The following is a 57,671-nucleotide window of genomic DNA, read 5'->3' on the forward strand; positions in this document are numbered from 1 at the left end:
CATAAACATTGAATAAAAAGAAGAGCAATACCCTGGTTATATATGCAGATAAACCTGTATCTGGACAGCATTATTTTTATGTTTTCTTGAATTTTTTGTTTTTATCCTGTGTGCTCATATGGTTCGTTGGCTTGTATATCGAGAGCGATGGATATCGGTCTCCTGAAGACAGTGGATTTTTATTTTTTCTTTTTCTCCTGGTCGCTTTTGCCGGATGGCGCTTATGGAGCAGGATAAAAAGAATAATAGATATACAAAAGGAAAAGCCCTTAATAAAAATTAATCCTGATGGTATTGAGGTATTTGGAGATGAATTTAGATTTTGGAAGGATATTGAATACTTCAAACTGGTGAATAATTTTGATCAAAAATATATTGAATTAAAATGCTTGAAGGAAGAAGGGGATATGAATTATAGTTTGGATCATCCATCAGAGACTGCAGAATTTAAAAATTTAACATCATTCAAGGATATTTTAGAGCAATATACTGATAAAGGCCTTCTTGAAGAGTATTGATGAGGCTATTGAAAACAAAAAAAGCTTCGAAGATTTCGAAGCTTTTGTACTCGGGGCGGGAATCGAACCCGCACGACTTTTAGGGTCACAGGATTTTAAGTCCTGCGTGTCTACCAGTTCCACCACCCGAGCAGGTGATTAACCTTTTAAATTTAAAAGCCTCCGGTAAAGAAGGCTTTTAGAGCGAAAGACGAGATTCGAACTCGCGACCCCGACCTTGGCAAGGTCGTGCTCTACCAACTGAGCTACTTTCGCATTTACAAAACCGATACTGTGTTTCGTTTTGGTGATGCAAATATAGAGAGATTTCTATTTCTGTCAAGGGATTTTTTATTAAAAATTTAATATTTAATTTAAATTGCTGGCTTTCAGTACAACTAAAATTAAATCATTTTCAAAACCCCGCGACTGTAGATAGTACATCAACTTCATTTTCCGCTTGAATATGTCTTTTTCATGGAGTAGATTACTTTTTTTTACCGCTAAATCTGCTAGTGTTTTCTCGTAAGCATCATCATCTATACTGTACAATGCTTTTTGAAGGAGTTTTTCCGGAACACCCTTTAATTTTAGGCCCTGTTTAATTTTTATGCGACCCCATTTTTTGATGTTGAATTTTCCGGATACATAGTTCATGGCAAAGCGTTCTTCGTTCAAAAAGTTATTTAAAATTAAATCACTGATAATTTCTTCCAACTCATCACCACGCATTCCCCAGTCTAGAAGTTTGGACCTTACTTCTTTTTGCGAACGTTCCTGATAAGCACAAAAATGTTCGGCCTTTACCAGTGCTTGTTTTTTGTCTAAAATCGGGGCTTGGTTACTACTTTTCATAATTAATTGCTGAAATTCGTAAAAAATAAAACCATATTGTAATTTTTTGAAATTATAAAGGATGTCGACCTCAATATATACTGTTTCTAAAGTTGTTCAAGTTTTAAATGCCGATGCCGTTTTTGTAGATAGCGAAGCAATTATTCAATACCTGGTTATTGATAGCCGTTCTATCCTGGTTCCTGAAAACTCTTTGTTTTTTGCACTGAAATCACATCGCGATGGACATGAGTTTCTCAAGGATGCTTACCAAAAAGAAATCAGAAATTTTGTAATCAGCGATAGAAAGTATGTTGATCAATATCCCGGTTGTAACTTCATTATAGTTGCTGATGTATTACAAGCGCTGCAGACATTAGCCGCCTACCACCGCTCACAATTTGATTTAAGAACTATAGGTATTACAGGAAGTAACGGAAAAACAATTGTTAAAGAATGGTTATACCAGCTCCTGGCAGTCGACTTTAATATCGTTCGTAGTCCTAAAAGTTATAATTCTCAAATTGGTGCGGCTTTATCGGTTTGGCAGATAACACCTGAAAACAATTTAGGGATTTTTGAAGCGGGAATTTCCGCCGTTAACGAGATGGAAGCCCTGGAAGAAATTATTCATCCCGAAATCGGGATTTTGACCAATATAGGAGAGGCCCATGCAGAAGGATTTAGCTCTAAAAAGGAAAAATTATTGGAAAAGCTAAAGCTTTTTAAGCATGCCGATCTCCTCATTTATTCTCCAGAATACATAACAGAAATTAATGCAAAGCAACTTCCAGGAAAAAGACATTTTAGCTGGAGTAGTAAGCAAGCTGCTGATTTGCAAATTATTGCGGTAGAGCCAATTGAAGGGAATTGTTATCTCCGTGCGCTTTATCAGCATACCGAAATAGAATGTATACTCCCTTTTAAAGATCGTGCCTCGATAGAAAATGGAATGATTTGCTGGGCAACACTATTGGCAATGGGATACACACCGGAACAAGCTGATTTGAGGTTGGAAAAAATTAGTCCGGTGAGTATGCGGTTAGAATTGAAAAATGGAATTAATCAATGTTCGATAATTGATGATTCTTACAGTGCAGATATCTCCTCGCTGGCCATTGCACTGGATTTTTTAAACCAACAGAATCAGCATGATCAAAAAACGGTTATTCTCTCAGAATTATTCGAGACCGGGAAGACGGATCAGGACCTTTATAAGGAAATTGCAGAATTACTGATCCAAAAGAAGGTAAACAGAATGATCGGCATAGGAAAGCACATAGCGGCCTATAAAAGTTTCTTTAATATTGATAGTCAGTTTTTTGATGATACCAATGCTTTTATTGAAGCTTTTCCAAGTATCTCTTTTAGCCACGAAACGATATTGGTAAAGGGTTCCAGAAGATTTGAATTTGGCCGGATTAGTAAACTTCTAACTCAGAAGATTCACGATACTGTTTTAGAAATAGATTTGAACGCTATGGTTGGCAATTTGCAGTTTTATCGTTCTAAAATACAGCCAGGAGTGAAGATTATGGCTATGGTGAAGGCTTTTTCGTATGGGAGCGGGAGTTTCGAGATTGCTAACTTGCTGCAGTTTCATAAGGTAGATTATTTGGCCGTTGCTTATGCTGATGAGGGAATTGCTTTGCGGAAAGCTGGTATTACTTTGCCGATTATGGTGATGAGCCCGGAAGAATCTGCCTTCGAAGCGATTATTAAGCATCGCCTGGAACCCGAAATTTATAGTCTGGAAATTATGAACAGTTTTATCAGGTTTTTATCAGATTACGATTTCAATTATCCGGTACACTTGAAAATAGATAGTGGCATGCATCGATTAGGTTTTGACCGTGTTGAAATCAGTAGCTTAAAAGAAGCGTTAAAGAATAATGACAAAATAAAAGTACAAAGTATATTCTCGCATTTGGTAGCCAGTGATGCAGCCGAACATGATGGTTTTACGCAATACCAAATTGATCAGTTCAAACAAATTTCAGATCAATTGGTGAATACTTTAGGTTATAAACCACTTTTGCACATAGCCAATACTTCTGGCATTAGCAGGTGGCCAAATGCACAAATGGACATGGTACGATTAGGTATAGGACTTTATGGTTTTGATTCAGCATTGTTTCAAAACAGGGGCCTTCAAACGGTAATGATTCTTAAAACTACGGTTACTCAGGTTAAGGTACTGGAAGCTGGAGAAACTGTTGGTTACAGCCGGAGGGGCATAATGCCTAAGGGAGGGAAAATTGCAACGGTAAAAATTGGCTATGCGGATGGTTATAGTCGCGCATTTGGTAATGGTGTAGGCAAAATGATTATCAATGGACATTTGGTGCCCACTATCGGTTCTATTTGTATGGATATGACGATGCTCGATGTGACTGGCATAGATGTTAAGTCAGGTGATGAAGCCATCGTTTTCAACCATGACCATACCATCATACAGTTGGCAAAAGATATCAACACCATCCCGTATGAAATATTAACCAATATTTCTCAAAGAGTTAAAAGGGTATATTTTTATGAATAGAATTAGTTCATTGGGCATTGGTTAGGCGATATGTTCAACTCAACAATTAAACAATTCCACAGTTAAGCAATTAAACGATTAAGTTCATTGGGTAATAGTCATTGGTTAGTCGATACGATCAACTCGATAGCTAAACAACTCAACGATTAAACAATTCCACAGTTAAGCAATTAAACAATTAAGTTCATTGGGCAATAGTCATTGGTTAGTCGATATGTTCAACTCGACAGCTAAACAACTCAACGATTAAACAATTCCACAGTTAAACAATTAAGTTCATTGGGCAATAGTGATTGGTTAGGCGATATGTTCAACTCAGCAGCTAAACAACTCAACGACTAAACAGTTACACAGTTAAGCAATTAAACAGTTGAACAATTAAGCAGATAAACAAAAAACAATGCAACAAATACATTAATTTTGCGGCATGAACAGAATCGGGAAAGCCATTTTAAATTATCTCATTAAAGGTTTATTGATTGTTGTACCTATTGCAGTCAGTATTTTTATTGTGGTATGGGCGGTAACTACCGTAGATAGCTGGTTAAATGTTAATAATATTCTGGGTGTAGATCCACGAACGGGAGAAAGCAGGAATATACCCGGCTTAGGTTTATTAACAGTAATTACCATTATTTTAACCGCAGGGATTTTTGTTACAAATTTTGTAACTGAGCCCATGTATAACTGGTTCCAGCGTATTTTACACCGTTTGCCCTTACTGAACTTTATTTATTCATCTATTAAGGATCTTACCGAGGCCTTTGTAGGCGATGAAAAGAAGTTTAATCACCCGGTTTTGGTTGAAGTAGAGGGTGGTATGAAGAAAATTGGGTTTTTAACTCAAAACGACCTGACAAAACTGAATCTTCATGAGGATGTTGCAGTATATTTTCCTCTTTCCTATTCTTTTGCAGGACAGCTTTGTATTGTGAAACGGGATAAGGTTGTAGATTTAGATATGAGTGCTGCAGATGCCATGAAACTGGTGGTAAGTGGTGGTGTAAGCGGATTATAATTTTTGATATCATGATTAAATTCTATCACAATAACCGTTGTAGCAAGAGCCGTTCGGCACTCAGCATTTTACAGGAAAGCGGCCTTGATTTCGAAATTATTTATTATCTGGAAACACCTCCAACATTTGAAGCATTAGCAGAGATTATTCAAAAGTTAGGCATCAAGCCCGAAGAATTGGTCAGAAAAACAGAAACAATATACCAGGAACAATATAAAGGAAAGTCGTTTAGTGATGACGAATGGATAAAAGCGATGGTCGATAATCCCAGTCTCATTGAGCGTCCTATAGTTATTTCTGGAAACAGGGGTGTAATTGCGCGTCCAACAGAGCGTATCTTTGAAATATTGGATTAGTTTTTTAGTATCAAGTAGTTAGTGCTAGTATCAAGTATCAAGTATTGAGTATTGAGTATTGAGTATTGAGTGTGGATGCAGCATGCTGACCCTTCCATCTTCCGTGAAAATATATTACAGTAATATAAATTCAGCTATGATCAAAAAATGCCCCTGAAAAATAAAGGAAGAAAGACGATTAGCATTAGCAACACAATAATTCTTGCATAGTACTCTCTGATAAATAAGCCCAGGATAATCAAAAGGTCGTCGTCTACGTTGGTATGGACAAGGCCATTCCCGGTTGAGGCATTAAATAAAAGTTGCTTGTCGGTGTGGTTATTAATTGACCATCTGCTTAACCAGGTATTTTGAAAGGTCCATTCTAACTCCTCACCGGTGGTTAAATTAATTTTGGCCTTGAAAGCTAACCAATCATAACGGATGACGGCCAGTGTTTCATTTTTATTGTTAATTAACCTGGTTTCAGGGTGACTAAAACCTTCACTTCTTAAAAGATAAATTCCACTTTGCGTTGTTGCAATAGCCGCATTTTTCCAGGTACTGAAGTTCAATGAGAACCGCAGTAAGCCCTTGTTGAATACCTGATAATTGCTATCAAATACACCTTTTCTCCAATTTAATAACTGTTCCATCTCACCAAAGGATTTATTTTAATAATACACTCTTCTTATCAAGAGAATTTAAAAACATAGAATTAAACCAATTGTTTTTTCAAATGGTTTAATCCTTCATTTTACCTTTAGATAGTAGTTTTACTGAGTTGTTACAAGACCATCATGCAATAAAAAAGTGCTTACAAATGCAAGCACTTTAATTATTTTGTGTTTTAGAAAGCTAAATCGAATTAGAAGTTCGGTTTCAAAACATATTTATCATAGAAACGGAAAATGTGTTCGGCAGCTTCTTCTGCAGTATCTACCAATCGGAAGAGGTTTAAATCTTCTTCATGAATATTATGCTCTTTTTGGAGCATGGTATTTTTGATCCAATCGATTAAACCACCCCAATAATCAGTGCCGATTAAAACAATGGGAAAACGCGCTATTTTACCTGTTTGAATGAGTGTAAGCGCCTCAAAAAGTTCATCCATTGTGCCAAAACCTCCAGGGAGAACAATAAAGCCCTGGCTATACTTCATGAACATCACCTTTCTTACAAAGAAATAATCGAACTCTAAAAGTTTATTGTGGTCGATGTACTTGTTATGGAATTGTTCGAAGGGCAATTCTATATTTAAACCAACCGATTTACCTCCATTGGTATGCGCACCTTTATTACCGGCTTCCATAATTCCGGGGCCTCCACCCGTGATTACTCCGTAACCCCGGTCGGTTAAAAGTTTTCCGCATTGTTCTGCCAGTTGATAATACCTGTTGGTTTGGGCTGTACGGGCAGATCCGTAAATGGTAACACAAGGGCCAATTTTAGCCAGTTTTTCAAAGCCGTCTACAAACTCAGCCATTATTTTAAATATCTGCCAGGAGTCTGTTACTTTAATTTCCTGCCAGTCTTTATTTTCAAAAGCACTTCTAATTTTTTCTTCACTCGTCATATACTTTTATTCTAAAATTAAAATCTGGTTTGCTTATCGGTCTTTTTACTAATGAACAACAAACCTATAAAAGTGATTAAACCATTAATTAAAATCAATTCTACACTAAAAACATATCCTCCTAACAATTGAGTAGAATACGTTGCAAGCAAGTAACATAAAAAAGGCGATAAAATGCAAACTAATGGAACTAATTTATCATGCAGGCCACGTTTTTTTACAAATAAACCAAAACTATACAATCCCAAAAGTGGTCCGTAGGTGTAAGAAGCAATCTGGAAAATTAAGCTTACTACAGATGAACTATTGAACGCATTGATTACAATAATGACCAAAAACATCAGAATTGAAAAGGCTACGTGTACGGCATGGCGTTTCTTTACTGCTTTTTCTGCGTTCAGGTTTTCTGCTTTATCCATACCTAAAAAATCCACACAAAAAGAGGTGGTTAGTGCCGTTAAGGCCGAGTCGGTTGTAGCAAATGTTGCGGCTGTTAAGCCCAGCATAAAGATAATTGCCGGTACGGCGCCCAAATTATTAAGCGCAATTTCGGGAAATAATAAATCTGTTCTGGGCTTGCCGGTAAGGTGATCTAAAGGGATATCGATACCGTTTTTAGCGGCAAAAATGTACAGAAGTGCACCCACACTTAAGAAAAAAACATTTAGGATTACGAATACACCGGTAAAACTAAACATGTTCTTTTGAGCCTCTTTAATCGTGCTCATGCTCAGGTTTTTCTGCATTAAATCCTGGTCTAATCCAGTCATGGCAATGGTAACGAATATCCCACCAATAAACTGTTTGCTAAAATTGAACTTATTGGTCATGAAATCATCCCAGAAGAATATTTTAGAATAACTGCTGCTCTTGATGTTCTCAAAGGCTTGTGGTATATTGAAATCCAGGCTATTACAAATAAAATATATCGTGAGAAAAACAGAAAGTACCAAAAAGAATGTTTGTAAGGTATCGGTAATGATGATCGTTTTTAATCCACCTTTAAAAGTGTATGACCAGATTAGCGCCAGAGAAATTAATACCGTTAACCAAAAAGGAACTCCGTAGGTATCGAATATAAACCGTTGTAAAACAATAACAACCAGGTAAAGTCTTGTTGCAGAGCCTAATGTGCGGCTTAGTAAGAAAATGGAAGCAGCTGTTTTATAGCTGTAATGCCCCAGTCGCTGCTCAATATAGCCATATATAGAAGTTAGTTTCATTCGGTAATACAGCGGTAATAAAACTGTAGCAATGATGATAAAACCGACTGCATTCCCCAAAACAAACTGGAAGTATTGAAACTGATTTCCGGCAGGAGCACCCACTTCACCGGGAACAGAAATAAAAGTTACGCCAGAAAGGGCTGTTCCAATCATACCGAAGGCCACCAGGTACCATTTGGAGTTTCGGTTAGCAATGAAAAAGGTAGAATTGTCTGACGATTTTTGAGAAGTTACAAATGAAATAATAATCAGGACTAAAAAGTATCCGATCAAAAAACACAATAGGATGGTTGGCGACATAGTTTTTTTGTTAAGCTGTTAAATGTAAGAAATTAGCTTCTAATGTCAATATGAGATAGAAGATTTGAGGCAGGGATTTGAGTGCTGAGATTTGAGGCTCTTGAATTGAGAACTGAATATGGAGCCGTGCCTAACTCAACGGCTGTTTAAGCAGTCTGATGGTCTTAAACAAATCAACTATTTTAATTATTTTTGTAGTATGAATTTTTCATCCAAACTGCTGGAAGATGCGGTAAACGAATTCGCTAAATTACCTGGGGTAGGGCAAAAGACAGCACTAAGATTGGTGTTACATCTTTTAAGCAAAGAGAAGGAAGAGGTTAATCTGTTTGGAAATACGCTGATCAGGCTTAAAGCTGAAATAAAAAACTGTAGTATCTGCAGAAACATATCGGATCACGTGATTTGTGAAATTTGTAGTTCAAACAAGCGTGATAAAGAAACCATTTGCGTGGTGGAAGATACGAGAGATGTGATGGCTATTGAGAATACTGCGCAATATTTTGGCGTTTATCATGTTTTAGGGGGCTTAATTTCTCCAATGGATGGTGTTGGCCCTGCCGATTTATTTATTGATGGATTAGTAGATCGGGTTGCTGCAGGTGGGATTAAAGAAGTGATTCTGGCATTAAGTCCGAATATGGAAGGTGATACCACTTTATTTTATCTCTATAAAAGACTAAAAGAGTTTAACGTTCCCATTACCACCATTGCAAGGGGTATTGCCTTTGGCGGTGAGCTGGAATATACAGATGAGATTACTTTGGGCAGATCGATTATTACCCGGGTACCTTATGAAACCGCAATGATGAAATAATGTACAGGATATTCTTAATTCTCCTTTTTTGCGCTTCAACAATACGTTTAAATGCGCAGGTTAAAATTCATTCTCATAACGATTATACACATTCGAGTCCACTCACCGAAGCCTATGCTTATCAGGCCTCCCAGGTAGAGGCCGATATTTTCCTAATTGGAGATTCATTAATCGTTGCCCATAGCAAAAAAGATAAAAACCTTAGCCGTACACTCGATCGCCTTTATCTGGAACCTTTGGCAAGCCGGTTTAACAATGATAAGGCTAGAGCGGTAAAAACCAATTACGGTTTAACACTGATGATTGATGTTAAGGAAAGCTGGAGCTTGGTTTATCCCAGATTGAAAAGAGATATTGAAAAATATGGAGAGATATTCAACAAGGATAAAAACCCAGATGCTTTTCAAATTGTGATCAGTGGAGCCAGACCTGATAGTACGACCTTTCATCAATATCCTAAATGGCTATTTTTTGATGGATTGCCTCATGCAAAATATAATGCAGAAAATTTGGAACGTGTAACCATGATCAGTGATAATTTTGCTACTTATTCCAAATGGAAGGGAATTGGCGAAATTCCAAAGTCCGACAAAAAGAAACTTCGTAAAGTTGTTAAGTCTGCACACCGATTAAATAAACCCATGCGGTTCTGGGGAGCGCCTGATAATCAGGCTTGCTGGGATTTACTTAAGGGTTTAGGTGCCGATATCATCAATACAGATAAAGTTGCAGAAGCAACCCGCTATTTTAAAAATTGAATTAATGTAGTAGAATGTGCAACATTCTACTAAAGAATAAAAGCCGGCAGTGTAACACCCTGTCTTGATACTTGATACTAAATACTTGATCCTAAACACTCGATACTAAAAAATGAATTTAAAGAATAAAGTAATCATCATAACAGGAGCCTCCAGCGGAATAGGTAAAGCTTGTGCGGAAGAATTCGCTAAACGTGGAGCAAACCTGGTGCTGGCTGCCCGTCAGTATGTTACGCTTTGTGAAATAACGGCCGATTTAGAGAAAAAATATCAGATCAGGGCAGTTGCAGTTCAAGCAGATGTAAGCCAGGAGGCAGATTGTGAGTTGATTATCAAACAAGCAATGATTTCATTCCAAAAGATTGATATTCTTGTTAACAATGCAGGTTTATCTATGCGTGCGTTGTTTAATGATTTAGACCTGGCAGTACTCAAAAACTTAATGGATGTTAATTTTTGGGGAACTGTTTATTGTACCAAATATGCTTTGCCCGAAATTTTAAAAGCTAAAGGAAGCATAGTAGGAGTATCGTCTATCGCTGGTTACCGCGGTTTGCCGGGAAGAACGGGATATTCAGCTTCTAAATTTGCCATGAATGGTTTTATGGAGTCTTTACGCACTGAGCTGTTGAAAACCGGTGTGCATGTGATGGTGGCATGTCCGGGATTTACAACCTCAAATATTCGGGTAGCAGCGCTTTCAAAAGATGGTGCGGCACATGGTGAGACCAGTATGGAAGAAGGTAAAATGATGAGCGCAGAAGAAGTAGCGAGCAACATTGCAGATGGTATTGAACAGCGTAAAAGAACACTTATCATGACAGGACAAGGAAAACTTGCAGTTTGGATGAATAAACTGTTCCCTAAGTTTACCGATAAAAAAGTATTTGAACTGTTTGCTAAGGAGAAAAATCCGCTGATAAGCGATAAATGAGTGGAAAGTGCAAAGTTGAAAGTATAAAGTTGAAAGTATACAGTATAAAGTGGAAAGTTTGGGTTGGATCTGTGCCAATGACGAAAAATGAAAGGCGAAAAATAATCAATGCTTGATACCAGATACTTTTTTTCACAAAGATTTTGGAAATTTAAAAAACTATCTCAATATTTGCTGTATAACATGATAATTAAAAACTTAAATAACAATTGGTGGTGGCATAACGAAATTCGTTAGGCAACTTCTATTGTGTATATTTTAAAATATTTATTTAACACCAAAGGATTGCCCAAAAGCAATCCTTTTTTTTATGCAAAATTTTTAGTCCTTAAACCCTATAGATTTGCAGGACTTAGCTGATACAGAGATGAAAAAAATTTTAAATCATTTATTCGAGAATAAAACTTTTAGCCGGGCAGAAGCTAAAAATATTTTGATTTCCATTACCCAGGGTGAATTCAATTCTTCGCAAATTGCCGCTTTTATCACGGCATATGCCATGCGGAATATTACAGTTGATGAATTACAGGGCTTTCGTGATGCGATGCTGGATATCTGTGTAAAAACTGATTTAGCTGATTATGAATTAATTGATTTGTGTGGAACAGGAGGGGATGGAAAGGATACATTTAATATTTCCACACTTTCATCTTTCGTTGTTGCAGGTGCAGGCCATCAGGTGGCTAAGCATGGTAACTATGGCGTTTCATCTGGCTGCGGCTCATCGAATGTTATGGAGTACCTGGGCTATACTTTTACCAGCGATCAGGATATTTTAAAACGAAATTTAGACAGTGCGGGTATTTGCTTTCTACATGCACCTTTGTTTAACCCTGCCATGAAAATTGTAGCACCAATCCGTAAAGAACTCGGTGTAAAAACATTTTTTAACATGTTGGGGCCAATGGTTAATCCGGGGCATCCCAAATATCAAATGGTAGGCGTTTTCAGTTTAGAACTCGCTCGTTTATACGCTTATTTATATCAGGAAACGGATAAAAATTATACTATTGTACATGCATTAGAAGGCTATGATGAGGTTTCACTTACCTGCGATGTGAAGACTTTCACCAATAAAGGAGAACACATTTTAACGCTGAACGACATGGGATTTGAGCGTGTTTCTACGCAAGATATCAAAGGTGGAGACACTGTTGAATCATCGGCCAAAATATTTATGAATGTTTTAAATGGTGAGGCCACTGATGTACAGAATAACGTCGTATTATGCAATTCGGCACTGGCTATTAAAACCATAAAACCTGAATCTTCATTTGCAGATTGTTATTACGAAGCAGAAGAATCGTTGATGAGTAAAAAAGCGTTAAATAGCTTCAAACAATTGTTAGCATGCTAAAGTTAAAAGTTTGTGGAATGAAATATGCTGCTAATATTGCAGCTGTAGCAGCATTGCGACCAGATTACCTTGGATTTATATTTTATGAGCAATCGCCACGTTTTATTAATGAAGTATCTGCAGAACTCATTAAATATATTCCGGAAGAGATTAAAACGGTTGGTGTTTTTGTAAATGCGGCCATTGAAGTTGTAGCTAAACAGGTAAATACAAACAAGTTAAAAGCTGTTCAGCTACATGGTAGTGAATCTCCGGAATTTTGCGCCCATTTAAAAAGTCAATTACCCCATTTAGAGCTGATCAAAGCTTTTGGCGTAGACGAAGAATTCGGTTTTTCAACGCTGGAAGCATATAACGAACACGTAGATTACTTCTTATTTGATACTAAGACCAAAGCACACGGCGGATCTGGAAAGACCTTTGATTGGCGGATATTAGCAGCGTACCAAGGCTCAAAACCTTATTTTTTAAGTGGCGGGATAGATTTAGCGCATGCAGAGACCATTAAAGAAATTCAGGATCTACGCCTTTATGCATTAGATATTAATAGCAAATTTGAATTTGAACCCGGCCTGAAAGATGCTGAAAAAGTAAGTGCTTTTAAAGCGATAATAGAAGGAAGTAAATAAATATACATTCGCTTTTCTTTTTGAATGGCGAGAATTAGAAAGAAATATCATGAAATATAAGGTAAATGAAAAAGGATATTACGGTGATTTTGGAGGAGCTTACATTCCCGAAATGCTGTATCCGAATGTAGAAGAACTGCGTCAGAATTATTTGAAGATTATTGATGATGCTGATTTCCAAAAGGAGTTTCATCAATTATTAAAAGACTATGTAGGAAGGCCTTCGCCTTTATATCTAGCCAAACGGTACTCGCAAAAATATGGTGCTAATATTTTCCTTAAAAGAGAAGATTTAAACCATACAGGTGCCCATAAAATCAACAATACCATCGGACAGATTTTATTGGCAGAACGTTTAGGAAAGAAAAGGATTATTGCTGAAACAGGTGCCGGACAGCATGGCGTAGCTACTGCTACTGTTTGCGCGCTCCGTGGTTTAGAATGTGTGGTTTACATGGGCGAAGTAGATATTGAGCGCCAGGCACCTAATGTGGCCCGTATGAAAATGCTGGGCGCAAAAGTAGTAGCAGCAACATCCGGTAGCAAAACACTAAAAGATGCAACCAATGAAGCCATGCGCGATTGGATTAACAACCCTGTTGATACGCATTATATTATTGGTTCAGTGGTAGGCCCGCATCCTTATCCAGATATGGTAGCTATTTTTCAATCCATCATTTCTGAGGAGACTAAAAAGCAGCTTTTAGAGCAAACCGGAATTGATAAACCAGATTATGTTCTGGCTTGCGTAGGCGGTGGAAGCAATGCCATGGGGATGTTTTATCATTTTATGGATGATGAAGATGTGAAATTAATTGCAGTGGAAGCAGCAGGTAAAGGTGTAAGCAGCGGTTTATCAGCAGCCACCACTTATTTAGGTCAGGAAGGCGTTTTACATGGCAGTAGAAGCATTTTAATGCAAACGGAAGATGGACAAGTGGTAGAACCCCATTCTGTTTCTGCAGGTCTGGATTATCCTGGAATTGGTCCCCAACATGCCCATTTATTTAAAACCGGTCGTGGCCAATATGTATCCATTACTGATGATGAGAGTTTGGAAGCAGGTTTACTTTGTACCCAATTGGAAGGTATTATTCCTGCAATTGAAAGTGCACATGCCCTGGCTTATCTAGAAAAAATGCAATTTAAAGGCGGAGAAAATGTAGTGGTTTGTCTTTCTGGTAGGGGAGATAAAGATTTAGAAACTTATATTAAATATTTTAACCTGTAGGTGAGGATTGAGCACTATAATCAGGTCTCAAATCCCATCGATCTCAAATCTCGAACAATGAATAGAATAAAAGAACTCTTCGAAAAGAAGAAAAATATATTATCCATTTATTATACCGCCGGATATCCCAATATCGGAGATACTGTCCAAATTGCCGAAGCACTTGAACGATCAGGGGCAGATATTTTGGAAATCGGCTTTCCTTATTCTGATCCTGTTGCCGATGGTCCGGTAATTCAGGCGAGTAGCAAACAGTCTTTAGATCAGGGCATGACACTTAAAGTGCTGTTTGAGCAATTAAAAGATTTGCGTAAAAACGTTACCATTCCTGTTTTATTGATGGGATATGTAAACCCAGTGTTGCAATTTGGAGTAGAAAATTTTTGTAAAGCATGTGCTGAAGTAGGCGTAGACGGATGTATCGTTCCGGATTTACCGATGGTAGAATATGAAGAGTTTTATAAGGATTGTTTCGAAGAACACCAGTTGAGCAATATTTTCTTAATTACGCCACAAACTGCTGAAGAACGTATCCATAAAATTGATTCATTAACCAATGGATTTATTTATTTATTGTCTTCATCAGCTACCACAGGAAAAAATCTGGAGGTTGGAAATACAACAGAAGACTATTTCGCAAGAATTAAAGGATTAAATCTTAAAAACCCAACGATGATCGGTTTCGGAATCAGCGACAAGCAAACATTTGATAAGGCATGTGAGTATGCTAATGGAGCAATTATCGGAACGGCTTTCGTGAAAGCTATCGCAGATGGTAACCTTGAAGAAAGCGTGGAAGGGTTTATGAAGAAGTTTCGTGCATAAGTTTTTTGTCATCTGAATGCTTGAAGAACCCCAGCGATGATATGCTAATACATGTAGCACTGCCAAATTAATGATCGGCACGCTGTCAAAACAGATTAGCTTCGCTGATCACTTCGTGATTCTTCAAGCGTTCAGAATAACAGGAACGCTATACAATGGATTCTAACTGCATTCATAGTAGCATCTTGCTACGACGGTATCATTAAGTTTCTGCAGGCCTGGGGTAGCTTAATTAGTTACATTAAACTGTTTCCAATCATCGTAACTCATTTCGAATTTAACTTCAGCCTCATTTACAACGCCTACTTTCTTCCAGCCTTGCAAACTATAAAATGCTTCTGCTCTGGTATTGGGAGCAGTACCCAACCAAATCAGATCTTGTGTCTGATCAAAATACCAGTCCATCATTAAGTGATGAAGTGTTTTACCAATGCCTTTTCCTTCATGTTCTGGTCTTAAAAATAAAGCCCACACATTATGATCTTTTAAATCGACAATGGAGAATCCGACAATTTGTCTGTCGATGACACAAACCCAGCCCTTACCACGATTGGTTATAAAATCCTCACAATCGGCATCCGTAACCAATTTGGGATCAGATAGTGTATTTTCTTTGACAGTATGTCTGACAATCTGAATTTCGGGTATGTCAGTTATTAAGGCTTCTCTGAAAATCATTAGACAATTTTTTTAAAAATTATTTCTCACATAAAAAGGGCTTTGACCTTCATGAAGAGCATTTTTAATAATATTCACCTAAGCTATAAAATGTTTATGACAAATTAATGATCCTCAATTTCTGAATTGGTTCTACCTTTGCTTAACAGTGTTAGATTATTTAACTGTATATCTGTCATGGGAAGCAAGGAAAGAATTCTTCGATTAAAAGATGAAACCAGAACTAAAATTCTGGATGCTGCTTTGGATATTGTGCAAAAGGAAGGTTGGCAGGCGCTAAGTATGCGTAAAATTGCCGATGAGATAGAATATACTGCACCGATCATTTATGAGTATTTTCCTAATAAAGAAGGAATTTTACTGGAACTCACAAGAAGGGGATACTTAATTTTAGCTAAAGATATTCGTGAAGCCAGAGACAGCCATCAGTTACCAGCAGAAAAGATGGAAGCCATGTGGATTGCTTACTGGAATTTTGCCTTTGCCAATAAAGAATTTTATCAGCTCATGTATGGAGTAGATATGGTTTGCTGTACGGTGAAGAATTCTTTAGCCGAAGCAGAAAATGTAGGTAATATGCTTGGTGAAGTAATTGAGTCATTATTTGTGAAGAAGCCCGTTTCTGAAGACGACATCTGCATGAAGTACTACACTTACTGGTCGATTATTCATGGTTTGATTTCGATTAACCTGGTTCGCCCGAATGGAAGAACTACTGATGACATTAACCAACAGATTTTAAAGGATGCAATTAAAGGCATCACTTTATCCATTAACAGTTAATTTTTTTAAAAACAATAATTTAACACTGTTAAATTATTTATACACTATAAATCCAATTTAATTTTAATCCATATGAAATCTCTACATCGCTTGTATTTGTTATTTAACAGTGTTAAACAGTTTATCATTGTTAGGTACGTTTTAATTTTCGCCCTTCTATTCATATTATTAAATGGTTGTAAACCTAAACAAGAGCAGGCGGCAGCAGCTCCACCGCCACCTGTACTTCCGGTTAGTTTAATTGCCGAACAAACTGAGACTACCTTTATTGAGTATCCTGCCGCAATTCAGGGTGCAGTAGATATAGATGTTCGTCCACAGGTTAGCGGATACCTGCAAAATGTTTTAGTAAACGAAGGTGCTTATGTTCAGGCGGGACAAACCTTATTTAAAATTAATGATAACCCTTTTCGCGAAGCTTTGAATAACGCAAAGGCCAGCTTACATGCAGCAGAAGCAGCTATTTTAAATGCTCAACTCGAAATTGATAAGTTAACTCCCCTGGTTCAAAATAAAGTAGTTTCTGATTATCAGTTGAAATCGGCGAAAGCTGCATATAAAATTGCTCAGGCAAATGCCGAGCAAGCTAAGGCGAATGTTGCATCAGCTCAGATCAATTTAGGTTATACCAATGTAAAAGCAACGGTTAGCGGCTATATTGGCCGTATTCCTAAGAAACAAGGAAGTTTAGTATCACCAACAGATCAAACGGCTTTAACTCAGTTGTCTGATATCCATGAAGTACATGTTTACTTCTCTTTGGGAGAAAATGACTTCAATAGTTTCAATGCGAAATACCCTGGAAAAACTCCTGCAGATAGGATTAAAAACCTTCCTGCTGTGGAACTTTTATTGGCCGATAATTCTGCTTATCCTGTTAAAGGAAGAATAGATATGATTGACGGACAGTTCGATAAAAACACGGGTGCCATTACATTAAGAGCGAGTTTTCCTAATGCAAATGGTGTATTACGTTCAGGTAACACCGGAAAAATACGCTTAGGTTTAAAACATGATGATGCCATTTTAGTCCCACAATCTGCAACGGTAGAAATGCAGGATAAAGTTTTTGTTTTCACCATGAACAAGGACAATAAGGTGAGCAAATTGCCGATCACTGTTATTGGTAAAAGTGGAACCAACTACCTGATCAAAGATGGTGTTAAGGCCGGAGATCAGATTGTATTAAGCGGAATGGATCGTTTGCAAGAAGGCCAGTTAATCCAGCCAGAAAAGGCCAGCGACAAAGCAGCCAATTTAATTTCTAAAAAATAATTGAAATACCATGTTTAAGATATTTATACAAAGACCCGTACTGGCTACGGTGATCTCCATTTTATTGGTGATCCTGGGGGTATTGGGTTTAACGAAATTGCCGCTTCAGCAATTTCCTGATATTGCTCCACCCTCTGTATTGGTAACGGCCGTTTACCCGGGAGCAAGTGCTGAAACGGTGTTAAGGTCGGTTGCACCTTCTCTGGAAGAATCAATTAACGGGGTAGAAAATATGAGCTACATGAGCTCTACTGCCAGTAACGATGGATCTTTAGCCATTACTGTATTCTTTAAATTGGGTACAGATCCCGATCAGGCTGCGGTTAACGTTCAGAATAGGGTGGCACAGGCTACCAGTCAATTGCCTGCTGAGGTAGTACAACAAGGTATTATCACCGCGAAGCAACAGAATAACTTCATTATGGCCATTGGTATGTACACCGATGATGAATCGAAATACGACCAGACTTTTGTGGCCAACTATGCTCAGATTAACATTATCCCTGAAATCAAAAGGATCCCAGGTGTAGGTTCGGCAAGTATTTTTGGTGGTGTTAAAGATTACTCAATGAGGGTATGGCTTAACCCAACGCAAATGGCTACCCATAAAATTGCACCAAACGAAGTTATGCGCGCTATTCAGGATAAAAGTTTGGAAGCCGCGCCAGGTAAATTTGGGGAGCGCAGTAAAGAAGTTTTCGAGTACGTAATTAAATATAAAGGCAAGCTTACCAAGCCTGAAGAGTATGAAAACATTGCCATCCGTTCTAATGCAGACGGCTCGGTGTTGCGATTAAAAGATGTAGCCAGAGTAGAACTGGGCGCATATTCATACAACAGCTTAACCCGTTTGAATGGAAAAAAAGGGGTGGTAATTGGTATTATCCAGTTGGCTGGATCAAACTCTAACGATATTCAGATTGCCATCAATAAGTTGATGGAGAAGTCGGCTAAAGATTTCCCTTCAGGAATTAAACACAATATTTTCTACAGCACTAAAGTCGCTTTAGATCAGTCTATTGAACAAGTAGAGCATACCTTGGTAGAGGCATTTATATTGGTGTTCATTGTGGTGTTTATTTTCCTTCAGGATTTTAGATCTACATTAATCCCTGCCATTGCGGTTCCGGTAGCGATTTTGGGTACTTTCTTCTTCATGCAGTTGTTTGGTTTCTCAATTAACCTTTTAACACTTTTCGCTTTAATTCTGGCTATCGGTATTGTGGTGGATGATGCGATTGTGGTGGTAGAGGCTGTGCATGCCAAAATGGAACATAAAAAATTGTCTCCTAAGGTGGCTACAACAGAGGCCATGCATGAGATCACAGGTGCCATTATTTCCATTACTTTAGTTATGGCCGCAGTGTTCTTGCCTGTAGGCTTCATGGAAGGTTCAACTGGTGTGTTTTACAGACAGTTTGCTTTCACCATGGCCATCGCAATTGTAATTTCAGCGGTAAACGCTTTAACGTTGAGCCCGGCATTGGCTGCTTTATTTTTGAAAGATAATCATGCCGATCATCACCAGACAGAAGAAAAACAAGGCTTTAAACAGAAATTCTTCCGTGGCTTTAACAGTAGTTTTAATGCGTTAACTAACCGTTATGTAGGTGGACTTAAATTCTTGGTGCGTCACAAATGGGTGAGTTTAGGCGGTTTGGCATTGATTACCGTATTAACAATCTGGATGGTGAAGAAAACACCATCGGGCTTTATCCCAACAGAAGATCAGGGCTTTATCGCCATTGCGGTGAATACGCCTTCAGGCACGTCATTAGATGGAACTTCTAAAGTAATGACTGATGCTGAAAATACCTTAAAAAAATTGGATGCTTCTCGTTTTGTAACCGCGATTTCAGGATTTAACCTATTAACCAATTCTACCAGTCCGTCTTCAGCAGTAGTTTTCGTTTTGTTGAAACCAACAGAAGAGAGAGGAAAAGTGAAAGATATCAATGATATCATGAACGTGGTTCGAGGTGAATTGGGTAAAATCTCGGGCGGTAGTTTCTTCGTGTTCAGTTTCCCTACAGTACCAGGATTTAGTAATGTAGAGGCACTTGATTTGGTGCTTCAGGATAAAACGGGTGGTAAGCTTGATAAGTTCAGCGGTATCTCTCAGAACTTTATCGGAGAACTGATGAAACGTCCGGAGATTGCAGTGGCCTTTACCAGTTTCAAAGCAGATTACCCACAATTACAATTGGAGGTTAACGATGAAAAAGCCGATCAGCTGGGCGTAGATGTAAAAGATATCCTGCAAACCATGCAAACCTATTTTGGTAGTGCCCAGGCATCTGATTTTAACCGTTTTGGTAAATATTACAGGGTAGTGGTTCAGGCAGATGTTCAGGACAGGACAGATCCTTCTTCTATTGATCGCGTATTTGTTAAAAATAAGCAGGGAGATATGGTTCCGATTAACACTTTGGTTAAACTTACCCGTATTTATGGTTCTGAAACGGCTTCAAGATATAATTTGTTCAATTCTATTCAGGTAAATGCCATTCCGAAACCCGGATTTAGTTCTGGTGATGCCATTAAAGCCATTGAAGAAGTAGCAGAGAAAAATTTACCTTCAGGATACAGCTATGAGTTTTCGGGTCAAACGAGAGAAGAAATCTCTTCTGGCGGGCAATCAACGGTTATCTTTTTATTGTGTTTAGTATTTATTTACTTCTTATTAGCCGCACAATATGAAAGCTATATCCTTCCGTTAGCCGTAATTTTGTCTATCCCAACTGGTATCTTTGGTGTATTTATCGCCATTGGCTTAACTGGCATAGAAAATAACATTTATGTTCAGGTAGCCTTAATCATGTTGATTGGTTTATTGGCCAAAAATGCGATTCTGATTGTGGAGTTTGCAGCACAGCGAAGAAGAGGAGGGCAACCATTGGTAGCAGCGGCATTAGAAGCTGCCAAATTGAGGTTACGTCCAATTATTATGACATCCTTGGCTTTTGTGGTGGGTTTATTCCCTATGAGTATTGCTACCGGCCCGTCTGCGCAAGGTAACCATTCTATTAGTATTGGTGCAGCAGGAGGAATGGTGTCAGGCGTAATCCTGGGATTGTTTGTGATTCCTGTACTCTTTATTGTGTTCCAGTTTCTTCAAGAAAAAATATCTAAAAAAAGCAATGTGGTTATTCCTCATGAAGAACCCATTAATCATGTAGTTTATGAAACGGTTTAATTTATATATCATCTTACTCCTGGCGATAGTTTGGAGCGGATGTTCAGTTTCTAAAGATGTTGCAACACCTATTGGGATCGCACCTCAAATGTTTAGAAATATCATTTACAGAGATTCATCCAGCGTTGGAGATTTATCCCTGAAAACTTTTATTACCGATCCAACAGTTCAAGGTTTGATAGATACCGCATTGGTAAAGAATGTAGATATGCAGATTGCGTTGAAAAATATCGATGCTGCGGATGTATTGTTTAAACAATCTAAATTGGGCTATTTGCCTGATTTGAAATTACAGGTGGCTGCCAATAGCAGCCGCCCATCTGATAACAGTTTAAACGGATTGAGTTTAAGCCAGTTTACAGGGCAAAAGCACATAGAAGATTACAGTGCTAACCTTGGCCTAAGCTGGGAAGCCGATATTTGGGGTAAAATCCGCAACCAGAAAGCGGGGGCTTTAGCGAGCTACTTGCAAACTCAGGAAGCACGAAAAGCGATTCAAACCCGTTTAGTTGCCAACGTAGCACAAGGTTATTACAACCTGCTTATGATGGATGCACAGCTCGAAATCGCAAAGAAAAACCTGAAATTAAATGACAGCACCCTGAGGATTATTAATTTACAATTCAGTGCTGGCCAGGCTACTTCTTTAGCCGTACAACAGGCTGAAGCACAGCAGTTAGTGGCTGCCCAGTTGGTGCCCAGACTGGAGCAGAATGTTGCTTTGCAAGAGAATGCTTTAAGTGTTTTAATTGGTACTTTGCCACAGGCAATCAGCAGGGATAATCGTTTGGATAAGATTGCTATTCCTCAGGAACTGAATGCAGGCTTTCCTTCAAAAATGTTAAGCAGACGTCCTGACATCAAAGTAGCTGAGTTAGCGTTGAATGTTGCCAATGCCAGAGTAGGAGTTGCTAAAGCCAGCCTTTATCCATCGTTGGTAATTACTGCAAGTGGTGGTGTAAATTCATTTAAAGCAAGCAATTGGTTTAATGTGCCTGCTTCTTTATTTGGAGTTGTAGGAGGAGGGATTACCCAACCAATTTTTCAGCGTGGACAATTAAAGGCAAATTATGAGTTGGCCAAGATAGATCGCGAAAAAACGGTAATCCAATTCAGGCAGTCTGTATTAAATGCTGTAGGAGAGGTTTCTGATGAGCTGACTAAAGTAGAGAAATTAAAAAGTCAGTATACTTTGGCCGAGAAAAGAGCACAAACCTTACAGCAGGCTACAAAAAATGCAAGTTTGCTGTTTAAAAGCGGAATGGCCAGTTATTTAGAAGTGATTACTGCTCAGGGTAACCTTTTACAAAGCGAATTGGAACTGGCTGCAATTAAAACAGAACAACTCAATGCAGTGGTTGGTTTGTACCGTTCTTTAGGCGGTGGATGGCAGTAAGTTAATGATAGAATGATAAAGTGATTGAATGATTGAATGACTCAATTATTGAATGATGGGATGATGGAAAATGAGGCAGTGATTTCCTGCTGATATTTTCCATCTTCTTTATTTTACGCAGTTTTTGATTTTATCGATTTCAGGAAAGTAAAACCAATTATGCCCGATAAAATTGATGCTGTTAAGATTGCAAATTTTGCTTCTGAAACATATTGACTATCGGTAAAAGAAAGCAGGGCAATAAAAATTGACATGGTAAAACCGATTCCGGCTAACATACCCAAACCCAAAATATGTTTCCAACCGGCTCCTGATGGCAGTGTTGCCCATTTTAGCTTTACAGCGAGCCAGCTAAAAAAAGTCACGCCAACAGTTTTTCCTACAAACAGCCCCACAATAATTCCTAGTCCCAAGGGGGAAAATAACCCGGCAATCATTCCCTTTTCAAAGGAAATATTGGTATTAGCCAAAGCGAAAATGGGCATAATTAAATAGTTAACGGGTACTGTTAAAGCATGTTCCAATTTTTCTAAGGGAGATTCGATATCTGTTTCGTTTGTTGGAATGGTAAAAGCCAATAATACGCCCGCAATGGTGGCATGTATACCTGAATGGTGAATAAAGTACCAGAGAAAAATTCCCGGAATAAGATAAAAGACCAGGTGCTTAATGCCAAAATAATTCATCAGACTTAAAACCAATAATACTCCCGTTGCCATGAGCAGGTAGTCAAAGTGGATTTGGCTGGTATAAAAAACAGCAATTACCAGGATCGCTCCAAGGTCATCTACAATGGCTAGTGCAGCTAAAAATATCTTTAAACTTGCCGGTACATTTTTGCCCAACAGCGCTATGATTGCCAAAGCAAAAGCAATATCGGTAGCCATGGGAATGCCCCAACCCGAATCAGTACTTTTCCCCGTATTAATGGCTGCATAAATCAAGGCGGGCACTAACATTCCACCTAAAGCAGCGATTACCGGTAATGAAGCACTTTTAACAGAAGAAAGTTCTCCTTCTACCAACTCGCGTTTAATTTCTAATCCCACCAACAGGAAAAATATAGCCATCAACGCATCGTTAATCCAGGCTAAAATGCTGTAATTGATTGGGCCAAACCCGATCTTGGTTTCTAAGAATACATTAAAACCATCCTTTGAGGCCGTGTTTGCCAGGAGTAAAGAGATGGCTACGCAAATCAGTAATAAAAAACCACCGATCTGACCAGAACGAAAAAATTGTTTGAAAGTTTCCAGGTTGATAATTTTAGCCATTGGGGTAAAGATAGTGATTGAGTTTTGAAAGCATGCTAGTCATTAATATGGCAGTGCTAAATTCATATTACCAGACTCTTCACTGTGTTCAGAATGACAAATAGCCTTACTCATTCTCTCATTCAACTTCTGTTATGAGAAATAATTGAATTTTGAATGCGTGTATGATAGAATGGTAACTGTAGCAGCTTAATCCCTCATTCATTCACACACTCATTCCCTCATTCAATCCTTCAATTTTCCATCCTTCAATAACTACTTCGCTTTACCAATATTCAGGCGGATATTCACTTCAAAATCACCATCCGTATAACCACTAATTGCAGAGGTAGCAGTATTATAGTAAGCCATAAAGTATAAGGTAGATTTATAGTTCATCCCTACTCCGAAGGTAGCGTTCTGTGTGCTATGATACATTCCCATCAGGTATAATTTGTCGTTGGCGAAGTTGGCATTCAAGCCGGCATCCCATAAATTGTCGTAATTTTTTATGCCCCTGAAAACGGCTTTAGGTTCTAAACTTACTGCGTTAATTCCGGAGCTAATATTAAATTTATAGCCTACTGCTGAGTAGAAGGTTGGTTTATCCGCAAAATTTTGATCATCGTTTCTAAAAACAGAACGCATATTCGGAATTGCGCCTTCTACATTTAAACCATTGGATGTATATGAAATACCAAAATCTCCATCAAAATAATAGCCCCTGTCGTTAAAGCGTGCAATGGAAGGATCGTTAATATCGCTATTTTTTACACTTCCAAAATCCAGTCGATCCTGGCTTGCACCAAAAGAAACACCAAAGTTTAGCTGTTGATCCTCGTTATTTAAGGGTAGGTGATAAGCGAAAGTTCCTACAGCCTTAGTACGCTGAATACCACCCGATTTTTCGTTGTAAAAGTTTACACCCCATCCCACTTTGTTAAGCTGCTGATCCAGTGTAATACTCTGCGTAATCGGTGCGCCTGGAATATTTGACCATTGCTTTCGGAAACCTCCGTTGATATTGAAACCTTCATTGATACCTGCCATTGAAGGGTTAACCAGATAGCGATTTTGGAAATATTGTGCATTTAACGGCAGAATCTGCGCCTTAGCTGCGTTCAAAAATAATGTTGTTGTGGCAAAAAAGGTGGCTACACGACTAATTTGCTTGATGTTGTTGATAAATATTTTCATGTAATTAGTCTCTGATGATGTTGATATAACCTTTAAATGTGCTGATACCCGTTCCCATATCCAGTATGTAATAGTAGGTGCCTTCTGATAATGGACTGCCATTAATCATTCCATCCCAATCGTTGCTGTAGCTTTGTTTAGTATAGAGTACTCTTCCCGCCTTATCGAAAATCTTCAGGGTATTGTTGGGATAGTAATCCAGGTTTTTAATGATGAATTTATCATTGATCCCATCTCCATTAGGGGTAATCACAGTACCAGCTTCTAATTTGTAATCGTCTACTACAGTAATATTGATGCTTTGATCAGTTGTACAACCATTAGCATTAGTTACCGTTACCTTGTAAATACCGCTTTGCTTTGGCCTGATGGTTATTGCAGTTGTATTCTGTCCATTGCTGATGTCGTTTCCTGTCCAGCTATATTGCGTTCCGCCCGAAGCCGTTAGGATCAAAGCCTCGCCTTTGGAAACAGATAGACCATTATTACTGCTGATATTGATCGTTGGCAAGGCATTAACCGTTAGTTTAAAGCTTTTGCTTGTCGTATTTACCCCGCCAAAATCCGTTCCGCCATTATCTGTAACCGTTACTGTAATATTGGCAACCGCACTCATGTTATTTTTTAAGTGATAAGTAATTGTAGCTTTATCTGCACCGTTAGCGACAATGGATAGCTGATCAAAAAGGCCAGGATTATCAGAACTAACAGCAAGCGTTGTGGTTTGTACACTTTCAGGACCAGCTGAAATACCTGTCACAGCTACAGTTTGATTCGTATTGGTATAGCAGATGGTCTGATTAGCCATGTTAGCCAATGTCGGTGCACCATTTCCAAATAAATACCGGGATTTAATAGGGTAGTGATCAGTTGTGGTAGAACTGTAGTTGGTAACGAGATTTTTAACAGCATCCAGTACTTCAGCTGATGCCGGAATATAGTTTTTATTTAAGTCTTTAGAAATAATCACATTATCAATTACGGTATTAAAACCTGCGGTAGATTGCTTTCCAGCTAAACTCAACGGTAATGTAATCGGGAAATAATTAGTCACGTCTTTGGTGAAATCTGAATAAGATGTTCCGGTTCCAGCAGGCATTGGGGCGATGGTTTTATCTGCATCTAAAACATCATTAAAATCACCCAGTATAATTACTTTTTTCCCAGCCAGATTAGCATCTATCCAGTTTTTCATTTGCAGGTTACCACCTTTTCTTCTGTTGTAAGAATCTACCTGTTCTGCTGGTGTACCTGTATTGGCTTTGGCGTGAATCTCGATAAAGTAAACAGTATCTACTTTATTATTGATCTTCACTTCTGCCTGCAACATATAAGGGAAGCGCCCTGATGACCAGTTTTTATAAGGTGTTCCATCTGCAGCAGTTGCAGGTACAGCCGGATTGTAGGTGTCTCTTAAAATTCCAAGCGTTTTAATCGGTTTAATGAGATCAGTGCGATACATGAAAGCTAACTTTTGTGATAAAGGATAATCAATGTCCGCCTTATCATCTGCATAAGAGCCGAATTCACTAAACACAACACCATAGCCGGCAGGTAATACTGTATTTCTAAATAAAGTAGTATCTACAACTTCAGCAAAACCATAAATATCTGCTTTTAGGTTACTAACAATGGTACCCACATTGGAAGCCTGTAAAGCATCGTTAGAAGGATCTTGTGCCGGGCTTCCAAACCATTCTATATTCCAGTTTACTACTTCAAGGGTATTGGCAACATCGAAGGTATTACCCGATAGTGCAACAGTTTTATTGGCAGAACCGGATGTTGTAATGGTTACATTACCTGTATAAGTAGTGTTTACGGTTGCAGGACTAAATTTCGCATATACCTTAGTAGAAGTATTATTAATATCTGCTTTGGTATAGGTTAATGTATTGGCAAAGGTACCTCCACTCGTTTTTGAGATACTAAAGTTTGCTGGTGCTGTAACTGTAACATCGCCGGTTAGGTTACCTGCTGAAAAACCGAAGGTACTTTCTGCCGAAGTTGTATTTACAGCCTGGAAAGCGAAATTAATACTGGATGGTGATACCGTGATATCTACTGCAGGAGGAGTACTTGAATTCCTAACCTCCAAATCATCTAGCGTCCAGCGGCTTGCCGCGCTGGTAGTTGAATTGTAAACTATGGCAATATAAAGGGGTGTAGCTTTGTAAGCAGTTAAGTCTATATGGTCTGATTTTGTCCATTTGTCGCTCGCAGTTTCAGGGAATTTGCCATCAATACTGATCCAGGTGGCGAGCGCGGGATCACCTGAGCCAGTGTAGTTGGTAGAGATTTTTAACTGTAACTTATCTCCGGCAAATGCCGATCTGGTCCAGAAAGAAAGAATCGCATAATTCATACTGGCTAAATTCAAAGCCGGAGAAATTAACCAGTCTTCATTTTGGATATTTCCACCCGAAAAACCATTAATCTGCAATGCATTTCCTGCACTTCCTGCTCCTGTTGCATCACTGGCATCGTGCCCAAAAGTTGTGGTACAGCCCCAGGTTTGCGCGCCCGTAACACTGTATTGATAAAAGCCATCGGATAGCGCTGAACTACCAACTGTTGTACAATTCTCGAAATTGAAAGCAGTTTGGTTGGGATCTATTGCTGGTCCTGATAAAGCTAAACTTACAGCAGTTGCACCTGCGCTGGAGTGTAAAACAGCTCCGGTTATGTTACCTTTAGCAGTAGGGTTAAACTTCACATAAACAGTTTGATTTGAAGTTAAATCAGTCGCTGTAAAGCTCAACGAGGTAGCGTATGTTACGTTATCTTTCGAAATAGTAAATGGACCTGTTACTGCTAAGGTAGTTGCCGCAGTCAAATTACCACCTGATAAAATGTATGTTTTTGCAGTTGATGTAGTGTTAATGGCTTGGTTATTAAAAGCCAGTGATATGGGTGTAACTTTTAAGAACGGCCCGTTGGTTGAAACGGGTTCTGTAACGGATGAATTCTGCGGGTTGGCAGTTTTGCTTACAAAATCAACAGCATTATCATCGGTATCGTAACCATTTCCAGCGAATTCTTCGCTTCCGCCAACCCCAAGTGTCGTTGCCGTTGAGGTGGCACTTGCTTTACGTTCTACCGAAAATGTTGCTGTTGGCACTGGCGCAGGACCTGTACCTTCAAAACCAACTGCAGTAGTTCCGTAGCCTACTAAATCAATAATCTGTGTTCCTGTGGGCAATGTTCCAGATTGAGCAGTAGCCACATTAGCCAGTAAAACTTTACCTGCACCACCAGCCATTGAAATAGTTCCTGTCTTGTCAGGAGTAGGCAGGTCAGTAGTTCCAGCTGATCCGGCAGCTTGCTGAATCAGGTAGAAACTTTTGGGCGCAATGCTGCCAGATAAAGGTGTTACCTGCCATGAAGTTCCCGCTGCACTGGCATATTGAACAGACCAGCCTGTTAAATTAACGGTGGCAGTAGTGGGATTGTAAATTTCAATAAAATCATTTCTGTAAACAGAACCAGTATTACCACCTGCTCCATAAACTTCAGAAATGACCAGATGGTTAACTCCGGTTGGTTCTTTTATAGCGCTGTTTTGCGGATTGGGAGCTGTTATCACAAAATCTGCACTGTTGTTGTCGGTATCGTAGCCATTACCAGCGAATTCTTCTGATCCACCAACAGCTAAAGTAGCAGCAGTAGAGGTTGCGCTCGCTTTTCTTTCAATGGAAGTTGTATTCGATATTAATGGTGTTGGTGCGGTTTCAAAACCTGTTGCGGTGGGTCCGAAGCCTACTTTATCGATTACCGTTGCGCTTGCTGGATTTGCTCCTGTTAAAGCGACATTAGAACTGCTTAAAATTACTTTACCTGTAGTTCCCGAAAGTGCTAAAGTACCAATTGCATCTGGTGTAGGTAGATTTACTGTTCCTCCTGCACCCACAGCTTGTTGAATTAAGTAGTAGCCTTTAGCCGGAATACTGCCGGTTAAATCAGTTTTTTGCCAGGCAGCTGTGCCTGCAGCACTATTGTATTGTATACTCCAGCCTGTTAAATCAACAGCAGCATTGGTTGGGTTATACAATTCAATAAAATCATTTTTATAGCTTGCACCAGAATTGCCACCTCCACCATAAACTTCAGAAATAACTACATGTGCAGGTGGAGTGATACCTGTTCCGGTTAAGGCTACATTTAAATTAGAAGCGCCGGTACTCACATGTAAAATATTGTCATTTGAGGTAGTTGGTGTTGTTGGATTGAAACGTGCATAAACGGTTTTGCTGGTCGCCAGTTCTGCTGATGTATAAGTAATTGATGTACTGAAAGTAACGTTGTCTTTAGAAATCGAAAATGGTGCACTAGTTATTAAATTTACATTATTGGTTAAGTTAGTAACGCTTAAAGTATAAGATTGAACAGCAGAAGTAGTACCAATAGTTTGGTTTCCGAAATCTAAACTGGTAGAAGTTGCAGTAAGCGAGGGTTGAGTGGCGTTGGCATTGGCCACAGTTCCGCTAATTACTAAACCATTTGTCCCTGCAGAAGCGGAGTTAAATCCCCAGCCTCCGGTGCTGGTTTGCCCGCTGGCATAGTACCTCAAAGTTATGGTTATTCCTTCTGCAACATTTTGTAAAGCAGGGATTCCACTTAAACTAATGCCTGGAGCAGAAGTCAGGTTACTGGCCAAAATTAATGTTGGCGATCCAATCAGGGTGAAATTTGTGCCATCTAAGCTATAGGCAAACTGTGAACTTACTCCTGGAGCTGCATAAAAGGTTGCAGTGCCTGCAAATTTTGTGTCAATAGCAGATAAGGAAATTTTCTTGCCCGTTGAAGCCGTGAAGGATATTTCAAAATAATCGGTATTCGTTAGTGCAATCCCATTGTTTTGAAACCCAGTTGTTCTGAAAGAATTTGCACCTGCGCTGGCACCTGCAGTATTTCCTCGGCTTAATACAGGGGCTGCGGTTAAACCGGGGTCGAAACTGTTTGCAGTTGAAGTAGCGAGTTGATTTTGTCCTGTGAAATCCCAAGAAGCGATTTGAGCGAAAAGTTGATGGGAAACAAAGAATAATAGAATGAGAAGTAAATGTCTTTTCATATAATCTGTTAAGTTTGAAACAAATGTATATGCAAAAACCTCATTTTCAGATTAACTTAATGTTAATTTGACTGAATGTGGAAAAATACAGGTAATAAATTGAGATTTGTATCGTTGTGTGCCCCAGGGGCACACACCAGTGGGATGGGGCTCTATATGAATAATTTGAAATGGTCTGTGCGCCACAGACCATGGGTTAACAAAATATGGGTTAACAAAACATAGGTTAACAGACCATGGGTTAAAGATACTCTTCAATATCTCCCTTACCTTCACGAATAATCTCAAATTCCCCATTGGTACAATCTATAACAGTTGATGCTTCGTTATCTCCATACCCACCATCAATTACTAAATCTACCAAATCTTCGTATTTTTCATGAATCAGTTCAGGGTCAGTCGAATATTCGATCAGTTCATCATCGTCTTTAATGGAAGTTGATAAAATTGGATTCCCCAGTTCTTTAACGATGCACCTGGCGATGTTGTTGTCGGGCACCCTGATACCAACCGTTTTCTTGTTGGAGCTTAAAAGCTTGGGTACGTTATTGTTCGCATTAAAGATAAAAGTAAAGGGGCCGGGTAAAGCTTTTTTGAGTACCCTGAATGTAGTGTTGTCGATTGGCTTGATGTAATCAGAGATGTGCTTTAAATCATGGCAAATGAAAGAAAAATTAGCTTTTTCAGGTTTAATTCCCCGAATACGGCAAATCTTTTCAATGGCTTTCGGATTGGTAATGTCGCAACCTAAACCATAAATGGTATCGGTAGGGTAGATCACTAAACCACCTTTTTTTAGTACTTCAACCACTTGTTCAATGGCACGTTCGTTGGGATTCTCTGGATAAATCTTAATTAGCATAGGTAAAAATAACAAAATTATGATGCCAGTTGTTTAATAATCCGTAATCTTTGTAGTATTAACTGACAGAACATGAGAAAAGCTTTTATCGCCATTGCCGCATTTTTAGTAACCCTAACTGTTATGTTGGGCCTCACTTACCCACCGCTATGGTGGTTGTTTATTTTTACAGGCCCAATTGTGATTTTAGGTATTTATGATCTTACTCAACCTAAACATAGCATTGTTCGCAATTATCCTGTATTCGGGCGTTTACGGTATTTTATGGAAGACTTAAGGCCCAAGGTTTATCAGTATTTCGTAGAAAGCGATACCAATGGAACGCCTTATAATAGATTAAATCGTTCACTGATCTATCAAAGGGCGAAGCTTGATAACGATACCATCCCGTTCGGAACTCAGCTTAACGTTTATGATAATGGTTACGAATGGTTAAGCCATAGTATTGCGGCTATTTCTCATCATGAATTAAATTCGGATCCCCGGGTATTGGTAGGTGGTCCCGATTGTAAAAAGCCATATTCTGCCAGTATTTATAATATTTCTGCAATGAGTTTTGGCTCTTTGAGTCAGAATGCCATTTTAGCTTTAAACGGTGGCGCTAAACTCGGTAACTTTGCGCATAACACTGGAGAGGGGGGAATAAGTGACTACCATCGTCAGCCAGGAGGCGATTTAATCTGGCAAATTGGTACAGGGTATTTTGGATGCAGAAATGCTGATGGTACCTTTAACTACGATGCTTATGCAGAAAGAGCAAAGACCGATCAGGTGAAGATGATCGAGGTCAAGTTGTCACAAGGAGCAAAACCAGGACATGGAGGGATGTTGCCAGCGAAAAAGGTAACGCCTGAAGTAGCGCGTATCCGCTTGGTGCCAGAAGGTAAAGATGTACTTTCTCCTCCGGCACACTCTGTGTTCTCTACTCCAATGGAGCTTTTGTTATTTGTGAAGAAACTAAGAGAACTCTCTGAAGGAAAACCTGTAGGTTTTAAGCTTTGTATTGGAAGAAGATCGGAATTTTACGCCATTTGTAAAGCGATGATTGCTACGAAAATTTACCCTGACTTCATTACTGTTGATGGGGGAGAAGGCGGGACCGGGGCAGCACCACAAGAATTTTCAAACTCTGTAGGAATGCCTCTACGTGAGGCGGTGGCCTTTGTGTATGATGTATTGGTAGGCTTTGATTTAAAGAAACACATAAAAATCATCGCATCAGGAAAGGTGGCTACAGGTTTCGATTTGGTTAAAAATATTGCTTTAGGCGCTGACATGTGTAATGCTGCGCGTGGAATGATGTTTGCTTTAGGTTGTATTCAGGCATTAGAATGTAATAGTAATACTTGCCCAACTGGGGTGGCTACCCAAGATCCTAGTTTAATGAAAGGCTTAGTGGTTGATGATAAAAAAGTACGGGTAAAAAACTTTCATAACCTCACTGTAGCCAGTGCTGTAGAACTTTTGGGTGCAGCCGGATTAAGAGAACCGAATCAGTTAAGCCGGGCTTATATCAACAGGCGTTTAAGTCCAAGTGTAATGCAATCTTACTTAGAGAGTTTCCCTTATATCCCGGCAGGAAGTTTACTTAAAACACCGTATCCGGTGCGTTTTGAATTGGGGATGGCATTGAGTACGTCAGAAAGCTTTGCACCTACTGATTATAAGGTTTCGGCAATCGATTATGCACATGCTAATCCTTATTCAGATACTATACATGAAGAAGGACAGTAATTGGTAATTTAATTCAACCCATAAAAAAAGCCATCTAAAATCGTTTAGATGGCTTTATATATTCTAGCCGAATTGTAAGGCTGTTTATTTAAAACTCCGCGTTTTTAGGGAAACGTGGGAAAGCAATAACATCTCTGATATTGGTCATTCCGGTAACGAATAAAACTAAACGTTCGAAACCTAAACCAAAACCTGAGTGCGGCGCTGAGCCAAATCTTCGGGTATCTAAATACCACCACAATTCATCTTGGGGAATACCTAGATCATCCATTCTCTTGGTTAAACGATCTAAACGCTCTTCACGTTGAGACCCACCAATCATCTCTCCGATACCCGGGAACAAGATGTCCATCGCTGCAACTGTTTGTCTTCCTGCTGCATCCGGCTCGTTCTGACGCATGTAGAAAGACTTAATATCTGCAGGGTAATCAGTTAAGATAACTGGTTTTTTAAAGTGTTTTTCTACTAAGTAACGTTCGTGCTCACTTTGTAAATCAGCTCCCCACTCATCAATTAAATATTTGAATTGTTTTTTCTGGTTAGGCTTAGATGATTTTAAGATGCTAATTGCCTCTGTATAAGTTAAACGCTCAAAATCATTCGCTAAGCAAAAATCCAATTTCTCTAATAAAGTAAACTCGCTACGCTCATTCTGAGGTTTTTGTTTGTCTTCTTCAGCTAAACGGCTGTTTAAAAATTCTAATTCCTCTTTGCAGTTATCTAAAGCATATTTAATTACATACTTCATCATGTCCTCCGCTAACTGCATGTTATCTTCTAAGTCGGCGAATGCAACTTCAGGTTCAATCATCCAGAATTCAGCGAGGTGACGGGTAGTGTTCGAGTTTTCAGCTCTGAAAGTCGGACCAAATGTATAAATTTTTCCAAAAGCCATGGCTGCTAATTCGCCTTCTAACTGACCAGATACGGTTAGATTAGTAGCGCGGCCAAAGAAGTCTGCAGAAAAATCCACTTTACCATCTTCAGTACGTGGCGTATTGTCAAAATCTAATGCGGTTACTTTGAACATCTCTCCGGCACCCTCTGCATCACTTGCCGTAATTACGGGTGTATGCATGTAAACAAAGCCACGCTCATTGTAGAACTGATGAATGGCGAAAGCCAATGCATGTCTTACTTTGAAAACGGCATTGAACGTATTCGTGCGGAAACGCAAGTGAGCAATTTCACGTAAAAATTCTAAACTGTGTTTTTTAGGTTGTAAAGGGAATTTTTCAGGGTCACTATCACCCAGAATCTCTACTGAGGTAGCTTTAATTTCTACTGATTGTCCTTTTCCAAGCGATTCTACCAATTGCCCGGTTGCAGAAATAGCCGCTCCGGTGGTGATTCTTTTTAACAGCTCCTCAGGTAAATTATTAAAATCAACCACAACCTGGATATTGCTCATGCAAGATCCATCATTTAAAGCGATAAACTGATTATTACGGAATGTTTTAACCCATCCCATAACCGTTACTTCTGTGTTAAATGCTGTCGATTTTAATAAATCTTTAATTTGCTGTCTCTTAATCATATTATTAATTATAAAAGGCGCAAATTTAGCAAAAAATAAACAATTCAGTTGGCAGTTTTCGATTTTAAATAAGCTTTGAAAAATCCATTATCCACCAACTGAAAACTGCGAACCGATAATTGCCAACTGAAAACTGCCAACTGAAAACTGCCAACTGAAAACTATTGCTGCTGCTGTTGTTGCTGAATGGCTTCCATATATTGTTGGTAACTGTTTTTGGATGGTGCGCTACTGAGCGGGTTAGAGGGTTTGCTGTAATTTATTTCCGTTGGTTTAAAATAATGCTCATTGTCATTAAAATCGTCATCATTATAACCTACAGATACATTTACTTCTAAAACATGTTCAAAACCACCTTTATATACCCCTTTTACTGGAGAACAATCTGTGAAATTGCGGCCAACTGCCAATCTCACATGATTTTCGTTGGCTATGCAATTGTTGGTAGGATCTAAACCCAGCCAGCCATACTCGGGTAAATAGGCTTCTGCCCAGGCATGAGTTGCTCCCTCACCACGCATACCATCTTTATTGGGACAGATGTAACCGCTAACATATCGTGCAGGAATACCCGTTAATCTAAGCATTGCGGTTAAAATGTGTGCAAAATCCTGGCAAACACCTGCTTTTAAGGATAGTATTTCATCAATTGTAGTGTCAACAGCAGTGATTCCCTTAATGTACTCGAAGCTGTTGAAAACATAGGCGCAATATTTTATAGCTGTTTGATATGGGGTGTCCTCGGTGTTCTTAATGTTTAGGGCAGTTTCCTTAAGCTGATCAATGCCTTTGAAACCTTCTTGCCGAAGGTAATCGATGTAAGGTACTTCGTATCTGACAGACTGTAAACTATTCCATTGCTCACTGCTGAACATATCGTCCTGAGGTAAGGGTTTTTGAAAAGTTTCTACACTTACTTTGGAAAATATTTTCAGTTGAGTATGGGGTTCGTTTTGTGTAAATGTGCCGACTTCATTTCCATAGTAATCAATAAAAATCTCAATCTCAGGGCTACCGGAAATATTAAGGTCGTGTTTTATTACTTTTTGAAAGTCATCCTTTATTGGGAAAAGAATAATCTGATTCGCGCTGTCTCGAACAGGCGTTTCATATTTATAGTTGGTGATATGTTTTATTTTAAATATGGGCATGGTGCTGTTATATATTATTAATAAATTGATCAGGCTACCTTCTTATGAGTTGGCAAAATAATACTCATTTAAAAGATTACCGATTCCATAAAGCTCTGACCGTATTTCGGTAAGATACCTGTGAAGTTCTTCTTCGGCCATTGTATTTACCGAGCTATAGGTGATCATACTTTTTAATCTTCCAATCTTAAAGGAAAGGTTATTGTAATGTTCCAGGTTGTTTTCGCTTTTTAAACGTATAAAGTAACGTTCAATGTTGTTCATAGAATAAAGAGCAGATCTTGGAAAGTCATTATTCAACATAACTAACTCAATAATATTCTTGGCGTCAAAACCTTGCCGATAGGTTTTTAAGTATAACTCATAGCCACCTAATGAAAGTAGTAAATGTTTCCAGTAGGCTATATCAGTTAGTAAATCAGGATTACTGCTAACCGAGCTGAATTTAATGTCTAATATGTCAATAGACTGGATGCTCCGTTCGAGGTGTTTCCCTATTCTCATGAAACTCCGGCTTTCTCCGCGTTCCATTGCACTATCTGCGGTTCCGTGATAAAGCATTATTTGTTTAATTAAAATATCAAGCGCGGTTATCGGATCGTCTTTTTGAACATACCAAAGGATTTTTTCATCTTTCATGGTATGGTAGTATTCATTTAAACACTGCCATAAATCTTTCGGAATATGTTCCTGAACGCTTCTGGCATTTTCTCTTGCCAGGGTGATGATGTTTAGTATCGAATTGGGATTATCTTTATTAAATAATAAATATTCAATGACCGCCCTGCTATCATGTTGGATTTTCAGCAATTCGGTTTCGTCATCAGCAGAGAAAATGCTGATGATTGGTTTCCATGTAAATTCTTGTATGGTATCTTGTGATGATGCGTAATTTATTTTTAACATGCGTAACATACCATCGCTACGCTCCACATATCTGCTTAGCCAATAAAGGCTAGATGCTACTCTACTTAACATATTTTTATTCTAAGAAGTTAAAACCCAGGTATCTTTACTGCCTCCGCCTTGCGAACTGTTTACAACTAATGAGCCTTCTTTTAAAGCTACTCGCGTTAAACCTCCAGGTACAATCGAAATGCCGTCAGGACCATTTAATGCAAAAGGCCGCAAATCAATTCTTCGTGGTGCAAGCTGTCCGTTAATAAAACATGGGGCTGAAGAAAGACTAATGGTAGGTTGGGCAATGAAATTACGTGGGTCTTTAAGTATTTCTATTTTATATTCTTCTGTTTCCTGTTCGGATGCCGAATGTCCCATCAGCATACCATAGCCACCACTACCATTGGTTTTTTTGATCACCATTTTGTTAATGTTAGCAAAAACATACTCCAGTTCATCAGGGTTGCTGAGTTGATAGGTTGGAACGTTTTTTAAGATTGGTTCCTCATTCAGGTAATACCGGATCATATCGGGTACATAAGTGTATACAGCTTTATCATCTGCAACACCATTTCCAACAGCATTTACAATGGCCACATTGCCTTTGCGATATGCGCCCATAATTCCCGCTACTCCCAATACACTGCTGGGATTAAATACTAAAGGATCAATGTAATCATCATCCACGCGCCGATAAATGACGTCCACCTGTTGAAGTCCGGTAGTAGTCTTCATGAAAACCTTCTGGTTTTTTACCACTAAATCACGTCCCTCAACCAATTCGACTCCCATTAAACGTGCTAATGTGGTATGTTCGTAATAGGCAGAGTTGTACATGCCCGGACTCAGCAGCACAATTGTAGGATTGGATACCGCCCTGGGAGATAAAGCCATTAAATTCTTATAGAGTATAGCGGGGTATTCTGTAACACTCCTAACGCTGCATTGCGGAATAAGGTCAGGAAAAAGCCTTTTCGTAATTTCTCTGTTTTCGAGCATGTAACTTACACCAGAAGGTGTGCGTAAATTATCCTCCAGAACGTAAAACGTTCCGTCATGATCCCTGATGAGATCAATGCCCGCGATATGAATATAGATATCGTGCAGTACATTCACATTGTGCATTTCTCTTAAAAAATGCGGACAAGAATAGATCACATGAATGGGTACAATCTGATCTTTGATGATGAATTGATTACTGTAAACATCTTTTAAGAAAAGATTTAACGCCTTTAAACGTTGTTTTATTCCTTTTTCTATAAAAGACCATTCATTAGCGGTGATAATTCTGGGAATGATATCAAAAGGAAATATTTTTTCGATACCCTCGCCACTGTCGTAAACAGTGAAAGTAATTCCCTGGCTCATGAAGAGTTTCCTGGCCAGTTCTTCTTTCTTGTTTAAGTTTTCTAATGACTCCTTGGAAAAGTTTTTGATGAAATTCTGGTAATGATCTCGATAATTATTACTGTTTAGAAACATTTCATCATAAGTTTGGGGATGATTGAGGTAGTTTTTAATAAAATTATCTATCATTTTGCTTTAAAATTTCTTTAAATTATGATTTTTAACTTAAAAAACTAATTTAAATATGATAAAAAGTATATAAAATGATATTTTATAGTAGTTTATTGTTATTATGCTTATTGTTTTTGTGTGTTTTTTAGTTTTTTATTAAAATATTTTAATTTTTTGTTCAAAAAAATTGGATTTATCGTTAAAGTTTGTACTTTTGTAATGCTCGTTAATTATTATTATATATTTGGTTTAAAAAGAGCGCTGGCAACGGCGCTTTTTTTATAAAAATTAAAAGACTTATTCATAATCAACATAAACCAAACCAACCTAAACTTAAAAGCTTCCTATCCTGGAAGCTTTTTTATTTTAATAACTCTTGAATTTTTGTCTGTACTTCTTTTCGAAAATCCCAATGTGTTGCGTGTTGTGTGTTGCAGGTTACGTGTTTGGATGCTTAAGCCTTGCCATGTGTCCCTGTTTAGTGCATCCAGCTCTGTGAACTTCGTGAATTCTCTGTGCGCTCTGTGGTAAATGTGTTGTGGGTTGTGTGTTACAAGCTACGTGTTTGGATGCTTAAGCCTTGCCATGTGTCTCCTGTTTTGTGCATCCAGCTCTGTGAACTTCGTGCATTCTCTGTGGTAAATGTGTTGTAGGTTGTGTGTTACAAGTTACGTGTTTGGATGCCTAAGTCTTGTCGTGTGTCTCCTGTTTTGTGAATCCAGCTCTGTGAACTTCGTGCATTCTCTGTGCGCTCTGTGGTAAATGTGTTGTGGGTTGTGTGTTACAAGCTACGTGTTTGGATGCCTAAGCCTTGCCATGTGTCTCCTGTTTTGTGAATCCAGCTCTGTGAACTTCGTGAATTCTCTGTGCGCTCTGTGGTAAATGTGTTGTGTGTTACAAGCTACGTGTTTGGATGCTTAAGCCTTGCCATGTGTCTCCTGTTTTGTGCATCCAGCTCTGTGAGCTTCATGAATTCTCTGTGCGCTCTGTGGTAAATGTGTTGTAGTTTGTGTGTTACAAGTTACGTGTTTGGATGCCTAAGTCTTGTCGTGTGTCTCCTGTTTTGTGAATCCAGCTCTGTGAACTTCGTGAATTCTCTGTGCGCTCTGTGGTAAAATGTGTTGTAGGTTACGTGTTTGGATGCCTAAGTCTTGTCGTGTGTCCCTGTTTAGTGCATCCAGCTCTGTGAACTTCGTGAATTCTCTGTGCGCTCTGTGGTAAATGTGTTGTGGGTTGTGTGTTACAAGCTACGTGTTTGGATGCTTAAGCCTTGCCATGTGTCTCCTGTTTTGTGCATACAGCTCTGTGAGCTTCGTGAATTCTCTGTGCGCTCTGTGGTAAATGTGTTGTAGGTTGTGTGTTACAAGCTACGTGTTTGGATGCCTAAGTCTTGCCATGTGTCTCCTGTTTTGTGCATCCAGCTCTGTGAACTTCGTGAATTCTCTGTGCGCTCTGTGGTAAAATGTGTTGCGGGTTACATGTTTGAATGCCTAAACTTTACGCAGCATAAGGCTTTAGCGCTTGCTATCCTTCAGGGGGGAAAAGCTATCTCAAAAAAAAAGCTACCCTAAAATTTTAGGATAGCCTTAGTTAATGATATGTTTTGTTGTTTTATTCTTCAGAATAAGTGATTTTGTTCACGTGTTTATCGATTTCCCATCTTCCGGTGCCTTCTTCACCAATTACGTCGAACAATTCCAGCGCTCTTCTTGCTTTGTATTCCTCTTCACGTTGCTCTTTCAAGAACCAGTTCAAGAATTCCATAGTTACAAAATCCATTTCTTTATGACATCTTGCAGCAATGTTTTTGAAACTCTGTGTGATTGCAATTTCAGCTTCCAGTGCATCTTCAAAAACTTCTCTGAAACTTCCAAACTCGGTTTTGATATTGGTGATTTCTGGAGAGATTGCATTTCCACCCATGTCTAATACATACTTGAATAATTTCATTTGGTGAATCCTTTCTTCTTCCGATTGTTTAGTGAAATAATCTGAAGAATAGTCGAAACCATTTTGGTTACACCAAGATGCCATAGATAAATATAGTGATGAAGAGTGAGCCTCTTTTTTAATCTGTTGATTTAAAAGTGTTTCGATCTCCTGAGAGATTAAACATTTTATACGCATTAAATCTTTCATAATTACTTTGCTTAAATGATAATACAAAGGTAACACCTAAATCAGCATAATGTGTGATTTATTTGCTATATGAAATTAGTCTAAATTGCTGGTAAGTAGGTATTTATAATAAGTTTAAATAAGGATGCTTTAGATAGGATGCAGGAAACCTGGGGCAGGAGTGTGGAGATATGATCATTGATGTTTAACTCAATAAGTTTCCTGTTGCGATTTTAAACCACTAATCTATATAAGCAATCGCTGATCATATGATTCAGCTTAAACATGGTGAAGGTACCTTGAAGTAAATCTTTAAGGGCTACAATTTCTAATGCACTTAAAAGATAGATGTGCTCACAACCATTAAATGTTACCAATTCGAAATCGGCACGGTGTGTATTAAGCAGCAAATCTTCAATATCGATGTTTTCTACAGCCCTTTTCAGTTTTTGAAGTGACAAACAGTTGTATCTGGCAAATTTTCCTCCAAAATCAACATAGAAGCAATTTAGTCTATCTGATTGATAAACAGCTCCATGTGCATTTGAGAATACATTAATTAATTCGTTCAGATCAATACAGGCTTTTTCCATCGCTTGCAAAAATTGGCATTATTTAGATTAAATACAAATAAAAATGAAAATAAATATTTATAGTTAATCTCCTGAGCCTGAGAAGATGGCATGTTCCTGATTATCTTACGCGCTGCTAACAGTTGATATTGTTAAAAGCTGGACGTTCGTGCAATATTGTGGGCTAAACGGTAGGCAGAAGGAGAGGTTCCGGTATATTTCTTGAAATACTTTCCGAAAAAGGAAGAATTGCTGAAACTTAAAGCCTCAGAAACCTCAGATACATTGAGGATATGGCCCGTTAATAAAACTTTCGCTTCCCTGATCACTACTTCATCAATTAGTTCTCCTGCAGTTTTTCCCGTAACCTGCTTAACTACTTGTGATAAATGTCTGGGCGTAATATAAAGTGCATTGGCATAATACTGAACCTTTTTCTCCATCCTGAAGTGATCTGTAAGCAAATTAAGGAATCTGCTGGTTAATTCAGCTTTACGATCGTGTTTTACCGGGCTAAAGTTTCTGCGTTTATTATTGATCAGGAATAAATCATACAGCACTTCGAGAAAGCTATTCCTGATCACTTCATTAAGTAAAGGGGTATCTGCAGGAAGTTTGAGTCTTTTTTGCAGGTGCAGTGCATTGTGTAATATATCGTTAAACTCTTCTTTGGTTAAAGAAAATTTATGGCTGGAATTCGATTGGAATAAGCGATAGCTCTCTGCATTGCTTAAGAATATGCCCTGGTTTTTGAGGTAGTTTTTTTTGAAAACTATTCTTAAGAATGAGGCGTCCGTTACTTCACTCACTTCGTAAATGGCACCTGGAAAGAGGAAGGCGATGTCTTTTTCTTTGTAGGTTTCGGGAGTAAAATTGCTTGTTAAATTAATCTTTCCTTTAATAACAAGTATGAGCACATAGGCGTTAGAGCGAAAGGGTTGCCGGGAGCAGAAATTTGAATCGGCACTACTGTGCCTGTAGATCGAAATATCTTCATCGGGTTCGGGCTTCTCAATAGGTTCTTTTATCCTTTTTTGATTGTTAAGAAGATGTTGTTCCATAAAAGATAGCGTTACGCTTTACATTAATTTAACGGTGATTGGTCAAAAAGTAATCAGAAAATGCTTAAAAAGATCAAAACCCACTCGATTGATCCTAAATAGAACAAGAAGTGCAGTCGATTTCCTGATGCAAAACAAAAGTAGCAAACGGAATAATGCTGTGGTTGAAAAATGTACAATATGACCTGTTTTTGATGGGCCATGAAAAAGTGTGTAAGAATATGTGTAACATATCCTTTTGTAAATTAAGTTTTTGTGATTATATTACCTTTGTAATTGCCACAATAACCTATACTGAATTCGGTATATTGTTTTATTTACCAAGATAGAAAAATAGTCAGATAGTCAAATGGTCAACTCATCTAAATGTCACATTTTTTCAATACACCTTTTTGACCAATATTTACTACATTTGAACCTTTTTTTAAGCTTAAAGTGGCGTTAAAATTGTATAATCAAATTGTTTAGCCAATGTTATAGAATTTAGCATGGTTTTTGACGATGAGGAATCTGGTGTATATCAGGAGAAAAGCTGAATTTTCTCGATAACATATTTAACTAATATTGCTGAATAAAAGCATAAATATGCGTAAAAAACTACAAGATAGAATTGCTTCATTTAAGGATGCATCAATTATAAAGGAGCAAGGATTGTATCCTTATTTTAGATCAATTGAATCTGCTCAGGATACTGAGGTCGTGATTAACGGAAAGAACGTTTTGATGTTCGGTTCAAACTCTTATCTAGGCTTAACTAATCACCCTAAAATTAAAGAAGCAGCAAAAGCAGCCGTTGAAAAATACGGAACGGGGTGTGCCGGATCAAGATTTTTAAATGGAACATTGGATATCCATTTAGAATTGGAAAGCAGACTGGCAAGTTATGTAGGTAAAGAAGCTGCGGTATTATTTAGTACCGGATTTCAGGTAAATTTAGGCGTTATTTCGTGTCTGTTAGATCGCAACGATTATTTAGTCCTGGACGAATATGATCATGCCTCAATAATAGATGGAAGTCGCTTATCTTTCTCCAGAACAATTAAATATGCCCATAATGATATGGAAGATCTGCGGAAAAAATTAAGCAGATTGCCCGAAGATGCAGCAAAACTGATCGTATCAGATGGTATCTTTAGTATGGAAGGCGATTTAGTCAATCTTCCTGAAATGGTGAAAATTGCAGATGAGTTTGGCGCGAACATCATGATGGATGATGCGCATAGCCTGGGTGTAATTGGTTTTAATGGCTCTGGAACGGCTTCGCATTTCAACCTAAATGATGATGTAGATCTTATTATGGGAACCTTCAGTAAATCGCTGGCTTCTTTAGGTGGTTTTATAGCAGGTAATGCCGAAACAGTAGAGTATATTAAACATAGGGCTCGCTCATTGATGTTCAGTGCCAGCATGCCGCCATCTGCTGTTGCGAGTGTTATTGCCGCATTAGATATTATCGAATCTGAGCCTGAACGTATTGATAAGCTTTGGGCCAATACAGAATATGCTAAAAAGTTACTGGTAGAATCAGGTTTTGATATTGGCAATACGCACAGCCCTATTATACCGGTTTACATCAGAGATAATACTAAAACCTTTGTAATTACCAATATACTACAGCAAAATGGTGTATTTGTAAACCCTGTTGTTTCACCTGCAGTACCTTCTGATTCCTCACTGATCAGATTTTCATTGATGGCAACACACAGTTTTGAACAAATTGAAACCGCTATTGAAAAATTGACTGTTGCTTTTAAGGCCGCAAATGTAAGTTTAGTAGGCACGCAATCATGAAAAAAGTAATAGCAGTTGCTAGTAAAAAAGAATTCAGTTCATTTATTGATTTCCCTCATGACTTATATGCACATGATCCAAATTATGTTCCTGAACTGTTTATAGCGCAACGCGACTTGTTAACCCCAGGTCATCACCCTTTTTTCGAGCATTCTGAAATTCAGCTTTTTTTAGCTTATGATGAAGATAAGATAGTTGGAAGAATAGCCGCAATCAACAATACCAATCACAATAAAGTATATGAAGCCAAAGATGGTTTCTTTGGTTTCTTTGATACCATAGATGATATTGAGGTAGCTACCTTATTGATTAATGCTGCTCAGGCCTGGTTAGAAGCAAAGGGAATGACCCGAATTATGGGCCCCGTTAATTTTTCCACGAATGAAGTTTGTGGTTTGTTAATAGAAGGATTTGATGGCCCTCCGGTAGCCATGATGCCTTATAATAAGCCCTACTATCTGCCTTTGTTGGATAAATTAGGCTTTCAAAAAAATGTTGATTTGAGGGCATATCGTTATACTGCAGGAACTTATAGCGACAGGTCAGTAAAATTAATAGACAGGATAGAAGAGCGCCTGCAAAGAAACAATATCATTTTGCGCACCATTAACTTAAAGAAATTTAAGGACGAATGTAATGCTATCCGTGAAGTGTATAATAAAGCCTGGGATAAGAATCTCGGTTTCGTACCAATGACCGACAAGGAATTTGATTATACCGCGAAAGACTTGAAGATGATCCTTGACCCTGATTTTTGCATCATTGCAGAACAGGAAGGCAAAATAGTAGGCTTTGCCCTTGCTATACCTGATATTAACCAGATCCTGATCAAAATAAAACGCGGCCGCTTATTCCCAACGGGATTAATTAAGCTTTTACTGAACAAGAAAAAGATTAACGGTATCCGTATTCTACTGTTAGGGGTAATTGATGGTTATCGCAAGATGGGGATTGAGGCTTGTTTATATGGAAGGATAATCAGGGCTTTTGAAGCCAAAAAAATGAAATACGCTGAAGCAAGCTGGACACTTGATCACAATGACATGATCAATAAGCCAATAGAAGATATCGGTGGAAAGCTATACAGGAAATATAGGATTCTGGAAAAATCGATATAAGATGGTAGTTGCTTTGGAAATAGGAGGATGGACAGGCAACTATACTGTTTCTTGAAATTGAATAGAAATTAAACAGATGAAAAAAAGGGTGTTAATTACTGGTGCGACTGGATTTGTGGGATACCATTTAATTAAAACTGCTTTGGATCACGGTCTTGAAGTGTTTGCAAATGTTCGCAGCTCTAGTGCGGTAGAACACCTTAAACCATTCGATATTAAGTTTGTAGACCTTGATTTCAATTCTATTTACCTTTTAAAAAGAGATATTGAAGAAAAGAAATATCATTATATCGTGCATGCTGCCGGTACTACCAAGGCGCCAACATTGCAACAATATAATGAAATTAATGCAACCTATACCCGAAATCTGGCTGTAGCATCTTCTTTATCAGTACATAAAATAGAAAAATTTGTTTTCGTTAGCAGTTTAGCGGCACTTGGCCCTTTAACTAATGAAAACGGGGTTTTAACAGATCAGTCGGCAGCAAATCCGGTTACGAATTATGGGATAAGCAAATCGCTTGCAGAAACTTATTTAAGTGAAATTGCAGAGCTCCCATTGATTGTTGTAAGGCCAACAGCAGTTTATGGTCCAAGGGAAAAAGACATCTTTATCCTCTTGAAAACCATACGTTCAGGTTTGGAACTGTACATCGGAAATGAGGCACAACAGCTCAGTTTTGTTTATGTAAGCGATTTGGCAGAATTGATTATCAAATCGCTGAATTCAAACATTACAAATAAAAGCTATAATGTTTCGGACGGACAGATTTACGATCGATTTGCATTGGCACTGTATGCGCGGAAAGCATTGAATAAAAAGACCTTTTCTTTTAATGTACCCGTGCCCTTGATTAAAGGTTTAGCCTGGTGTATGGATAGTGCATATGGACTGTTCAAAAAGACGCCAGCCTTAAACTTAGATAAAGTAAAAGAATTAACTGCCCGAAACTGGGCCTGTAGCATTGATAATCTGTGTAAAGATTTTGATTATCAACCCAGGTACAATTTGGAAAAGGGAATGCTGGAAACGATTAAATGGTATAAAGACAATAACTGGTTATAAATAGATAGTAAATTAAATAAAAAATGAAACAACAAGTAAAAGCAGCAGAAGGTAAGCTGGGCATACTAATGCCAGGACTGGGTGCGGTTGCCACTACCATGATTGCTGGTGTAGCAGCTATAAAAAAGGGTTTATCAAAACCAATTGGTTCATTAACGCAAATGGGAACCATCCGTTTAGGAAAAAGAACCGAAAATAAAGAACCAAAAATTAAAGATTTTGTGCCTTTGGCTAATCTTGAAGACATCGTTTTTGGTGGATGGGATGTTTATGAGGATAACGTTTATGAAGCTGCATTAAACGCAAGAGTTTTGGATGCCAACTTATTACGTGATGTTCGTGAAGAATTGCAGGCAATTAAACCAATGAGAGCCGCTTTCGACAGAAATTACGTGAAAAACCTGGATGGTAAATTCGTAAAAGAAGAAGAAAACCGTTACGAATTGGCCTTGGCAGTAATGGAGGATATTAAAAACTTTAAAGCTCAAAATAACTGTGATCGTATTGTATTAGTATGGTGCGGTTCTACAGAAATCTATTTTGAGCCTTCAGAAGTTCATGAATCTCTTGCAGCTTTCGAACAAGGATTAAAAGACAATGATACGCGTATTGCCCCAAGTATGATCTATGCTTATGCAGCCTTGAAACTTGGTATTCCTTTCGCAAACGGTGCACCTAACTTAACCGTTGATATTCCTGCTTTAATAGAATTGGCTAAAGAAACCAATACCCCAATTGCTGGTAAAGATTTCAAAACTGGTCAAACTTTAATGAAAACAATCTTGGCTCCTGGATTAGCTTCACGTGCATTGGGCGTTAATGGTTGGTTCTCTGATAACATTTTAGGTAACAGAGATGGCTTGGTTTTAGACGATCCTGATAACTTCAAAACTAAAGAAGTATCTAAATTAGGTGTATTAGAAGATATCTTTAAACCAGAGAAAAATCCTGATTTGTATGGTGATATGTACCACAAAATCCGCATCAACTATTATCCTCCTCACGGTGATAACAAAGAAAGCTGGGATAACATAGACATTTTCGGTTGGTTAGGTTATAAAATGCAGATCAAAATCAACTTCTTATGTCGCGATTCGATCTTAGCAGCACCGATTGTTTTAGATTTAGCCTTATTCATCGATTTAGCTAAACGTGCAAATATGAGCGGTATTCAGGAATGGTTATCATTCTATTTAAAATCGCCACAAACATTACCTAACGTGCCTGCAGAGAACGATATCTTCAAACAGTTGATGAAGTTACAGAACACTCTACGCCATATTATGGGTGAAGAGCTAATTACACATTTAGGTTTAGATTACGAGGAAGAACTGACAGAATCCCTATAGTGCTTTTTCATAAAATCATATCAACCGGTTTGGGAATCGGATACATTGGCAAAGGTGCAGGAACGTATTCCGCTATTGCAACTTGCCTGTGCTGGTACTATTTCCAAACCGGTAATATTTATCCTAATGGAATCGCAATAGCTATAACAGTATTTTTAACGCTATTGGGGATCCTCACTGCAAATAGGGTAGAAGAGATTTGGGGTAAAGATCACGGTCGCGTTGTAATTGATGAGATTGCAGGCATGTGCATTACCCTGTTATTTGTTCCGTTAAAGTGGGAATATATAATAATAGGCTTAGTTCTCTTCAGGTTTTTTGACATTTTGAAGCCCTTGTTTATCCGCCGATTGGAAAAATTACCCGGAGGCTGGGGCGTAATGGCCGACGATGTGTTAGCGGGAGTATATGCCAATATAGTTCTTCAACTGGTAGTCATATTGGAATTATTTTAATCAATATGTTTACTTTTTTAAAGGCTCAGGCATCATCGATCTCTGCATCGATGTTTGATTTTTTGATCACCATAATTGGTGTTAAGTTTTTCGGCTGGTGGTATCTAGCCGCAAGTATAGCCGGTACCGTTTCTGGTGGAGTATTGAATTTTTATATCAATAGGAACTGGGTTTTTAACGCAACTTCTAAAAGTATAAAATGGCAGGCCATAAAATATATCCTGGTTTGGTCGGGTAACCTTTTACTCGTTACGCTTGGAGTTTACCTTCTAACCCATTTTTTTCATCTTAACTACGTGCTCTCAAAGGTGCTTGTATCCCTTGTTTTGGGTACTACCTACAATTATATAATGCAAAAGCAGTTTATTTTTACTCGTTAATGAAACGTCAACATCCCATATCGTTTTATATATATATACTATTTATCCTCAATTTTATATGGGTTGGGGGGGCTTTTGCCCAACGCACAATAGTATCCGGAACCGTACGTGATGCGGTTACCAAAGAAACCCTGCCCTACGTTTCTGTGATTTTTACAGGAACGAGGATAGGAACACAAACTGATGCAGATGGAAAATATACCATTAGTGCACCGGGTGCTCAAACTACATTGAGCTTCAATTATATTGGCTATAATCAGGTGGTTAGAAATCTGGTGTCATCTGCTACCCAGCAGATAGATGTACTGCTTAGACCCGATTCAAAAGTGCTGGATGATGTTGTGATTGTTGCAGGGAAAAAAGTACGGTATCGCAATAAAGACAACCCTGCAGTAGAGTTGATCAGGCAAGTGATCGCCCATAAAGACGATAACAGGATTAAAAGCTACAATAAAGTTTCTTACCGTGAGTATGAGAAAATGCTATTCTCGATGAGCAACGTTTCTGAAAAATTTAAGAATAAAAAGATTTTCAGAAATTATCAGTTTCTCTTTCAGGAACAGGATTCTACCTTAATTGGTGGAAAAAATCTATTGCCTGTTTATATCCAGGAGAAACTGGCAGATAATTACTTTAGTCAGAATCCGGAGCAAAAAAAGACTGTTGTTGTCGCAGAGAAACAGGTAAACTTCGATAGCAAATACATCGACAACAAAGGTTTGAAGAGTTATTTTAGCCGTATGTATCAGGATATTGATATTTACAAAAATAATATCTCTGTAATTAGTAATGAGTTTTTGAGTCCAATTGCTGATGGTGCGCCCACTTTTTATAAGTTCTTCATTACGGATACCCTTAAAAATCAGAAGCCAGAAGTTATAGAACTTTCTTTTACGCCTAGAAACACTACCGATATGTTGTTTGAAGGTAGGATATATGTAACCAATGATGGTCATTATGCTGTTACTGGTGCTACTTTAGGCGTGAACAAGAATATCAACCTCAATTTTGTGAGGGCGATGAAAATAGACCTGAACTTTGAGAAAAATACACAAGGAAAATATTCTTTGAGTAAAAGTAATCTGTTAGCAGATTTCGGTTTGAGCAAGAACAAAGGTCTGGGTTTTACGGGAGAAAGAACCGTAACATTTAAAGATTATAAATTCGATACGGCAGTTCCTGATACAGTTTTTCAGGGGAAAAGTTTAGTGGTTGTAGCAGGTGCAGATAAACGGGACGAATTTTATTGGCAAAATCATAGACTGGACTCAATTCCCAGTAATCAGCTTAAAATCTATCACAATATAGATACGCTCCAAAATCTTCCATCGTTTAAAAGAACAATGAAGATTGTGACTTTGTTATTTGCTGGTTATCAGAATTTAGGGCCTTATGAAATAGGACCGGTGAATACTTTTTACAGCTTTAATAATGTAGAAGGCTTGCGCTTGCGTTTGGGAGGAAGAACAACACCCGAACTGAGTAAACGTTACTATTTTGAAAATTATGCTGCTTACGGTATTAAGGATGAAAAATGGAAATTCTTCCTGTCAGGAACGTATTCAATAAATAATAAATCGATCTACGAATTTCCGCAAAATTATATCCGTGCAAGTTTCCAGCGTGATACTAAGATACCGGGGCAGGAATTACAATTTGTTCAGGAAGATAACTTTTTACTTTCTTTCAAAAGGGGAGTGAATGATATGTTATTGTATAATGATTTCTATCGCCTGGATTATGTAAAAGAGTACGAAAACCATTTTTCTTACGCTATGGGCTTCAAAAAATGGAGCCAGACACCTGCCGGTGGATTGTTTTATCAGAACGATAATAATGATTTTGTTAACCGGGTTACAACAAGCGAACTTTCTTTACAACTTCGTTATGCACCAAATGAGAAGTTTTATCAGGGTAAAATTTATAGAGTTCCAATTCCAGATCGTTATCCGGTATTTACCTTCAGATATACGGCAGGGTTAAAAGGATTGTTTGGTGGAGAGTATAACTATCACAACCTGATGGGAAGCATCGACAAACGGTTCTATTTGTCGCAATTAGGCTATAGCGATGTTACGGTTGAAGGAGGCTATATTGCTGGCAAGGTACCTTTCCCATTATTGGATATCCACCGCGCCAACCAAACCTATGCTTATCAACTGAATTCTTATAATTTAATGAATTTTCTGGAGTTTGTAAGTGATCATTATGTAAGTATTAATATAGATCATAACTTTAATGGTTTCTTCTTTAATAAGATACCTTTGTTAAAGAAATTAAAATTAAGAGAAGCAGTATCCTTTAAAGCACTTTATGGTGGGCTCAGAGATGAGAACAACCCCGGATTGAGTACAGGATTGTATAAATTTCCGGTATATGAAAACGGGGCGAACAGAACTTATGCTTTAAGCAATGACCCCTATATGGAAGGAAGTGTTGGAGTGGGAAACATATTTAAGATTTTACGAGTTGATGTAGTAAAGAGATTCAACTACCTCAATCATCCTGAAGTATCAGAGTGGGGAATAAGGGCGAGGGTAAAATTTGATTTTTAAATTAGAGACATGCAAAAAGTAAAACTAAGAGATAGCCTTCAGCTAGGTATATACAAAGTAATCAATCCTTTTGTAAGGGGCTTGATTAAATTGGGCCTAACTCCTAATATGGTAACCACAATAGGTTTAGTGTTAAACATCGGGGTGGCCGTTATTTTTGTGTTGGGTGCAGAAAAAACCAATAGGGGCGATTTATCCTTTGTAGGTTGGGGTGGGGCATTGGTGCTCTTTGCCGGATTATTTGATATGCTGGATGGGCAGGTAGCCCGATTAGGAAACATGAGCTCTAAGTTTGGCGCGCTGTATGATTCAGTACTGGATCGTTATAGCGAAATGATCATGTTTTTGGGGATCTGTTATTATTTGATTGCACACCATTACTTTTTAAGCTCATTGTTTGCTTTTATCGCATTAATCGGCTCTATGATGGTTAGCTATACCAGAGCACGGGCCGAGGGCTTGGGTGTAGAATGTAAAGGCGGTTTAATGCAACGTCCGGAACGTGTTGTAACGATAGGGGTGGTAGCCATAGCATGTGGTATTAGCAGTCATTTTATTGGGGGTGATTTCAAAATTTATATTCCTGGAATACCTTTTCATGTTTTTGAAACAATGACGATCTTTACCTTTCCGATTGCGATCATGGCTGTGTTAACCAATATTACGGCAATTAAAAGACTACAAGAAGCCAAAAAAGCACTTGAAGCTAAAGAATTGCAGGAAAAACAAGGAAATAATCGTGCAGCGATAATTGTTGGTTTTATGTTAGCCGTAGGATTAACTGCAGGAACATCAGCAGCGGTACAGGCACAAGGTGCAGATCCATCGCCACTTACTTTTCCAACGCCAAAAAATATCAGTAATCAATTGTTCTATTTGCAACGCGATCCGAATACCAATACGATTATTTGCCAGTTAAATGTGAATAGCAAAGGTGAAGTAGACCAAAAGGAACCTATAAATGTATTTTGGATGCGCTACGGAGATAAGGGAGAAAAGAAAGACCTGAGTTATATCCAACGCAAGTTTGCTTACGGAATTAATACCAAATATTTGGGTAATGGGCAGTTTGAGCTTCGTTTTGTTTCTCATAAAAAATTGCCGATGTATCTTTACAAATCTAATATTGATAAGAAATATCACGTTTACGCAACAATTAATAATAAAAAAATGCAATTAGAACGAATCTTCCTCCGCATTGAAGGTGGTTCTTTCTGGGTTCCGAATGTTAAATACGTGGAAATTAAAGGCTATGATGCTGCTGATACCAACAAAACACTCGTTGAACGTATAAAAGTATAAGAAGGTTATGAAAAGAAATTTTATTTCCAACTCATCTGCATCTATCAGGATGTTTAAAAGCGATTTTTTGGAAAGCTTATCGAAGGTAAGTTATTTTGTGCCACTAATCGTTTATGTACCACTTATTTTGTTTTTCTGCTGGAAATCACTTTTCCAGTTAGAAATGCCCTTCCTGGAATTTGCAGGTTGGTTATTATTTGGCCTGGCTGTATGGACAATAACGGAATATGTGCTACATCGTTATGTTTTTCATTATGAGCCAACAATTGAATGGGGTAAGCGAATTCACTTTATCTTTCATGGCGTTCACCACGATTATCCAAATGATGCAAAGCGCCTGGTAATGCCACCCTCAGCAAGTATTCCCCTGGCTTTAGGTTTTTATTTTTTGTTCGATTGGCTACTACCAGACACTAAAGTTTACGCATTCTTTTCCGGTTTTATTGGTGGCTATCTTTTTTATGATATGGTACATTATGCTTTGCACCATGCAAACTTTAAAAGTGGCTTTTGGAAAAGTTTAAAACAGCATCACATGCTTCACCATTACTCAGATTCTACAAAAGGATATGGCGTAAGCTGGACTTTCTGGGATCATATCTTCAGATCAAATTTTGATAAAAAATAATATGAATGAAGGGATTAGCCTCGAACGAAAGGCTATAAATGTGAAGGATGTTCTGACCATTTCTGCGATTTCTATCGGATATATTTTGTTATCCATATTGTTGGTGGGCTTCAAAACTGATCAATTGGTACTCGTTGGTATCTTCAATTCCTTGTATTATCTCTCGGGTATCACCCGAAAGTTTATTTTAGGCTTTTCGATCTTTATTGTGTATTGGATTCTATTCGATTACATGAAGGCATTTCCTAATTATCAGTTTAGTGAAGTTCATATTAAAAGCCTTTATGAACTTGAAAAACGACTCTTTGGTATAACGTTTAATGAGCTAATTCTCACTCCAAATGAGTACTGGAAATTGAATAGCAATTCCTTTTTAGATGTGTTAACGGGTTTCTTTTACCTCATGTGGGTACCCGTGCCTTTGGCATTCGCTACTTACCTCTTCTTTCGGAACAAGCGTCAGTTCATCTATTTTTCCCTCACATTTGTGTGGGTAAACCTATTGGGTTTTGTGATTTATTACGTATTTCCTGCTGCACCTCCCTGGTATGTTCAGGAGCATGGTTTCCAGTTTATTGCCAAAACACCGGGAAATACTGCTGGATTAATCCGTTTTGACCATTTCTTCAACACCACGCTTTTTCAGGGTATATACAGCAAGGGGTCGAATGTTTTCGCGGCTATGCCATCCTTACATTCTTCCTATCCGGTAATTGTGCTTTACTATGGTTTAAAAAGTAAGTTGGGTGCAGTTAATATTTTCTTTTTTATCGTAATGACTGGCATTTGGTTCGCTGCAGTTTACACCAGTCATCACTATGTTTTAGATGTTCTTGCAGGGATTACCTGTGCTGTTATTGGGATCTTCAGTTTTGGCAAGTTGATTAGGCAAAGGCAAATTCAGCAATTTTGCGAAGCTTTTATTAAGAAGATTAGTTAAATTCCTTATGGTCTGTGGCTCAGAAATCTTACTCGCTTCACAATAAAATTGCACTGTGAATAATAATCGCAGGAGAATTACTACTAAATAGTGCGGATCATGTGATAGTATAATCCGCCAATAAAAGTTATTTCAGATTCAATTTCGAATCCCATTTTTTGATAAAGCTTCAAAGCCCCGGGATTGTTAACCTCAACCAATAAGCCCGCCTTTTCATGTCCAAAGGCCGAGGCTCTGTTGATACCCGCTGCTATCAATTGTTTTCCGATACCCTTGCCTTGGAATTCCGGAGCAACACTGATGGTATCCAGATAAAACTCACCTGGCCCTGTTTCTGGCTCAGGATGAAAATTTATCAGTCCGCAGTGTTCTGCAAGGTAGATTAAAAAAGGGGCTCTCAGATCCGCTAATTTGCTGCCGTCATAACCATTTAGGCTTCCAAATACTTCACCTTGTTCCTCATATACCAAAGTATTGCTGTAACTATATTGATTATCGGGAAGCTTAAAGAAATATTCAAAAAGTGCGAGTGTAGCTTTACGGTCGTCCGTATTACTGAATTTATAAGCCAGGTCGCCCATTGCCTGAACGATGAGCTGAGCAACTGGAGTAGCATCTTCTGGCTTCGCTTCCCTTATCATATTATAAATCAATTAAATTAAAGGTTTCTGCGGCACGGATTCCCCTTTCGGTTTGTTGGAGGGTGCAGCATTCGTTAATAGGGTCGTGCTCCAGGTAAAGGATATAGTTGTTGGCCACAGCTTCTTCCAAAAATGCCTGTTTCTCTTGTAGCGTTTTTAAGGGAAACATATCATAAGCCATTACATAAGGAAGGGGAAGGTGGCCTACAGAAGGCAATAAATCTGCCATGTACACAATGGTTCTTCCTTTGTAGTTTATCTTCGGTAGCATCATGGCATCGGTATGGCCGTAAGCAAAACCGATTTCAATATCTTTCCGCCAGTTGGTATTTTCCTTTTCTTCCACAAACTGTAACTGCCCGCTTTCCTGGATAGGCAAAATGTTTTCCTTTAGAAACGACGCTTTTTCACGTGGATTGGGAACTGTAGCCCATTGCCAATGTTTTTCATTAGTCCAGTAAGTGGCATTTTTAAAAGTGGGAAGAAGCTTTTCTCCTTCGCGGGATACGGCACCGCCCACATGGTCGAAATGGAGATGCGTTAAGAACACATCGGTAATATCAGCTAAGCCAAAGCCCAAACCAGCCAATGATTTTTCCATGGTATCATCCCCGTGTAGATAGTAATGACTAAAAAATTTTTCATCCTGCTTGTTGCCAATTCCAGTATCAATTAAAGTAAGCTGATTACCGTCTTCAATTAATAAACAACGCATGGCCCAGGTACACAGGTTGTTATTGTCTGCCGGATTTGTTTTTTGCCATATGGTTTTGGGTACTACGCCAAACATTGCCCCGCCGTCAAGTTTAAAAAATCCGGTGTTTATGGTGTGTAGTTTCATGTTTTAGTATCAGGTTTATAGTATCAAGTATCTAGTATCAAGTCGGGAATCAAGTATCGAGACCGCGTGCTAATGGTGCGTCTTGCTTAATCTACGCTTAGTATGGATATGACCATTGGAAATTGAAACAAGATCAGACTCAGCCACCTAAAATAAGAAAACCCTCCAGCAATTGCCAGAGGGTTTTATAAATTATATCAGCTTTCTGTTTTTCGTTTAAAGCTTACAAATGTATCACTTCTCCGTAAGCATCAGCGGCAGCTTCCATAATGGCTTCGCTCATAGTAGGATGTGGGTGAACAGATTTAATCATTTCATGACCTGTAGTTTCTAATTTACGTGCTACTACAATCTCAGCAATCATTTCAGTTACGTTAGCACCAATCATGTGAGCACCTAATAATTCGCCATATTTAGCATCAAAGATTAATTTTACGAAACCGTCTTTTGCACCAGCAGCACTTGCTTTACCTGACGCAGAGAATGGAAACTTACCAATCTTCAATTCATAACCAGCAGCTTTTGCAGCTTTTTCGGTATAACCTACAGAAGCAATTTCTGGTGTACAATACGTACATCCGGGAATATTGTTGTAATCCAAAGGCTCCACATGCTGTCCGGCAATTTTTTCTACGCAGATAATACCTTCGGCAGATGCTACGTGAGCCAAAGCCTGGCCACCAACAACATCACCAATTGCATAATAACCTTTAACAGAAGTATTGTAGAATTCGTCTGTAACAATTTTACCTTTATCGGTTTTAATGCCAACTTCTTCTAAACCAATGTTTTCGATATTCGCAACAATACCAGCAGCAGAAAGTACAATGTCAGCTTCAATAGTTTGCATACCAGAAGCTGTTTTTACTGAAACTTTGCAACCTGCACCGCTTGTATCTACAGACTCTACGCTGGCAGAGGTCATTACATCGATACCCACTTTTTTCAAGCTGCGTAACAATTGTTTAGACACATCTTCATCTTCTACAGGAACAACATTTTCCATAAATTCAACGATGGTTACTTTACTGCCCATTGTAGCGTAGAAATAAGCAAATTCTACACCGATAGCACCAGAACCTACAACTACCATGCTTTTTGGTAATTCAGGAAGAACCATTGCCTGGCGGTAGCCAATAATTTTTTTACCGTCTTGTTTTAAGTTAGGAAGCTCTCTTGAACGTGCTCCGGTAGCGATGATAATATTTTTTGCGGTTAACTCTTTTGTAGAGCCATCAGCCCCCTTAACCTCTAGTTTATTTCCTGGTTTTACCTTACCGGTACCCATAATCACCTCAATCTTGTTCTTTTTCATCAAGAATTGAACACCCTTACTCATACCATCAGCAACACCACGGCTACGTTTTACAACGGCTGCGAAATCTGCAGTAGCTTCGGCAGTGGTAATACCATAATCTGCAGCATGGTTAATGTATTCAAAAACCTGAGCACTTTTTAACAGCGCCTTAGTAGGGATACATCCCCAGTTTAAACAAATACCGCCTAAAGATTCGCGCTCAACAATTGCAGTTTTTAAACCCAACTGTGAAGCTCTGATCGCAGCTACATAACCTCCAGGGCCGCTGCCTAAAACAATAACGTCGTAATTCATATCTATTTAAAGAAATTTGCTTTTAATTGTTTTGTGTTGTTCTGTAATCTTCGGGTGAAGAAGTCTCTGCTTTAGCAAATTTATCCCGCCAATATTTTCCGTACTGGCATTACAAAATTAAAAGAGCACCAAGCCCTTTATAATTGCCAAAACTAAAAAAAAAATGTTAAATCAGTTAGCTATTCTAAACTATACTGATTTATTCGGTTAAAATTTACAAATGTGTAGCGCAGATTTTTTTAATAACTTAAATTACCATCAAAAAGAATCATATTTTTCATTGCCCGGCCCGGGCTTTCATCTTTTGTTGTCTAAAAAAGATAAAAACGAATATAATTTTTAAACGAAACAGGTGGGTTATTTAATGGATTAAATTTTATGACATTAAAATGAACCATTTACTGTTGAAATGTAAGATTAATAAGGGAATCCCTGTCTTTTTTATTAAAATAATATTTTTTTAGCCAGATGATTGCCTAATTCAAATCGATGCAGGCAAGTTGTTGGTAAAGTGTAGGTTATCATATTAAGTGAAAGCTGTTAAATGTGGAAAAGTTTTGCTTCGCTTAACAGTAATTTAATATTGGATGTTAAAATGTGTTAAATTTTTATGGGTACATTTGCAGCGATAAAATCACTAGATTATTATTCAACAACAAAAAAACAATTAAAAAACAAAGTATGAAGAAATCTTTACTTTTAAGATTATTTCTTGTTATTGTGGCTTTAGTAGGATTAACTGCGGGTGTTAACGCGCAGATAACTACCTCTACAATGACTGGAACTATTAGAGATGCCAAAGGCGGTTTACCAGGTGCAAGTATAAAAGCAATACACACACCAACCGGTACACCTTATTCTGTATCCACTAACAATGATGGTCGTTTCACTATCGCCAACATGCGTGTAGGTGGTCCTTACACTATCGAAGTAACCTACATTGGTTATCAACCTGAAAAAATCACTGATTTATATCTGAAATTGGGAGACCCTTATGTATTAAACATAACGCTTTCTGATAACAGCAAACAATTAGAGGAAGTAGTAGTAAGGGGTAAAAATGATCCTTTATTCAACAGTAAGAAAACTGGTGCTTCTACAAATATCAGCAAGGAACAGATTCAAAGCCTTCCTTCATTATCACGTTCTTTAACTGATTTTACCCGTTTAACTCCACAAGCTAATGGAAATTCATTTGCAGGTGCAAACAACAGATATAACAACATCAGTATTGATGGTGCTGTAAATAATGATGTATTTGGACTAGCTGGAAACGGTGCTCCGGGTGGTCAGGCAGGAACTCAGCCTATCTCTTTAGATGCAATTCAGGAGCTGCAAGTCGTTTTAGCACCTTTCGATGTTACCTTAGGTAACTTCGCTGGTGGTGGCGTAAACGCAGTTACAAGATCCGGTACAAATAAAGTAGAAGGTTCTGCTTATTTCTTCGGAAGAAACCAAAATACAGTAGGTAAAAGTGTTGATGGCTTAAATACTAAAGCTGCAGATTTTTACGATACACAATACGGTATTCGCTTAGGTGCTCCAATCATTAAAGATAAATTATTCTTTTTCATCAATGGTGAGATGGGAAGAAGACAAGAGCCAACTACCCTTAACGTTGGTGATCCAGGTTCAGTATTAACTTTAGCTGATGCTCAAAGTATTTCTAATGCTTTACAAACTCGTTATGGTTATGACGCCGGAAGTTATGATGCAGTTAACAGAAAGACTCAAAATAATAAAATCTTTGCTCGTTTAGACTGGAATATTAATGCGAAGAATCAATTAACGCTTCGTCATAATTATATCAAA

The 57,671-nt window shown here is 38.3% G+C and carries 46 protein-coding genes and 2 tRNA genes (1 of these 48 only partly in view); 27 read left to right on the forward strand and 21 right to left on the reverse strand.

All coding sequences use genetic code 11. The features are described from left to right. The first annotated feature begins 8 nt into the window (after nt 1–8). Complete coding sequence (locus ACQY77_RS21560) at nt 9–518, forward strand: hypothetical protein (RefSeq protein ID WP_421940253.1); 510 nt, start codon at nt 9–11, stop codon at nt 516–518. A gap of 47 nt (nt 519–565) precedes the next feature. Here the strand turns inward: ACQY77_RS21560 and ACQY77_RS21565 are convergent. From ACQY77_RS21565 to ACQY77_RS21575, 3 genes are all read right to left on the reverse strand, one after another. Continuing rightward, nucleotides 566–650: transfer RNA gene (locus ACQY77_RS21565), tRNA-Leu, on the reverse strand. A 50-nt stretch (nt 651–700) separates the two neighbouring features. Beyond that, nucleotides 701–773 (reverse strand) — tRNA-Gly (locus ACQY77_RS21570). Nucleotides 774–866: 93 nt separating this feature from the next. Next, on the reverse strand, nt 867–1,352 hold the full coding sequence (locus ACQY77_RS21575; RefSeq protein ID WP_421940252.1) for a regulatory protein RecX: 486 nt from the start codon (nt 1,350–1,352) through the stop codon (nt 867–869). Nucleotides 1,353–1,413: 61 nt separating this feature from the next. Here ACQY77_RS21575 and ACQY77_RS21580 point away from each other — a divergent pair, with 61 nt between their 5' ends. The 3 genes from ACQY77_RS21580 (at nt 1,414) to arsC (ending at nt 5,247) form a co-directional block, all read left to right on the forward strand. Beyond that, entirely contained in the window at nt 1,414–3,873 is a 2,460-nt protein-coding gene (locus ACQY77_RS21580) for a bifunctional UDP-N-acetylmuramoyl-tripeptide:D-alanyl-D-alanine ligase/alanine racemase (protein ID WP_421940251.1), read from the forward strand. A 427-nt stretch (nt 3,874–4,300) separates the two neighbouring features. Continuing rightward, complete coding sequence (locus ACQY77_RS21585) at nt 4,301–4,891, forward strand: DUF502 domain-containing protein (protein ID WP_421940250.1); 591 nt, start codon at nt 4,301–4,303, stop codon at nt 4,889–4,891. An 11-nt stretch (nt 4,892–4,902) separates the two neighbouring features. Continuing rightward, on the forward strand, nt 4,903–5,247 hold the full coding sequence (gene arsC / locus ACQY77_RS21590) for an arsenate reductase (glutaredoxin) (RefSeq protein ID WP_421940249.1): 345 nt from the start codon (nt 4,903–4,905) through the stop codon (nt 5,245–5,247). Nucleotides 5,248–5,387: 140 nt separating this feature from the next. Here arsC and ACQY77_RS21595 read toward each other — a convergent pair whose 3' ends face one another. From ACQY77_RS21595 to ACQY77_RS21605, 3 genes are all read right to left on the reverse strand, one after another. Then, on the reverse strand, nt 5,388–5,882 hold the full coding sequence (locus tag ACQY77_RS21595; protein ID WP_421940248.1) for a hypothetical protein: 495 nt from the start codon (nt 5,880–5,882) through the stop codon (nt 5,388–5,390). A gap of 212 nt (nt 5,883–6,094) precedes the next feature. Beyond that, a complete protein-coding gene (locus ACQY77_RS21600; RefSeq protein ID WP_421940247.1) occupies nt 6,095–6,802 on the reverse strand; it encodes a TIGR00730 family Rossman fold protein in 708 nt (235 codons plus the stop codon). 17 nt (nt 6,803–6,819) lie between these two features. After that, on the reverse strand, nt 6,820–8,328 hold the full coding sequence (locus tag ACQY77_RS21605; protein WP_421940246.1) for a sodium:solute symporter: 1,509 nt from the start codon (nt 8,326–8,328) through the stop codon (nt 6,820–6,822). Between the two features lie 199 nt (nt 8,329–8,527). Here ACQY77_RS21605 and recR point away from each other — a divergent pair, with 199 nt between their 5' ends. The 7 genes from recR (at nt 8,528) to trpA (ending at nt 14,879) form a co-directional block, all read left to right on the forward strand. Then, nucleotides 8,528–9,145: a recombination mediator RecR gene (gene recR, locus ACQY77_RS21610; protein WP_421940245.1), complete on the forward strand. Its 618-nt coding sequence runs from the start codon at nt 8,528–8,530 to the stop codon at nt 9,143–9,145. Continuing rightward, on the forward strand, nt 9,145–9,903 hold the full coding sequence (locus tag ACQY77_RS21615; protein ID WP_421940244.1) for a hypothetical protein: 759 nt from the start codon (nt 9,145–9,147) through the stop codon (nt 9,901–9,903). The genes recR and ACQY77_RS21615 overlap by 1 nt, the downstream gene beginning before the upstream one ends. Nucleotides 9,904–10,015: 112 nt before the next feature. Next, complete coding sequence (locus ACQY77_RS21620) at nt 10,016–10,837, forward strand: SDR family oxidoreductase (protein ID WP_421940243.1); 822 nt, start codon at nt 10,016–10,018, stop codon at nt 10,835–10,837. 367 nt (nt 10,838–11,204) lie between these two features. Next, nucleotides 11,205–12,194 (forward strand): anthranilate phosphoribosyltransferase, encoded by a 990-nt coding sequence (gene trpD, locus ACQY77_RS21625; protein ID WP_421940242.1) that lies wholly within the window; start codon nt 11,205–11,207, stop codon nt 12,192–12,194. Then, on the forward strand, nt 12,188–12,823 hold the full coding sequence (locus ACQY77_RS21630) for a phosphoribosylanthranilate isomerase (protein ID WP_421940241.1): 636 nt from the start codon (nt 12,188–12,190) through the stop codon (nt 12,821–12,823). The genes trpD and ACQY77_RS21630 overlap by 7 nt, the downstream gene beginning before the upstream one ends. Before the next feature lie 49 nt (nt 12,824–12,872). Continuing rightward, entirely contained in the window at nt 12,873–14,054 is a 1,182-nt protein-coding gene (gene trpB / locus ACQY77_RS21635) for a tryptophan synthase subunit beta (RefSeq protein ID WP_421940240.1), read from the forward strand. A 57-nt stretch (nt 14,055–14,111) separates the two neighbouring features. Next, complete coding sequence (gene trpA, locus ACQY77_RS21640) at nt 14,112–14,879, forward strand: tryptophan synthase subunit alpha (protein WP_421940239.1); 768 nt, start codon at nt 14,112–14,114, stop codon at nt 14,877–14,879. A 228-nt stretch (nt 14,880–15,107) separates the two neighbouring features. Here the strand turns inward: trpA and ACQY77_RS21645 are convergent, their stop codons facing one another. Then, nucleotides 15,108–15,557, reverse strand: coding sequence for a GNAT family N-acetyltransferase (locus ACQY77_RS21645; protein ID WP_421940238.1), 450 nt, complete (start codon nt 15,555–15,557; stop codon nt 15,108–15,110). Nucleotides 15,558–15,734: 177 nt separating this feature from the next. On the opposite strand from ACQY77_RS21645, the gene ACQY77_RS21650 reads away from it, so the two are divergent. The 4 genes from ACQY77_RS21650 to ACQY77_RS21665 all read left to right on the forward strand — a co-directional run bounded on the left by ACQY77_RS21650 (nt 15,735) and on the right by ACQY77_RS21665 (nt 22,207). After that, a complete protein-coding gene (locus ACQY77_RS21650; protein ID WP_421940237.1) occupies nt 15,735–16,340 on the forward strand; it encodes a TetR/AcrR family transcriptional regulator in 606 nt (201 codons plus the stop codon). A 72-nt stretch (nt 16,341–16,412) separates the two neighbouring features. Beyond that, nucleotides 16,413–17,615, forward strand: a complete 1,203-nt coding sequence (locus ACQY77_RS21655) for an efflux RND transporter periplasmic adaptor subunit (RefSeq protein ID WP_421940236.1) — start codon at nt 16,413–16,415, stop codon at nt 17,613–17,615. A 10-nt stretch (nt 17,616–17,625) separates the two neighbouring features. Continuing rightward, nucleotides 17,626–20,811 (forward strand): efflux RND transporter permease subunit, encoded by a 3,186-nt coding sequence (locus tag ACQY77_RS21660; protein WP_421940235.1) that lies wholly within the window; start codon nt 17,626–17,628, stop codon nt 20,809–20,811. Then, on the forward strand, nt 20,798–22,207 hold the full coding sequence (locus ACQY77_RS21665) for a TolC family protein (RefSeq protein ID WP_421940234.1): 1,410 nt from the start codon (nt 20,798–20,800) through the stop codon (nt 22,205–22,207). Before ACQY77_RS21660 ends, ACQY77_RS21665 begins: the two co-directional genes overlap by 14 nt. 113 nt (nt 22,208–22,320) lie before the next feature. Here ACQY77_RS21665 and nhaA read toward each other — a convergent pair whose 3' ends face one another. The 4 genes from nhaA to ACQY77_RS21685 all read right to left on the reverse strand — a co-directional run bounded on the left by nhaA (nt 22,321) and on the right by ACQY77_RS21685 (nt 30,590). Then, complete coding sequence (nhaA, locus tag ACQY77_RS21670) at nt 22,321–23,481, reverse strand: Na+/H+ antiporter NhaA (RefSeq protein ID WP_421940233.1); 1,161 nt, start codon at nt 23,479–23,481, stop codon at nt 22,321–22,323. 255 nt (nt 23,482–23,736) lie between these two features. Then, nucleotides 23,737–24,657: a PorP/SprF family type IX secretion system membrane protein gene (locus ACQY77_RS21675; RefSeq protein ID WP_421940232.1), complete on the reverse strand. Its 921-nt coding sequence runs from the start codon at nt 24,655–24,657 to the stop codon at nt 23,737–23,739. A gap of 4 nt (nt 24,658–24,661) precedes the next feature. Further along, nucleotides 24,662–29,728: a lamin tail domain-containing protein gene (locus tag ACQY77_RS21680; protein ID WP_421940231.1), complete on the reverse strand. Its 5,067-nt coding sequence runs from the start codon at nt 29,726–29,728 to the stop codon at nt 24,662–24,664. 241 nt (nt 29,729–29,969) lie between these two features. Beyond that, nucleotides 29,970–30,590, reverse strand: a complete 621-nt coding sequence (locus tag ACQY77_RS21685; RefSeq protein ID WP_421940230.1) for an L-threonylcarbamoyladenylate synthase — start codon at nt 30,588–30,590, stop codon at nt 29,970–29,972. Nucleotides 30,591–30,662: 72 nt separating this feature from the next. On the opposite strand from ACQY77_RS21685, the gene ACQY77_RS21690 reads away from it, so the two are divergent. Continuing rightward, nucleotides 30,663–32,324: an FMN-binding glutamate synthase family protein gene (locus ACQY77_RS21690; RefSeq protein WP_421940229.1), complete on the forward strand. Its 1,662-nt coding sequence runs from the start codon at nt 30,663–30,665 to the stop codon at nt 32,322–32,324. Nucleotides 32,325–32,412: 88 nt separating this feature from the next. Here the strand turns inward: ACQY77_RS21690 and asnS are convergent, their stop codons facing one another. From asnS to ACQY77_RS21725, 7 genes are all read right to left on the reverse strand, one after another. After that, on the reverse strand, nt 32,413–33,861 hold the full coding sequence (gene asnS / locus ACQY77_RS21695) for an asparagine--tRNA ligase (protein ID WP_421940228.1): 1,449 nt from the start codon (nt 33,859–33,861) through the stop codon (nt 32,413–32,415). Nucleotides 33,862–34,022: 161 nt separating this feature from the next. Beyond that, entirely contained in the window at nt 34,023–35,012 is a 990-nt protein-coding gene (locus tag ACQY77_RS21700; protein WP_421940227.1) for a transglutaminase family protein, read from the reverse strand. A 42-nt stretch (nt 35,013–35,054) separates the two neighbouring features. Then, a complete protein-coding gene (locus ACQY77_RS21705) occupies nt 35,055–35,990 on the reverse strand; it encodes an alpha-E domain-containing protein (RefSeq protein WP_421940226.1) in 936 nt (311 codons plus the stop codon). A gap of 9 nt (nt 35,991–35,999) precedes the next feature. Continuing rightward, on the reverse strand, nt 36,000–37,448 hold the full coding sequence (locus ACQY77_RS21710) for a circularly permuted type 2 ATP-grasp protein (protein WP_421940225.1): 1,449 nt from the start codon (nt 37,446–37,448) through the stop codon (nt 36,000–36,002). 1,593 nt (nt 37,449–39,041) lie between these two features. After that, nucleotides 39,042–39,569: a ferritin gene (locus tag ACQY77_RS21715; protein WP_421940224.1), complete on the reverse strand. Its 528-nt coding sequence runs from the start codon at nt 39,567–39,569 to the stop codon at nt 39,042–39,044. 212 nt (nt 39,570–39,781) lie between these two features. Further along, nucleotides 39,782–40,141 carry a hypothetical protein gene (locus ACQY77_RS21720; RefSeq protein WP_421940223.1) on the reverse strand — a complete coding sequence of 120 codons (360 nt, stop codon included), beginning with the start codon at nt 40,139–40,141 and terminating at the stop codon, nt 39,782–39,784. A 131-nt stretch (nt 40,142–40,272) separates the two neighbouring features. Then, the gene (locus ACQY77_RS21725) at nt 40,273–41,181 is read right to left on the reverse strand and encodes a helix-turn-helix domain-containing protein (RefSeq protein ID WP_421940222.1); all 909 of its coding nucleotides are present in this window, start codon (nt 41,179–41,181) and stop codon (nt 40,273–40,275) included. Nucleotides 41,182–41,766: 585 nt separating this feature from the next. Here ACQY77_RS21725 and spt point away from each other — a divergent pair. The 10 genes from spt to ACQY77_RS21775 all read left to right on the forward strand — a co-directional run bounded on the left by spt (nt 41,767) and on the right by ACQY77_RS21775 (nt 52,765). Beyond that, entirely contained in the window at nt 41,767–42,972 is a 1,206-nt protein-coding gene (spt, locus tag ACQY77_RS21730) for a serine palmitoyltransferase (protein ID WP_421940221.1), read from the forward strand. Continuing rightward, nucleotides 42,969–44,090: a hypothetical protein gene (locus tag ACQY77_RS21735; RefSeq protein WP_421940220.1), complete on the forward strand. Its 1,122-nt coding sequence runs from the start codon at nt 42,969–42,971 to the stop codon at nt 44,088–44,090. Before spt ends, ACQY77_RS21735 begins: the two co-directional genes overlap by 4 nt. A gap of 76 nt (nt 44,091–44,166) precedes the next feature. After that, entirely contained in the window at nt 44,167–45,156 is a 990-nt protein-coding gene (locus ACQY77_RS21740) for an NAD-dependent epimerase/dehydratase family protein (protein WP_421940219.1), read from the forward strand. Between the two features lie 23 nt (nt 45,157–45,179). After that, entirely contained in the window at nt 45,180–46,505 is a 1,326-nt protein-coding gene (locus ACQY77_RS21745) for an inositol-3-phosphate synthase (protein ID WP_421940218.1), read from the forward strand. Further along, nucleotides 46,505–46,960, forward strand: coding sequence for a phosphatidylglycerophosphatase A (locus tag ACQY77_RS21750; protein WP_421940217.1), 456 nt, complete (start codon nt 46,505–46,507; stop codon nt 46,958–46,960). The genes ACQY77_RS21745 and ACQY77_RS21750 overlap by 1 nt, the downstream gene beginning before the upstream one ends. 5 nt (nt 46,961–46,965) lie before the next feature. Beyond that, nucleotides 46,966–47,340, forward strand: coding sequence for a GtrA family protein (locus ACQY77_RS21755; RefSeq protein WP_421940216.1), 375 nt, complete (start codon nt 46,966–46,968; stop codon nt 47,338–47,340). Then, nucleotides 47,340–49,895 carry a DUF5686 family protein gene (locus ACQY77_RS21760; protein WP_421940215.1) on the forward strand — a complete coding sequence of 852 codons (2,556 nt, stop codon included), beginning with the start codon at nt 47,340–47,342 and terminating at the stop codon, nt 49,893–49,895. The genes ACQY77_RS21755 and ACQY77_RS21760 overlap by 1 nt, the downstream gene beginning before the upstream one ends. A 9-nt stretch (nt 49,896–49,904) precedes the next feature. Then, nucleotides 49,905–51,197 (forward strand): DUF4833 domain-containing protein, encoded by a 1,293-nt coding sequence (locus tag ACQY77_RS21765; protein WP_421940214.1) that lies wholly within the window; start codon nt 49,905–49,907, stop codon nt 51,195–51,197. A gap of 7 nt (nt 51,198–51,204) precedes the next feature. Further along, complete coding sequence (locus tag ACQY77_RS21770; RefSeq protein ID WP_421940213.1) at nt 51,205–51,825, forward strand: sterol desaturase family protein; 621 nt, start codon at nt 51,205–51,207, stop codon at nt 51,823–51,825. After that, nucleotides 51,812–52,765, forward strand: coding sequence for a phosphatase PAP2 family protein (locus ACQY77_RS21775; protein ID WP_421940212.1), 954 nt, complete (start codon nt 51,812–51,814; stop codon nt 52,763–52,765). The genes ACQY77_RS21770 and ACQY77_RS21775 overlap by 14 nt, the downstream gene beginning before the upstream one ends. 83 nt (nt 52,766–52,848) lie before the next feature. Here ACQY77_RS21775 and ACQY77_RS21780 read toward each other — a convergent pair whose 3' ends face one another. The 3 genes from ACQY77_RS21780 to lpdA all read right to left on the reverse strand — a co-directional run bounded on the left by ACQY77_RS21780 (nt 52,849) and on the right by lpdA (nt 55,859). Then, nucleotides 52,849–53,406 carry a GNAT family N-acetyltransferase gene (locus tag ACQY77_RS21780; RefSeq protein ID WP_421940211.1) on the reverse strand — a complete coding sequence of 186 codons (558 nt, stop codon included), beginning with the start codon at nt 53,404–53,406 and terminating at the stop codon, nt 52,849–52,851. Between the two features lies 1 nt (nt 53,407). After that, entirely contained in the window at nt 53,408–54,247 is an 840-nt protein-coding gene (locus ACQY77_RS21785) for an MBL fold metallo-hydrolase (RefSeq protein WP_421940210.1), read from the reverse strand. 223 nt (nt 54,248–54,470) lie between these two features. Beyond that, nucleotides 54,471–55,859 carry a dihydrolipoyl dehydrogenase gene (lpdA, locus tag ACQY77_RS21790; RefSeq protein ID WP_421940209.1) on the reverse strand — a complete coding sequence of 463 codons (1,389 nt, stop codon included), beginning with the start codon at nt 55,857–55,859 and terminating at the stop codon, nt 54,471–54,473. Nucleotides 55,860–56,540: 681 nt separating this feature from the next. Here lpdA and ACQY77_RS21795 point away from each other — a divergent pair. Further along, nucleotides 56,541–57,671 carry the beginning of a TonB-dependent receptor gene (locus tag ACQY77_RS21795; RefSeq protein ID WP_421940208.1) on the forward strand. It continues 2,040 nt past the right edge of the window, so the window shows 1,131 of its 3,171 coding nt (coding positions 1–1,131); it begins with the start codon at nt 56,541–56,543; the stop codon falls past the right edge of the window.

The organism is Pedobacter sp. (genome assembly GCF_965279535.1).
Classification (GTDB): domain Bacteria; phylum Bacteroidota; class Bacteroidia; order Sphingobacteriales; family Sphingobacteriaceae; genus Pedobacter.

Excerpts from the sequence above, each read along its gene's own strand:
- ACQY77_RS21575 (WP_421940252.1), bottom strand. The coding sequence starts at position 1,352 with ATGAAAAGTAGTAACCAAGCCCCGATTTTAGACAAAAAACAAGCACTG.
- ACQY77_RS21580 (WP_421940251.1), top strand. The coding sequence starts at position 1,414 with ATGTCGACCTCAATATATACTGTTTCTAAAGTTGTTCAAGTTTTAAAT.
- ACQY77_RS21585 (WP_421940250.1), top strand. The coding sequence starts at position 4,301 with ATGAACAGAATCGGGAAAGCCATTTTAAATTATCTCATTAAAGGTTTA.
- arsC (WP_421940249.1), top strand. The coding sequence starts at position 4,903 with ATGATTAAATTCTATCACAATAACCGTTGTAGCAAGAGCCGTTCGGCA.
- ACQY77_RS21595 (WP_421940248.1), bottom strand. The coding sequence starts at position 5,882 with ATGGAACAGTTATTAAATTGGAGAAAAGGTGTATTTGATAGCAATTAT.
- ACQY77_RS21600 (WP_421940247.1), bottom strand. The coding sequence starts at position 6,802 with ATGACGAGTGAAGAAAAAATTAGAAGTGCTTTTGAAAATAAAGACTGG.
- ACQY77_RS21605 (WP_421940246.1), bottom strand. The coding sequence starts at position 8,328 with ATGTCGCCAACCATCCTATTGTGTTTTTTGATCGGATACTTTTTAGTC.
- recR (WP_421940245.1), top strand. The coding sequence starts at position 8,528 with ATGAATTTTTCATCCAAACTGCTGGAAGATGCGGTAAACGAATTCGCT.
- ACQY77_RS21615 (WP_421940244.1), top strand. The coding sequence starts at position 9,145 with ATGTACAGGATATTCTTAATTCTCCTTTTTTGCGCTTCAACAATACGT.
- ACQY77_RS21620 (WP_421940243.1), top strand. The coding sequence starts at position 10,016 with ATGAATTTAAAGAATAAAGTAATCATCATAACAGGAGCCTCCAGCGGA.
- trpD (WP_421940242.1), top strand. The coding sequence starts at position 11,205 with ATGAAAAAAATTTTAAATCATTTATTCGAGAATAAAACTTTTAGCCGG.
- ACQY77_RS21630 (WP_421940241.1), top strand. The coding sequence starts at position 12,188 with ATGCTAAAGTTAAAAGTTTGTGGAATGAAATATGCTGCTAATATTGCA.
- trpB (WP_421940240.1), top strand. The coding sequence starts at position 12,873 with ATGAAATATAAGGTAAATGAAAAAGGATATTACGGTGATTTTGGAGGA.
- trpA (WP_421940239.1), top strand. The coding sequence starts at position 14,112 with ATGAATAGAATAAAAGAACTCTTCGAAAAGAAGAAAAATATATTATCC.
- ACQY77_RS21645 (WP_421940238.1), bottom strand. The coding sequence starts at position 15,557 with ATGATTTTCAGAGAAGCCTTAATAACTGACATACCCGAAATTCAGATT.
- ACQY77_RS21650 (WP_421940237.1), top strand. The coding sequence starts at position 15,735 with ATGGGAAGCAAGGAAAGAATTCTTCGATTAAAAGATGAAACCAGAACT.
- ACQY77_RS21655 (WP_421940236.1), top strand. The coding sequence starts at position 16,413 with ATGAAATCTCTACATCGCTTGTATTTGTTATTTAACAGTGTTAAACAG.
- ACQY77_RS21660 (WP_421940235.1), top strand. The coding sequence starts at position 17,626 with ATGTTTAAGATATTTATACAAAGACCCGTACTGGCTACGGTGATCTCC.
- ACQY77_RS21665 (WP_421940234.1), top strand. The coding sequence starts at position 20,798 with ATGAAACGGTTTAATTTATATATCATCTTACTCCTGGCGATAGTTTGG.
- nhaA (WP_421940233.1), bottom strand. The coding sequence starts at position 23,481 with ATGGCTAAAATTATCAACCTGGAAACTTTCAAACAATTTTTTCGTTCT.
- ACQY77_RS21675 (WP_421940232.1), bottom strand. The coding sequence starts at position 24,657 with ATGAAAATATTTATCAACAACATCAAGCAAATTAGTCGTGTAGCCACC.
- ACQY77_RS21680 (WP_421940231.1), bottom strand. The coding sequence starts at position 29,728 with ATGAAAAGACATTTACTTCTCATTCTATTATTCTTTGTTTCCCATCAA.
- ACQY77_RS21685 (WP_421940230.1), bottom strand. The coding sequence starts at position 30,590 with ATGCTAATTAAGATTTATCCAGAGAATCCCAACGAACGTGCCATTGAA.
- ACQY77_RS21690 (WP_421940229.1), top strand. The coding sequence starts at position 30,663 with ATGAGAAAAGCTTTTATCGCCATTGCCGCATTTTTAGTAACCCTAACT.
- asnS (WP_421940228.1), bottom strand. The coding sequence starts at position 33,861 with ATGATTAAGAGACAGCAAATTAAAGATTTATTAAAATCGACAGCATTT.
- ACQY77_RS21700 (WP_421940227.1), bottom strand. The coding sequence starts at position 35,012 with ATGCCCATATTTAAAATAAAACATATCACCAACTATAAATATGAAACG.
- ACQY77_RS21705 (WP_421940226.1), bottom strand. The coding sequence starts at position 35,990 with ATGTTAAGTAGAGTAGCATCTAGCCTTTATTGGCTAAGCAGATATGTG.
- ACQY77_RS21710 (WP_421940225.1), bottom strand. The coding sequence starts at position 37,448 with ATGATAGATAATTTTATTAAAAACTACCTCAATCATCCCCAAACTTAT.
- ACQY77_RS21715 (WP_421940224.1), bottom strand. The coding sequence starts at position 39,569 with ATGAAAGATTTAATGCGTATAAAATGTTTAATCTCTCAGGAGATCGAA.
- ACQY77_RS21720 (WP_421940223.1), bottom strand. The coding sequence starts at position 40,141 with ATGGAAAAAGCCTGTATTGATCTGAACGAATTAATTAATGTATTCTCA.
- ACQY77_RS21725 (WP_421940222.1), bottom strand. The coding sequence starts at position 41,181 with ATGGAACAACATCTTCTTAACAATCAAAAAAGGATAAAAGAACCTATT.
- spt (WP_421940221.1), top strand. The coding sequence starts at position 41,767 with ATGCGTAAAAAACTACAAGATAGAATTGCTTCATTTAAGGATGCATCA.
- ACQY77_RS21735 (WP_421940220.1), top strand. The coding sequence starts at position 42,969 with ATGAAAAAAGTAATAGCAGTTGCTAGTAAAAAAGAATTCAGTTCATTT.
- ACQY77_RS21740 (WP_421940219.1), top strand. The coding sequence starts at position 44,167 with ATGAAAAAAAGGGTGTTAATTACTGGTGCGACTGGATTTGTGGGATAC.
- ACQY77_RS21745 (WP_421940218.1), top strand. The coding sequence starts at position 45,180 with ATGAAACAACAAGTAAAAGCAGCAGAAGGTAAGCTGGGCATACTAATG.
- ACQY77_RS21755 (WP_421940216.1), top strand. The coding sequence starts at position 46,966 with ATGTTTACTTTTTTAAAGGCTCAGGCATCATCGATCTCTGCATCGATG.
- ACQY77_RS21760 (WP_421940215.1), top strand. The coding sequence starts at position 47,340 with ATGAAACGTCAACATCCCATATCGTTTTATATATATATACTATTTATC.
- ACQY77_RS21765 (WP_421940214.1), top strand. The coding sequence starts at position 49,905 with ATGCAAAAAGTAAAACTAAGAGATAGCCTTCAGCTAGGTATATACAAA.
- ACQY77_RS21770 (WP_421940213.1), top strand. The coding sequence starts at position 51,205 with ATGAAAAGAAATTTTATTTCCAACTCATCTGCATCTATCAGGATGTTT.
- ACQY77_RS21780 (WP_421940211.1), bottom strand. The coding sequence starts at position 53,406 with ATGATAAGGGAAGCGAAGCCAGAAGATGCTACTCCAGTTGCTCAGCTC.
- ACQY77_RS21785 (WP_421940210.1), bottom strand. The coding sequence starts at position 54,247 with ATGAAACTACACACCATAAACACCGGATTTTTTAAACTTGACGGCGGG.
- lpdA (WP_421940209.1), bottom strand. The coding sequence starts at position 55,859 with ATGAATTACGACGTTATTGTTTTAGGCAGCGGCCCTGGAGGTTATGTA.